Raw genomic sequence first — 55,998 nt, 5'->3', positions numbered from 1 at the left:
CAGCGTGGACCGCTGCCAGGTGGACGTCGAAGACGACGGCCCCGGCGTGCCGGAGGCGCAGTGGCACCGGCTGTTCCAGCCGTTCTTCCGTGCCGACGACAGCCGCGCGCGGGTTACCGGCGGGCATGGGTTGGGCCTGTCCATCGTGCGGCGGATCATCCACTGGCACGGCGGCCGCGCGCAGATCGCCAAAAGCGAAGTGCTGGGGGGCGCGTGCTTCACGTTGATGTGGCCGCGTCGACAGGCGCCCAAGGTCGAAGACAATATTTGACCTTGAAGTCAAAAAATGCAGAATGCAGCGGTGCCATTACAGGCTGATGGCCACTCGCGCAGCACTCCGCATCCTTTCCAGATGATGGTCTCTCTTCAGGGGTATTGCAGAGTCACCGCTATCGTTATGTAATTTTTGCTATAACGAGCGCTTGTAGGCACGCCAGGCGGACCTGTCAGGGACAGGCCCGCGCAGGGTTTCAGGCAGGAACACCGAGGATCACATGGGACGCTTTGATCACTGCAGTCGCCTTCACGCCAGCCGCCAGGCCCAGTTCGCCGACCGCGTCGCGGGTGACCACGGCGACCACTTCGGCGCCGCCGGGCAGGCTGAGCACGACTTCGGCATTCACCGCGCCATCGGTGACCGACTTCACCGTGCCGGCCAGGCAGTTGCGCGCGGACAGGCGGATGCCATCGGCCTCGGTCATCAGCATCACCCACGGCGCCTTGACCAGTGCGATGACCTCCTTGCCCTGGGCAAGATTGAGGCTCTTCACGCTCTCCTCGGTGACGATCGCCACCAGTTCGCTGCCGCCGGGCAGGGCGACCACGACTTCCGCATTCACCGCACCGTTGCGCAGCTGTTTGACGCTGCCCTTGAAGACGTTGCGTGCACTGACCTTCATGAACCGGCTCTCCTGGATTCGTGTGAACGGCCGGCCTTGCGCCGGGAGTATCACGGGACTGAACTGAGGTTATAGACCAGTCCCGGCAGTTCGACCTTGGAAAACAACAACCCACTTGGAGCATCACGATGAAACACCGCTTCGCAAGCCTGTCCCTGCTGGTCGCTTCCTGCTTCACCCTGCACTCGGCCCTGGCCGATGAAGTGCAGGTCGCCGTCGCCGCCAACTTCACCGCGCCGATCCAGGCGATTGCCAAGGACTTCGAGAAGGACACCGGCCACAAGCTGGTCGCCGCCTACGGTGCCACTGGCCAGTTCTACACCCAGATCAAGAACGGCGCGCCCTTCGAAGTGTTCCTCGCCGCCGACGACAGCACGCCGAAGAAGCTGGAAGAGGAAAAGGAAATCGTCCCCGGTTCGCGCTTCACCTACGCCGTGGGTACCCTGGCGCTGTGGTCGGCGAAAGACGGCTACGTCGACGCCAAGGGCGACGTGCTGAAGAAGAACGAGTACAAGCACCTGTCCATCGCCAACCCGAAAGCCGCGCCTTATGGCCTGGCTGCCACCCAGGTGATCGACAAGCTCGGCCTGAAAGACAAGGTCGCCGGCAAGATCGTCGAAGGTCAGAACATCACCCAGGCCTTCCAGTTCGTTTCCACCGGCAACGCGGAGCTGGGCTTCGTGGCGTTGTCGCAGATCTACAAGGATGGCAAGGTGACCAGCGGTTCCGCCTGGATCGTCCCGGCCGACCTGCATGACCCGATCCGTCAGGACGCCGTGATCCTCAACAAGGGCAAGGACAGCGCTGCTGCCAAGGCGCTGGTCGAGTACCTGAAAGGGCCGAAGGCCGCTGCGGTGATCAAGTCCTACGGTTACGAACTCTAAGTCGTTAAGGAACAGCGATGCCCCTCACGCAGGAGGATTTCCTGGCCATCCGGCTCACCCTCGAGCTGGCCGCCCTGAGTACCCTGATCCTCCTGCTGATCGGCACGCCGATCGCCTGGTGGCTGTCGCGCACCCGCTCCTGGCTGAAAGGTCCGCTGGGAGCGGTGGTAGCGCTGCCGCTGGTGCTGCCGCCCACGGTGATCGGCTTCTACCTGCTGATCACCATGGGCCCCAACGGCTTCATCGGTCACGCCACCGAGAGCCTTGGCCTGGGGCGTCTGCCGTTCACCTTCGCCGGGCTCGTGGTGGGCTCGGTGTTCTATTCGCTGCCCTTCGTGGTGCAGCCGCTGCAGAACGCCTTCGAGGCCATCGGCAACAAGCCGCTGGAGGCCGCCGCGACCTTGCGCGCGAGCCCGCTGGATACCTTCTTTTCCGTGGTCCTGCCGCTGGCGCGGCCGGGCTTCATCACCGCCAGCATCCTCGGCTTCGCCCACACGGTGGGGGAGTTCGGCGTGGTGCTGATGATCGGTGGCAACATCCCGGGCAAGACCCGCGTGGTGTCGGTGCAAATCTTCGATCACGTCGAGGCCATGGAGTACGCCCAGGCGCACTGGCTGGCGGGCGGCATGGTGATCTTCTCCTTCTTCGTCCTGCTGGCGCTCTACGCGAGCCGCCGCAGCCGGTCGGCCTGGGCCTGAGGTGGGCATGTCGCAAGAGCTTTCACCGCGCGCCATCGAAGCCCGCTTCCAGATTGCCTACTCGGGCTTCAGCCTGGACGTCGACCTGCAGTTGCCGGGCAAGGGTGTGACCGCACTGTTCGGTCATTCCGGTTCCGGCAAGACCACCTGCCTGCGCTGCGTGGCGGGGCTTGAGCGCGCGCCGCTCGGCCGGCTGGTGGTGAACGGCGAGGTCTGGCAGGACAGCGCCAGCGGCGTGTTCCTGCCGCCGCACCAGCGCGCGCTGGGCTATGTGTTCCAGGACGCCAACCTGTTCGAGCACCTGTCGGTGAAGCGCAACCTCACCTACGGCATGAAGCGCGTGCCGCGCGACCAGCACCGCGTGGAGCTGGAGCAGGCCACCGAGCTGCTGGGCATCGGCCATCTGCTGGAACGCATGCCGGGGCACCTGTCCGGCGGCGAGCGCCAGCGTGTCGGCATGGCCCGCGCGCTGCTGACCAGCCCGCGCCTGCTATTGATGGACGAGCCGCTGGCGGCGCTGGACCTCAAGCGCAAGGCGGAAATCCTGCCGTACCTGGAACGCCTGCACGACGAGCTGGATATCCCGATTCTCTATGTCAGCCACTCGCCCGACGAGGTGGCGCGGCTGGCCGATCACCTGGTGCTGCTGGACCAGGGCCGCTCCATCGCCAGCGGCCTGGTGGTCGAGACCCTGGCGCGCACCGACCTGCCGATTTCCCAGCTGGAAGATGCCGGCGTGGTGATCGACGGCCAGGTTCTGGGGCACAACGCCGACTACGGCCTGCTGACCCTGGCGTTGCCGCACTGCGAACAGCGCATCCGTCTGGCCCACGCGCCGATGGACAAGGGCAGGGCGCTGCGCATCAAGGTGCAGGCGCGGGACGTCAGCCTGAGCCTGGAGCCGGCGGCCCACAGCAGCATCCTCAACGTGCTGCCGGCGACGGTGGTCGAGATAGTGTCGACGGATAACCCGGCACACCTGCTGGTGAAGCTGGACGTGGCCGGCACGCCTCTGCTGGCGCGCATCACCCGCTACTCCCACGACCAGCTCGGCCTGCATGTCGGGCAGGAAGTTTGGGCGCAGATCAAATCGGTGGCGTTGCTGGGCTGACTGGTTCTGGAGTTTCCGTTCAGGAGTAATTGCCCCCTCTGACAGTCCGTGCTTGGGAATTCCCTCTCCCTGAAGGGAGAGGGGACTGGTTCGGTGCCGGTTGAAACCGCAGCGTCAGCCGGCACGGATGGCTCCCTCTCCCTTCAGGGAGAGGGCGGGGGGAGAGGGGCCTGGATCAGTAGCGAACTACACCTTGCAGGGCGGACGGGGCGCCTGGCCCATGCCTGCGACCGTGCGTATTGAGGTATGACGCGGCGATGCAAATCACAGAAACAGGAAGGGCGGCCACTGGCCGCCCTTCTTGTTTCACTCCACGCCTTACAGCAGCGGGATGGTGTAGCTGACGATCAGGCGGTTCTCGTCCTGGTCGCGCTGGCTCGGCACGCCCGCGGTGCTGGTGGCCGGCAGGCCGCTGCGCATGGCGGCGTTCTTCCAGGCCAGGCCCAGGCCCTTGAAGGTGCCTTCCGGGACCACGTAGCCCAAGGCGATGTCGCGTTCCCATTCGCCCTTGTCGCCCTGCTTGGTGTCGATGTTGTCGGCGTTCAGGTAGAGCACGCTGAAGGTCAGGCCCGGCACGCCAAGGTCGGCGAAGTCGTAGGCGTAGCGACCGATCCAGGTGCGCTCGCCGGCGCGGTTGAACTTCAGCAGCTGGGCGTCGGAGATCAGGTAGGTACTGGTGCCCTCACCATCGCCACGGTTGAGGTAGGGGAAGTCGCTGTCGCCGGTCAGCACCTGGTAGCCGGCGCCGACGCTGTGGCCGCCCAGGGCGTAGGTGAACATGCCGCTGTAGACGTTGTTGTCCACTTCGCCTTTCAGGCTGTTGCCGCCGTAGTAGCCGCTGCTGACGTAGCCGTCGGCACGGCCGGAGGCGCTGCCGTTCTTGCCGTCGGAGTCACTGATGAAGACGCGGATATCGGACTTCAGGGTGCCCGGGCCGATACCCCAGTTGTGGACGAGGCCGAGGTAGTTCTGCTTGTAGAAGTTGTCCAGCTCGCCGTAGTAGTACGACAGGGTCAGGTTCTTGGTCGCCTTGTAGTCACCGCCGGCGAAGTAGAACTTGTTGCTGTCACGGGAGGAGGCGGAGCTGCCATTGGCGCCGGCGATGGACATGCTGCGCCAGTCGGTGGAGTTGCGGCCCTTGGTGTGGGTCAGCTGGCCACCGGTCAGGGTCAGGTTGTCGATGTCGGTGGAGGTGACCTGGCCACCTTCGTAGGTCATCGGCAGCAGGCGGGCGTCGTTGTAGACCACCACCGGCAGCTTGGGCTGCAGGGTGCCGTAGCGGAATTCGGTCTTGGAGATCTTCGCCTTGGCGGTGAGCCCTAAGCTGCTGAACTCATCGACGGCGCTGCCATCGCTTTCCAGCGGGAAGATGGTGCCGGGCTGGCGATCGATGCCGGCCTTGCCCGCCTTGCCGCCGCCGTCCAGGCGCACGCCGAGCAGGCCGAGGGCGTCGACGCCGAAGCCGACGGTGCCCTGGGTGAAGCCGGAGGAGTAGTTGAGCATGAAGCCCTGGCCCCATTCTTCCTGCTTGCTGGGCGAGGCGGGGCCGTTGCGGTTGTCGGTGTTGATGTAGAAGTTGCGCAGGGTCAGGCTGGCCTTGCTGTCCTCGATGAAGCCACCGGCGTGTGCCGATTGCGCGATGAGGCCGAGCGAGCTGGCCGCAATGGCGAGCGCCAGGGTGTTTCTGGTCATGTGACGTTTGCTCCGATGGTCATTTCTTTTTGTGGGGACCCCAAGAACCAGACGTTGCCGCCTGGATGTATAGGATTCTATATACCGACAAGCCTGCTGACGATTCCTCTGTAGGCAAAATCCGAGGATCAAAAGAGGTAGGGGTTCGTCTGGACGGCGTGCATGACGCCAAATTCTGACTTTTAAGTCAAGACTTTCAGGTGTGTCTGTCAGTCGCAGCCGTCAGACGCTGCCCCGGATCGACGGGATGGCGACCAGGCTCAGCAGGCGCTCATCGAACAGGCTGAACTGCCCGTTGATCTCCTTGCCGTGATGCCACTCTTCCGACAGGTCGGTAAGCAGGCGCAGTCGCGCCTGGCCGCTGGCGGACCAGTTCAGCAGTTCGGCGTGCTCGAAGTAGAAGCGCTTGCGTACCAGCGGGAAGAGCGCCTTGAACAGGCTTTCCTTGAGGGAAAAGGTGAGGGTGACCTGCAGCGCCGCCTGCTGTGGATCGAGGCGCGCCAGTTCATCGGGCGTGAGGATTTCCCCGGCCAGTCGCTCCGCTCGCACGGTTTCCAGGCGGTTTTCCACGTCCAGGCCGAGCCCTCGCCAGTCGCTGGAGCGGGCGACGATGGCCGCCGCCCAGCCGTCGCCATGGGTGATCGAACCGCAGAAGCCTGCCGGCCAGACCGGCGCGCGCTCCTCGTCGGTGCCCGGTACCCAGGCGTCCGCGCCAGCCGCCTGCAAGGCCGCGCGGGCGCAGATCCGCCCGGCCAGGTACTCGGCCTGGCGCTTGGCGACGGAACGCTGGATGTTGGCCGGCGCTTCGATCCGGCTCAGGGCAAAGTCCCCGGCCTGCAGGCGCTGGCGGTCGAAGCGGGTGCTGCGCAATTCGACGCCGGCCAGCGGAGTGGGCAGGGGCCAGTCGGCGTCGAGCGGGGTGCAGAAGTCGGGGAGGGCAATCATGGGTGCATTCTGCCGCGCCAGAACGTGGCTCACCAGTCACGCGGCACTTACATTCGTTTGCAAACCTTCACCAAAGGCGTACGGATTCGTCCGACAAGCTTTGTCACACTGCACGCCGCGTTCCCAAGGGGACGCAGGTGAGGTTGTTGTTGGAGTGCCGCCAAGGCGGGCTCTGACCTTAGACACTTGATTGAGTGCGGGAGCCCGAATGGGCTCCCGTTTTTTATTGCCTGCGATTTATCAGGCGTCCGGTTTCACGTCGAAGATTTCCTTGAAGAACGCCTGCAGGTCCGCCCAGGACTTCTGGTCGGCGGTCTTGTCGTAGCCCACGTCCAGGCCGTGCCCCTTGTGTTTGTCGGCGTCCGGGCTGGTGAAGCTGTGCTTGGCGCCGGGCTGGATCACCAGCTTGTAGTCGGCCTTGGCGTTGTCCATCTCTGCCTTGAAGGCGGCGACGCTCTCGGCCGGCACCAGGGTATCGGCGGCGCCATGCTCGACCAGTATCTTCGCCTTGACCTGCCCCGGCTGCGCCGGTGTCTGGGTCGCCAGCACGCCGTGGAAGCTGGCCACGCCGGCCAGTGGCAGGCCGGCGCGGGCCATGTCCAGCACCACTTTTCCACCGAAGCAGTAACCGATGGCGGCGATCTTGCTCGGGTCGGTCTGCGGCTGCTTCTTCAACAGCTCCAGGCCGGCCTGGAAGCGCGCCTTGGCGGCGTCGGCATTCTTCAGCGCCTCGGCCATGAAGGCCTTGGCATCGTTGGGGTGGTCGGTGTGCTTGCCATCACCGTACATGTCGATGGCCAGGGCGCTGTAGCCCAGTTCGGCGAGCTGCCGGGCACGGCTTTTGGCATAGTCGTTCAGGCCCCAGAATTCGTGGACGACGATGACGCCGGGACGGATGCCGGACTTGGCGTCGTCGTAGGCGAAGTAGCCGATCATCTTCGTGCCGTCAGTGGATTCGTAGGGGATTTCCTGGGTCTTGATCGCGGCTGAAGCGCTGGCCGCGAAGGCGAACAGCAGCAAGGCAGTGAGCAGGCGCATGAGGTTTCTCCGTGGCGTTGGCCGTGGCGATGGCGAATGGCGGATGACTGATGGCAGAACTCATGACGATAGCCGGTGATGCGGAAAACGCCCGTGCAGACTGCACGCAGCCGCTCAAGGGCGCGGATGTTCGCCAGAAACGGGGGAGGCCGGATGGATGAAAAGTCCGACAGCCTCGTCTACCCTTGCGACCATGTCCTGACCCGCGAAGCGATAGGCCGATGTTGGACCTGAGCACCTGGAATCTGACCATTCCCCAGCGCGGCCCGGCCGCGACCATTTCCACGGCGAAACTCGGCCGCGACTACCAGAGCGCGTATTTCCACCGCAGTGCCGATGGCGTGGAGTTCTGGGTGCCGGTGAACGGCGCCCACACCAGCGGCAGCGAATATCCCCGTACCGAACTGCGCGAGACCAAGCCCGACGGCCGCCTGGTGACCTGGCGCTATCCTCTGGCGGAGAACCTGATGGTCGCCACCCTGCGCGTGGAGTCCGTGCCCTCCAGCCGGCGCATGGTCATCGGGCAGATCCACAGCAACGGCAGCGGCAGCGCCGAGGCCCTGCCGCTGGTCAAGCTGGTCTACCAGCAGCGCCTGGACAAGGCGCGGGTACAGGCGCTGGTTCGCGATCGGCCGGACGACATCACCACGCGCACCTATACCGTCTATGACGGCATTCCGCTGGGCGATACCTTTACCTACCGGCTGGGCGTGTCCAGCAGCGGGGTGCTGAGCGTGCAGGTCGAGGGCGGCCAGGTCAGCCAGCAACTGGATACGAAATGGGCCTACCAGGGCCTGTACTTCAAGGCAGGGCTCTACCTGCAGGACAATCGCGGGCCCGCCAGCGAGGGCGGGCGCGCCACCTTCACCGATCTGAGCATTCGACACCAATGAAGACTTCCTCCATCGCGCATCGCGCTGCCCTGGCCTTGTCCCTGCTGCTGCCGGCGGCACTGGCGCAGGCCGCGCCGGGTGACGATTTCGGCGCCTGCCTGAGCCGCCTGCAGGGCACCGCCCAGGCCAAGGGCGTCAGCGCCGCCAGCTTCGCGCAGTTCACCCGGGGATTGCAGCCGGACATGACTGTGCTGCCGCTGCTGGATGCCCAGCCGGAATTCACCACGCCGATCTGGGATTACCTGGCCGGGCTGGTGGACGACCAGCGCGTCGCGGATGGCAAGGCACGCATGGCCGAACATGCCGACCTGCTGCGCAAGGTTGCCGCGCGCTATCAGGTCGACCCGGCCACGGTGGTCGCCGTGTGGGGCGTGGAGAGCGATTACGGGCGCATCACCGGCAAGCGCCCGCTGCTGGTTTCGCTGTCGACGCTGTCCTGCTACGGGCGGCGCCAGGCGTTCTTCCAGGGCGAGTTCATCGCCACCCTCAAGCTGCTGCAGCAGGGCGACATCCGCGACAGCGGGATCACCGGCTCCTGGGCGGGTGCCTTCGGCCAGACGCAGTTCATGCCTTCGACCTACGCGCGCATCGCCGAGGACTTCGACGGCGACGGCCACCGCGACCTGGTGGGCAGCACCGCCGACGCCCTGGCGTCCACCGCCAACTACCTGCGCAAGGCCGGCTGGCGCGAAGGGCAGCCCTGGGGCTACGAGGTGAAACTGCCGGCGGGCTTCGACGCCTCGCTGGCCGGACGTACCAAGCGCCGTGCGCTGTCCGACTGGACCAGCCGCGGCGTGAAGCGCGTCGACGGCAAGCCGATCCCGAGCATCGATTCCAAGGCCGCCATCCTGCTGCCCGCAGGCGCCAACGGTCCGGCCTTCCTGGTGCTGCGCAACTACGACGCGATCTATTCCTACAACGCGGCGGAAAGCTACGCGCTGGCCATTGCCTTGCTGTCCGACCGACTGCATGGCGAGCCGGGCCTGCGCACGCCCTGGCCGACCGATGATCCGGGCCTGAGCCGCGCACAGCGCAAGGAACTGCAGGAGCTGCTGATCCAGCGTGGCTACGACATCGGTCAGCCCGACGGCATGATCGGCGACGTGACGCGCAAGGCGATCCAGCAGGAGCAGAACAAGCGCGGCATGACGCCGTCGGATGGGCGAGCAGGGCAGAAGATCCTCAAGGCGTTGCAGGGCGGCTGAGGATCCCGTCCGTTTCAGCGATGCCCCGGCCCATGCCGGGGCTTTTCGTTCGTGTCCGGGCTTCTGTTCGCGAGCAAGCTCGCTCCTACGAAAAGCAGCCTGGCGCGATGTGAAGGGACGACGCACGATTGTAGGAGCGAGCTTGCTCGCGAACCAAATGTGAGCGACGAGGCCCGCCGTGGGCTCCGCAATCGCCAAAAAACGTGAAATTTCCTTCGGATAATTCGTTCAGCATTGGTTCAGCAGTCCGACAGGTTCGGTTCAGTGCCCCCCTCGTAACCTTCTCCCCGTCAACACATTACAGACATCCTTGACGGGAGAATCCCCATGAAAGCCATGAAGAAAATCGCCCTCGCCAGCGCCATTCTCGGTGCCAGCCTCGCCGCTACCGCAGCCAGCGCCGCCGACACTTTCGTCGGCATGACCTGGGGTGAAACCAGCAACAACATCCAGAAGTCCGACGCACTGAACCGCAACCTCGGCAACCCGAAATTCGACAGCGTGATCAACAACAGCGGCACCTGGGGCGTACGCGCCGGCCAGCAGATGGAGCAGGGTCGCTACTACGTCACCTATGAAAACGTCTCCGACACCGAGAACGGCCTGAAGCTGCGCCAGCAGAATCTGCTCGGCAGCTACGACGCCTTCCTGCCGCTGGGCGACCAGGGTACCAAGCTGTTCGGCGGTGGCACCGCCGGCCTGGTCAAGCTGGAGCAGGATGCCAAGGGCTACAGCCGCGACAGCGATGTGGGTTACGCCATCGGCGCCCAAGCCGGTATCCTCCAGGAACTCGGCAAGAACGCATCCGTAGAAGGCGGCTACCGTTACCTGCGTACCAACGCAAGTACCGAGATGAGCCCGCACGGCGGTGGCAAGGTGGGATCCCTTGACCTGCACAGCAGCTCCCAGTTCTACCTGGGTGCCAACTACAAGTTCTGACCGGTACCGCAACCGGGCCCCGCGTGGCCCGGTTGCCTGACTCAGGGAGCACGCGCATGAAACTGCTGGTGGTGGAAGACGAGGCGCTGCTGCGCCATCACCTGTATACCCGGCTCGGCGAGCAAGGCCATGTGGTCGACGCCGTCGCCAATGCCGAAGAGGCGCTGTACCGCGCCAGCGAATACCATCACGACCTGGCGATGATCGACCTGGGCCTGCCGGGCATGAGCGGCCTGGACCTGATCCGCGAATTCCGCAGCCAGGGCAAGACCTTCCCCATTCTCATCCTCACCGCTCGCGGCAACTGGCAGGACAAGGTCGAAGGCCTGGCCGCCGGCGCCGACGACTATGTGGTCAAGCCTTTCCAGTTCGAAGAGCTGGAGGCCCGGTTGAACGCGCTGCTGCGCCGTTCCAGCGGCTTTGCCCAGTCGAGCATCGAGGCCGGCCCGCTGGTGCTGGACACCAACCGCAAGCAGGCGCTGGTCAACGGCGAATCGCTGCAGCTGACGGCCTTCGAGTACCGCATCCTCGAATACCTCATGCGCCATCACCAGCAAGTGGTGGCCAAGGAACGCCTGATCGAGCAGCTCTACCCGGACGACGACGAGCGCGATCCGAACGTCATCGAGGTGCTGGTCGGTCGCCTGCGCCGCAAGCTGGAGGGTGCCGCGGGATTCAAGCCGATCGATACCGTGCGCGGCCAGGGCTACATCTTCAACGAGCTGTGTAAATGATCCGCTCGCTGCGGCTGCGGCTGATGATCGGTGCGGCGATTCTCGCCGTGCTGTTCATGGCGGCGCTGCTGCCGGCTCTCCAGCGTGCGTTCAGCATCGCCCTGGAGAACGCCATTCAGCAGCGCCTGGCGGCAGACGTGGCGACTCTGGTGTCCTCGGCGCGCATCGAAGGCAATGTCCTGAGCATGCCCGAGCACCTGCCGGTGGAGGACTTCAACCTCCCCGAGTCCAAATTGCTGGGCTTCATCTACGACCAGTCCGGCCAGCTGGTGTGGCGCTCGACCTCGGCGCAGGACGAGAGCGTCAGTTACTCGCCCAAGTACGACGGCCTGATCGACGAGTTCACCCGCATCCGCGATGCCACCGGCCAGGAGTTCTTCGTCTACGACGTGGAGATCGACCTGCTCGGTGGCAAGCGCGCGGCCTACAGCATCGTCACCATGCAGCCGGAAAGCGAGTTCCGCGAGCTGGTCAGCGGTTTCCGCGATCAGCTCTACCTGTGGCTGGGTGGTGCGCTGCTGCTGTTGCTGGGCCTGTTGTGGCTTGGCCTTGGCTGGGGCTTCCGCTCCATGCGCGGCCTGCGTTCGGAGCTGGATCAGATCGAGGCCGGCGACCGCGAGCGCCTGAGCGACGATCACCCCGCCGAGATGCTGCGCCTGACCGACTCGGTGAACCGCCTGCTGGAAAGCGAGCGTGCCCAGCGCGAGCGCTACCGCAATTCCCTGGGCGACCTTGCCCATAGCCTGAAGACGCCGCTGGCGGTGCTGCAGGGCGTCAGTGAAACCCTCGCCGACCAGCCGAAGAACCGCGAGCAGGTGCAGGTGCTGCAGACCCAGATCGAGCGCATGAGCCAGCAGATCGGCTACCAGTTGCAGCGCGCGACGATGCGCAAGAGCGGCCTGATCCGCCACCGCGCGGAACTCGATCCCTTGCTGGATACCATTGGCGGCGCGCTGGACAAGGTCTACCGCGACAAGCGCGTGAAGCTTGCGCGGGATATTCCGCCGGGCTTTTCCCTGCCGCTGGAGAAGGGCGCCTTGCTGGAGATGCTCGGCAACCTGCTGGAGAACGCCTATCGGCTGTGCCTGACCACGGTGAAGGTCAGCGCGCGCAAGAATGGCCGGATGTTCGAGCTGATCATCGAAGACGACGGTCCCGGCGTGCCGGCCAGCCAGCGCGAACGCATCCTCAAGCGCGGCGAGCGGCTGGACACCCAGCACCCTGGCCAGGGCATCGGCACGGCGGTGGTGAAGGACATCATCGACAGCTACGACGGCGAGCTGGCGCTGGAGGATTCCGCGCTGGGTGGGGCATGTTTCCGCATTCGCCTGCCGGGCTAGCCGGCAGCTTGGACTGGGCGCCGACGCTCAATTGTAGGAGCGCGCCATGCGCGCGATCGCGGGCATGGCCCGCTCCTGCAGGTTGAAGCCGAGTTATTCTCCCTGCTGCGCCCGATACGCCCCCGGCGTCAGTCCCGTCCATTTCTTGAACGCCCGGTGGAACGCCGAAGGCTCGGAGAAACCGAGCTGGTCGGCGATGTCCTGGATCGAGAGTTCGGCGCGCCCCAGGCAGTAGATCGCCAGGTCGCGGCGCAGCTGGTCCTTCAGTTCCTGAAAGTTCGGTCCTTCCTCGCGCAGGTGGCGGCGCAGGGTCTGCGGACTCATGTGCAGTTGCGCGGCGACCTGCTCCAGGTCCGGCCAGCTGCGGCAGTCGCGGCCGAGCAGGCGGCGGATCTGGCTGGTCAGGCTGTCGCCGCCGTCGGGGCGGGCGAGCAGGTCGGCGGGGGAATCCTTGAGGAAGTGCTTGAGCGTGCGCTCGTCCTGCAGCAGCGGCATGTCCAGGTAGCGCGCCTGCAGGAGCAGGCTGGTGCTGCCGGCGGAAAAGCGGCGAGGGCAGGGGAACAGCAGGTCGTACTCGGCCTGGTGCTCGGGGGTCGGGTAGCTGAAGGTGGCTTCCTCCAGGCGGATGCGCTGGCCGATCAGCCAGCTGGCCAGGCGGTGCCAGATCAGCAGCAGGCTCTCGGCGAGGAAGTGGTCCGGGTCGCGCAGGTGGGTTTCGTCCAGGGTCAGGCGGGCGCGGTCGCCGTCGCGCACCAGCTCGATCCGTGGCGCCTCGGGAAACAGTCCGTAGAACAGTGCGCCGCGTCCCAGGGCCTTTTCCAGCGTGCGGCAGTGGATGATCGCGTTGCACATCATGGCGAAGGTGCCGCGCTTGCTGGGCATGGCACCGAAGCCCATGTACTCGTCGTCGAGCACTTCCCACAGGCGTTGCATCAGGCAGGTGAACTGCGACGGGTCGATCCGCGCGCGGGGCTCCTCGAGGATGGCCGGGGCGATGCCGGCGTCACGCAGCAGGACTTGGACATCCAGCCCCTTGCGCCGGGCCCCATGGACGGCGGCCCGGACGAAATGGCTGGCAATGGTGCGTTCACGCATGAGCGGTCCTTGTTGTTCTGGCCGCGCGTCCAGAGGCGGGCGGCAATCCCGATCGAACCTGACCGGGGTTCTACAATCTACGGTACGAAGGCCGTGGCGGATACCCGCCAGAGGGCGGGAAACCCGCCACCCGGAAGGCGGGAATCCGCCATCACTGGGGCCTTCCGTGCCGCGACTTTTTACGGAAGTAATTGAATTTAAAGGGATTTAATATTTTTAAAAGGTCTGGCACAGCACTTGCCATATGCGATCAAGGCCTGCCTTCTGGCACGCCCTGAAAACAAATTCTCCCATTGCAGGGAGATAACGCGTTCGGTCTTGTGTTTCCTCCCAGGGAGCACTCGCCCGTGAGGACAGAGCTGCCATGACCAAGCAACCCTTCTACAAAAGCCTGTACGTGCAGGTACTGATCGCCATCGCCATCGGTATCGCACTCGGCCACTTCTACCCCGACACCGCCAAACTGATGAAGCCGCTGGGCGATGGCTTCGTCAAACTGATCAAGATGGCCATCGCGCCGATTATCTTCTGCACCGTGGTTACCGGCATCGCCGGCATGCAGAGCATGAAGGCCGTGGGCAAGACGGGCGGCATGGCACTGCTGTACTTCGAAATCGTTTCCACCATCGCGCTGATCATCGGCCTGGTCGTGGTCAACGTCGTCCAGCCGGGTGCCGGCATGCACGCCGACGTCGCCACGCTGACCGCCGAAATGAACAAGAACGCGGCGCTCACCGGCTTCATCGCTTCGGGCGAGAAGCAGAGCACCATCGACTTCTTCATGAACGTCATCCCCAGCACCGTGGTCGGCGCCTTCGCCAACGGTGACATCCTCCAGGTGCTGTTCTTCTCCGTGCTGTTCGGCTACGCGCTGCACCGCCTGGGTGACTACGGCAAGCCGGTGTTCGAGTTCATCGATCGCATCACCCACGTGATGTTCAACATCATCAACGTGATCATGAAGGTCGCTCCCATCGGTGCCTTCGGTGCCATGGCCTTCACCATCGGTGCCTACGGCCTCGGTTCGCTGGTGCAACTGGGCCAGCTGATGCTGTGCTTCTACATCACCTGCCTGCTGTTCGTGCTGGTCATCCTCGGTGGCATCGCCCGCGCCCACGGCTTCAGCATCCTGCGCTTCATCTCCTACATCCGCGAAGAGCTGCTGATCGTGCTGGGTACCTCGTCCTCCGAGTCGGCCCTGCCGCGCATGATCGCTAAGATGGAGAAGCTGGGCGCCGACAAGAGCGTCGTCGGCCTGGTGATCCCCACCGGCTACTCGTTCAACCTGGACGGCACCTCGATCTACCTGACCATGGCCGCGGTGTTCATCGCCCAGGCCACCGATACCCCGATGGACATCACCCACCAGCTGACCCTGTTGGTCGTGCTGCTGATCGCCTCGAAGGGCGCTGCCGGCGTTACCGGTTCGGGCTTCATCGTGCTGGCTGCCACCCTGTCCGCTGTCGGCCACCTGCCGGTTGCGGGCCTTGCGCTGATCCTGGGTATCGACCGCTTCATGTCCGAAGCCCGCGCCCTGACCAACCTGGTCGGAAACGGCGTCGCCACCATCGTGGTCGCCAAGTGGTGCAAGCAGCTGGACGAGAAGACCCTGTCCACCGAACTCGCCGCAGGTCCTGGCAACTCCGCGGAGTTGCAGCCTTCCTGACGGGTTCGCTAAAGAGCAATTCGGCCCGGTGAACGTGAAGCGCCGGCGCCTTTCCAGCCCGCTCGATTGAGCGGGCTTTTTTATGGGCGGGTGAAATGGCCGGGGCCATTGTAGGAGCGACGGGGGGCGCCTAGCTCTTGCTCGCGAACGGATTTGCCGGCGGCTGCGGAGTTGGGCGGGTTCGCGAGCAAGCTCGCTCCTACAAGAGTTCCGTGCCTGCGGTTGGCCTGGCGGCGGGAGAGCCAAGTCGGTGGGGGCTGGGTACATGCCGGCGGCTCCCTCTCCCTACCCTCTCCCTGAAGGGAGAGGGGACCGTTCAGCACAGGTTGAAACCAAAGTGTCAGCCGGCACAGGCGGCTCCCTCTCCCTTCGGAGCGGGGCGCGCAGCCAGGGCGGGGGAGAGGGCATGCCCTATTGCAATATTTCGGGTAGGAGCGGACTTCGTCCGCGATAGGCTGGGCGCCAGCGAGGAGGGTGGTACTACCGCGAAAACGAGATGCCAGCGAGAAACGCCGGACGATCAGAGAATGATCTTGTCCTTGAGCTTCTCCGCCGCCTGCTGCAGCGCCTGGATGACCCGTTCCTTGTCGTAGTTCTGCACGTTGTTGGTGTCCAGGTACATGGAGAAGCCCGGTACCTCGTGCTCGACGAAGCTGGGGTTGGAGCCCAGGTCGCGACGGAAGTCGACCACCTGGTAGATCTGCACCGGCTTGCTGAAGCCCTTCACGGCGATCTGGCCCTTGTCGCGGCACATCAGCACGTCCTTGACCAGTGAGTAGGTCTCGTGGCTGATCAGGATCTCGCCGGCTTCGGCAGCGCTTTCCAGGCGGCTGGCGAGGTTCACTTCGCGGCCGATGATGGTGTAGTCCATACGCGTGTCGGCGCCGAAGTTGCCCACGGTGCAGTAGCCGGTGTTCAGCCCCATGCGCACTTCCAGCGGCTTGGTGATGCCCTGGGCACGCCACTGCTGGCGCATGACCTTCATGTGCTTGCGCATGGCGACGGCCATGGACACGGCCGCCACGGCGTCCTTCTTCGCGCCCTGGGTGGCCGGGTCGCCGAAGAACACCATCACGCAGTCGCCGACGAACTTGTCGATGGTGCCGCCGTACTTCAGGGCGATCTTCGACATCTCGTTGAGGTAGTTGTTGAGCATGTCGGTAAGGGCTTCGGCTTCGAGTTCCTCGGACAGCTCGGTGAAGCCCTTGATGTCGGAGAAGAACACCGTGAGCTTCTTGCGCTGGGTCTCCAGGCGCACCGTGCGCTTGCCGCTGAAGATCGACTCCCACACCTGCGGTGACAGGTACTTGGCCAGGTTGCTGGCCAGGCGCGCGGCCTTTTCCTGCTCCAGGGTGATGTCCGAGCGGGCCTGGGCCAGGCGCAGGCCCTGCTGGTGCACGAAGAAGGCGGTGATGCAGATGTACAGGGTGGAGAACAGCACGCTGACCAGGGCGACGATGCTCGGCGTCTGGCCCTTGTAGGCCGGGGCGATCAGCGCGGCGCTGAGGACCGCGGCGCTCAGCGCCACCAGCAGCGCCAGGCCCAGGGAGCGCAGGCCGCCGATGATCAGCGCGGAGAAGGCGAGGATCAGCACCAGCATCAGGCTGGGCACTTCGGCGAAGCCCAGCAGCGTGGTGGCGATGCCGGCATGCAGGGCGTCGATGAACAGCAGCACCAGGCGGGTGCGTTGCGGGTTGTCGCGCTTGAAGCGGCGGCTGACCTGCTGGGCGAGGTGCGGGTAGAGCAGGGCATACGGGATCATCCAGAGGATCTCGTAGCCGAAGTACCTGGCGAAGGTGCCGGCGGTGATGGTGGCGGCGATGGCGATATACGCCAGCACGCGGGAATGGTACTCGCGCAGGGGAGTGGGGGTGAGCGGAGTGCTGGATCGCTCAAGAACGTTAGGCTTCATGCGCAAGAAACTTCCCTGGTGCGCGTAGGCTCGTGGCCAGTTGCGCGTCTGATTTTGGGAGGAATCTTATTCCATGCGCAGCCCCCGAGCCAGCGGCGGTTCGCCACTCTTCGTCGCGGACCGCCGGTCGCCTCGGGACCCTCAGGCCATCGTGCCGTCTGGCTTCTGGTAGATCGAACGGCGCGGCTGGGCGAAGACCCGGCGGAGCATGGGTTCGAAGAACTCCAGGGGCAGCACCTCGCCCTCCGGATCGAAGGCGGCAGCGTCGTAGCGCGCGCAGAATTCGATGGTCTGCTCGAACTGCGGGTGGTCCTTGAACTGCTCGCGCAGGTGCCGGTCCAGGCCCAGGTGATGGAAGAAGTAGTAGCCCTGGAAGATCGCGTGCTTCTCGATCATCCACAGGTTCTCCTCGCTGACGAACGGCTTGAGGATGGCCGCGGCGATGTCGGCGTGGTTGAACGAGCCGAGGGTGTCGCCGATGTCGTGGAGCAGGGCGCAGACCACGTATTCCTCGTCGCGGCCGTCGCGGTGGGCCAGGGTGGCGGTCTGCAGCGAGTGGGTCAGGCGGTCCACCGGGAAGCCGCCGAAGTCGCCGTCGAGCAGGCGCAGGTGGGTCATGATCCGGTCGGGCAGAAGCGCGGCGTACTGGCCGAAGTCCTTGGCGATGATCGCCCAGTCTTCGGCGCTGCCGTCTTCCATGTGGGTGAAGTTGGCGCGTGCGTTCATCAGGCTGTGCTCTCTTGTGATTGTCGTGGCGTGTCTGGATGGCACGGCACCAGTCTAGAAGCCTGGCGGGGACGCGGTAGTGTCCGTGCAGCGCCAGCGGGGTGTCCCGGCGCGCGCGAATGGCGCGGCATCAGCCGCGCCGATGGTCAGCTCAGGGATTCTGCGGGTCGTGGCCCAGCGACTGCAGGAACAGCGAGAACAGCTCCGGCTGCGAGGAGATGTCGAGCTTGTTGTACAGGTGGCGGCGGTGGACCTTGATGGTCTCCGGCGAGATCGCCAGGCGCTCGGCCATGGCCTTGGAGGAGTAACCCCGCAGGATCAGCCGGGCAATCTCCAGCTCGCGCTCGGACAGCACGCCGGCGCCGAAGTGGCTCAGGGCATCGCGCACCTGCACCGCCACGCCGTCGCTGGCACCAGGCAGCAGGCGCTGGCTGCGTTGCTGCCAGTGCTGCTGCATCAGCGCCAGCACCCAGGGGCAGAGCATCGCCAGCAGGCCGGTCTGCTCGCCATCGAACAGCTTGCGCATCCCCAGTGACAACGACAGCGCGCCCTGGCCGGGCAACTGGAGGATGAACTGCACCTCGTCCTCCAGCACGTTGTCGTGGAAATAGCTGAGGAAGTACTCGCTCTGGCGGAACTGGTCGGGAGATATCTCCTCCAGTCGATACAGCCCGCTGGGCACGCCCTCGCGGCAGGCCTGGTAGAACGGGTCGAGCTGGTACAGGCCATCGAGGTAGATGGCCATGGCCGCCGGGCCGGCGGTGGGCTCGGCATCGTATTCCTCGAGCGCCACCGGGGTGCCGCTGGCCGGGTAGAGCATCGCCAGGGCGTTGTCGAACGGCAGCCACTGGTGCAGCAGCAGGACCAGTTGCTTCCAGAAGCGCGGCTGGCCGATCTGCTCGATGGCGCGGCCGAGGTTGGCGTGCATGCCGACCTCGCGGAACAGGGTGTGCATCGGCGGTTTTTCTCCGAACGGGACGGCGTGGGTTCGGCCCACGGTTTCCTCCTTTTACCTGCCGGCCGTCAAGGGGGCGTAACCCCAAATGGTGATTGGCCGCTCCACGTGCCACGCACAGACTCAGCGCCACCTGACGCCCCGGGCAAGAGGGCGCAACAAGGTTTTCGTTCCTGCCTCAGCCACCAATAACAACACGAGGAAACAACGATATGAGCGCTTCCCCTGCGCCAGCGAGCGCGCTCAAGCCCAGCCTGGGCGTGCTCGACGTAGTCGCCATCACCGTCTCGGCGGTCACTCCCGCCAGCTCCGTTTTCGTCATCGCTCCCTTCGCCATCCAGCAGGCCGGCAGCGGCGCCTTCCTGGCCTTCGTCTTTGCCGGCTTCCTGGCGCTGATGTTCGCCTGGTGCTACGCCGAACTCGGCCGTGCCCACAGTTCCGCCGGTGGCGAGTACGTCTATGCCAAGCGCGTGTTCGGCGGCCTCGCCGGGTACGCGACCTTCCTCACTGTGCTGGTCTCGTTGCTGTTCATCCCGCCGGTACTGGCGACCGGCGCGGCGACCTACCTCAACAATGCGCTGGGGACGAACTTCGACACCCAGACCGTTGCCCTGGTGATAGTCGCCGCCAGCTACGTACTGGGCATCCTCAACATCCGCGTGAACGCCTGGATCACCGGGGTGTTCCTGCTCTGTGAAGTGGCGGCGCTGCTGGTGATAGTCGTCCTTGGCTTCGGCCACGTCAGCCAGCCGGTGAGCGTGCTGGTGCAACCGCAGCATATCGACGGCGGGATACTGGCTGCCGCGCCCTGGGCCCTGGTGATCGGCGCCGTGGGCACCGCACTGTTTTCCTACAACGGCTTCGGCGGCGCGGTGCTGCTGGCCGAGGACATGAAGTGCGGCGGGCGCAACGTGCACCGTGCGGTGATCTGGTCGCTGGTGCTGGTGGTGGTGATCGAGATCGTCCCGCTGACCGCCCTGCTGCTGGGCGCGCCGTCGCTGAAGGAGATGATCGCCAGCCCCGATCCGGTCGGCTACCTGCTCACCGCGCACGGCAACGCAACGCTGTCGCGGCTGGTCAGCGCCGGCATCTTCCTCTCGGTGTTCAACGCCATCGTCGCCATCGTCATTCAGGTCGGCCGGGTGATCTTCAGCAGCGGTCGCGACGAGCTGTGGACGCCGCTGATGAACCGCGCCTTCACCCGCATCCACCCGCGCTGGGAGTCGCCGTGGATCGCCACGCTGTTCCTCGGCGTGCCCTCGGCAGCGCTGAGCTTCAGCTCGAACCTGGAGGAGCTGACCTCCTTCACCGTGCTGCTGCTGGTGATGGTCTACCTGGTGGTGGCGCTCTGCGCGCTGTTCAGCCGCGTGCTGCGCCGCGACCGCGAGCACCCCTACCGCATGCCGCTGTGGCCGTTGCCGGCGATGCTGGCGGTGGTCGGCGCCGGTTACCTGCTGCTCAACCTGCTACTGGACGCCTCCTCGCGGGACGTCATGATCATTGTCGGGATACTGGCCGTGTCGGTGATTCTCTACAGCACCTACGGCAAGCTCAGCCCGGCCTTCCAGAAGCTCTGAAACCCTCGAAGGAGACAGCATGCGCGCTCGTCAACTCGGCATCACCCTCGGCCTGGGCACACCCGGCGAGTTCAACGCCATCACCGATGTTCCCGGCATCCGCGTCGGCCACAGCACCCTGATCGGCGAGCGCAACGGCAAGGCCGTGCGTACCGGCGTCACGGTAGTGCAACCCCGTGATGATGCGGCGCGCCGGCAACCCTGTTTCGCCGGCTGCCACGTGCTCAATGGCAACGGCGACGCCACGGGACTGGAATGGATTCGCGAGGCGGGCCTGCTGACCACGCCTATCGCCATCACCAATACCCACAGCGTGGGCACGGTGCGCGATGCGCTGATCGCCGCCGAGCATGCCGAGCTGGCGGACCCGTCCGTCTACTGGTGCATGCCGGTGGTAATGGAAACCTACGACGGGTTGCTCAACGACATCTGGGGCCAGCACGTCGGCGCCGAACAGGTGCGCGAAGCGCTGTCCGCCGCGGAGTCCGGCCCGGTGCGGGAAGGCCCGGTGGGTGGCGGCACGGGGATGATCTGCCACGAGTTCAAGGGCGGCATCGGCACCTCCTCGCGCAGGCTGCCGGTGGAGCAGGGCGGCTGGACCGTGGGTGCGCTGGTGCAGGCCAACCATGGCCAGCGTCGCGAGCTGCGGGTGGATGGCTATCCGGTTGGTCGTCACCTCGGTGATCTGCCGTCGCCCTTTGCCGAACAGGGCACGCCGGGCATGGGCTCCATCGTGGTGATCCTCGCCACCGACGCGCCGTTGCTGCCACACCAGTGCCAGCGCCTGGCGCAGCGCGCCTCGCTGGGGATCGCCCGCACGGGGGGCGGCACCGACGACTCCAGCGGCGACATCTTCCTCGCCTTCGCCACCGGCAACCGCGACCTGCCGTCAGCGGACTACGGGCGCAAGGACCTGCCCTTCGCCACGGCGCTGGAGATGGTCAACAACGACCATATCTCGCCGCTGTTCGCCGCCGCCGCCGAGGCGGTGGAGGAAGCCATCGTCAACGTGCTGCTGGCCGGCAAGGACATGCGTACCGATGACGGCGTGCTGGTGCCTGCCTTGACTGGGGAGCGCCTTCTCGCAGCGTTGCGCGAGGTCGGCTGGATGGGGTGATGTAACGCATTTGCAGGATGTGTAGGAGCGAGCTTGCTCGCGAACGGATTTTCCGGCGGCTCCAGAGCTGGGCGGGTTCGCGAGCCAGCTCGCTCTTACGAAAAACAGTTGGCGGCGGAGTATCCCTGTAGGGGCGGGGATGCCGTGCCATGAAAAAAGCCGGAGCTGCCCTGCAGCTCCGGCTTTCGTCTTTCCCGTCCCGGCGAATCAGTTCGGGGTGTAGATCTGGTCGAACACGCCACCGTCGGCGAAGTGGGTCTTCTGCACGGTGCGCCAGTCGCCGAAGGTCTTCACCACGGAGAAGAAGTCCACCTTGGGGAAGCGGTCGGAGAACTTGGCCAGCACTTCCGGGTTGCGCGGGCGCAGGTAGTTGTTCGCCGCGATGGTCTGGCCTTCCTCGGACCACAGGTACTTCAGGTAGGCCTCGGCTTCGGCGCGGGTACCTTTCTTGTCGACCACCTTGTCGACCACGGTCACTGGCGGCTCGGCTTCGGCGGAGACGGTCGGGTAGACCACTTCGAAGCCGCCACGGCCGAATTCGCGGGCGATCATCTCGGCTTCGTTCTCGAAGGTCACCAGCACGTCGCCAATCTGGTTCTGCATGAAGGTGGTGGTCGCCGCGCGGCCGCCGGTATCCAGCACCGGGACGTTCTTGAACAGCTGGGCGACGAATTCCTTGGCCTTGGCTTCGTCGGCGCCATGCTTCTGCGCGTAGCCCCAGGCGGAGAGGTAGGTGTAGCGGCCGTTGCCCGAGGTCTTCGGGTTCGGCACCACCACCTGCACGCCCGGCTTCACCAGGTCGTCCCAGTCCTTCAGGCCCTTGGGGTTGCCCTTGCGCACGATGAACACGGTGGCCGAGGTGAAGGGCGCGCTGTCGTTGGGCAGACGGGTCGCCCAGTCCTTGGGCACCAGGCCGCCGTTGTCGGCCAGGGCGTCGATGTCGGTCGCCTGGTTCATGGTGATGACGTCGGCCGGCAGGCCGTCGATCACCGCACGGGCCTGTTTGCTGGAACCGCCGTGGGACATCTGGATGGTGATCTTCTCGCCTTTCTCGGCCTGCCAGTGTTTCTGGAAGGCGGCGTTGTAATCCTTGTAGAAGTCGCGCATCACATCGTAGGAGACGTTGAGCAGGGGCTGGGCGGCCTGGGCGGCGGAGGCCAGGGCAAGGCCGGCGGCCAGCAGCGAGGCGCTGAACAGACGTTTCACGAGCAGTTCCTTTTGGCAGTTTTGTTGGGTGTCGATTATGCCGGCAGGTTATATGGCACTTAAATACTTAAAGGCTATTTGCTTATGCGGGGAGCACGGATCGAGGTTCCCCATGTTCCGCACCCAACGAAGGGGAAGGTTGCCCGGCAGCCTGGCAGGCCTGCCGGGCGATGACTGCCCCTTGCTGCGTCACTCCAGCCCGCTGACTTCCAGCTCCTTGGGATACTCGACGCTGAACTTGAAGGTGGTGCTGCGTTTCTCGCCCGGTTTCAGCTGCCAGTCCCACAGCAGCTTGCCGTCGTCCTCGCGGGCGGCCGCCTGGCTGTCGGGCTCCAGCAGGGTGACCTTGATCTGCTCGTTGCGCGAGACCGGCAGCTGGTCCTTGAACTGCAGGCGCTGTTCGGTCTTGTGGTTGTTCTGCGCGTCGATGCGGAACTCGTAGGTGATGCGCTTGCGGCCGCCGGTGAGGCCCGTGTAGTCGGTGTAGCGATTGACCAGCTTGCGCTTGATCGACATCGCTTCGTCGCCGCCCAGGGCCAGCTCGAAGGTCTCGCCCGGCATCACCGCGCGCAGTTGGCCGCTGGCGACGAAGGTGTTGCCCAGGTAGGTGTTGAGCGTGCCGGGCAGCAGCGGATAGTCGCTGGCGTTGCGGGTATCGGCCTGCAAATAGGCGGCTTCGCGCAGCGACGGCGTGGCCAGGTAGCGCAAGGTTGCCGGCAGTTTGAACTGGGCGATGGCGACCTTCTGCGAGCTGCCGTCGCTGTTCAGCGTGGCACGGGTCGGAATGTGGAAGGAGGCGCTGGTGGTGGCGCCGCTGACTTCGGCGACGGCCACCGGCATGTCAGCCAGCGAACCGGCCACGGCCATCTCGTCGGCGACGAAGCGCTGGGCCTTCTTCGCCTCCAGCGCCATCATCGGCGCGGCTGGCGCCGGTGCGGGGCGGGCGGCCATCACCGTGCGCGGGTCGAAGGTGTCGACGAACCACGGCGACAGCGCCGGCACGTTGCTGCCCAGGTTGGGGCGGGCGGTGGACAAGGTCAGGTCGACGTCGGTCCAGTCTTCGCCGCTGCTCTGCCGGACAATGCCCTGGTAGGTCATCTCGATCTGTTCTTCGCCGTCGCGCAGGCGGGCGTCGTAGGCTGGGCGCCAGGAGGCGTCGTAGAGCGTGTAGCTGAGTTGCAGTTGGACCTGCGCGGGCTTCTCCAGCGCCACACGGAGGATCGCACGCTTGTAGTGGGTGCCGTCCCCGGCCAGGTGGCTGCGCTGGTTCTCCAGCTCCTGCTTGCGCTGCTGCAGTTCCTCGCCCTGCTGGTCGAGCTTGCGCTGCTCGTCGAGGATGCGGCCGAGGTTGCCCTCGCTCATCTGCAGCAGGTTCTTCAGTTCGTCGATGCTCGGCAGTGCCTGGTTCTTGCCGGGCTTGGTGCTGCTGGCCTGGATGTCGGCGAGGAACTGCTTCTGGTTCTCCAGCACGCTGCCTCGGTCGCTGATCTCGCGCTCCTGCCGCTCGATGTCGCGTAGCTGCGAGTCGAGCTGTTGCAGGCGGTTGTCCCCGGAGGGCGGCGACACCTGCGGCGCGCTGCTGACATCGAGCAGCGTGGCGGCGGCGCTGGCGCTGAGCGAGGCCTGCAGGCTGTTGTCGTCGATGCGCAGGGGCAACTGCTCCAGGGCGATCTCGTGCTGGCCGGCGGGCAGCTGCAGGGTGGCGGTGCGGGTGACGATGGCGCGGTCGGTGTAGACGGTGACCGCGCTGATGCGGCTGTCCGCCACCTGTGGCGCGGCCAACAGCGAGGTGCTGGCCAGCGCGCCGGCCATGGCGAGGATCAGTGGGTGGAATCGAAAGGGCATGTGCTCACCTCGCGGCCTGGAAGGCGGCCGGCACTGCGGAACGCCACCACGGCGTCCGTCCATGGAGCGTGTGACGAAGGGGAAGTTGGAAACGGGTTGAGTGCGGGTGAGGTCGTGCTGCACTGAGTGACGAATGGTGATTGGAGGTCAGCGTCGGGCGGCGTCATCCGCTCGTGGGAACAGCGGGTTGCCGCAGCGCGAGCAGAACGCTGCCTCGGCCTCGTGGCTGGCCTTGGCGCAGGCCGGGCAGGGCTTGGCCAGTTGCCCGGCTGGGCGCATGGCATTGTGCAGCTCGGCGCTGAAGATGCCGGTGGGCACGGCGATGATCGAGTAGCCGGTGAGCATCACCAGGCTGGCAATGGCCTGGCCCAGGCCGGTTTTCGGGGTGATGTCGCCGAAGCCGACGGTGGTGAGGGTGACGATGGCCCAGTAGATGCCCCGCGGGATGCTGGTGAAGCCGTGCTCGGGCCCTTCCACGACGTACATCAGGGAGCCGAACACCGTCACCAGGCTCATCACCGAGACGAAGAACACGGTGATCTTCTGCCGGCTGCCACGCAATGCGGTGAGCAGGAAGTCGGCCTGGCGCAGGTGCTGGCGCAGCTTGAGGATGCGGAACACCCGGAGCAGACGCACCACGCGGATCACCAGCAGGTACTGGGCTTCGGGGTAGAACAGCGCAATGACGCCGGGCAGCACCGCCGCCAGATCGACCAGTCCGTAGAAGCTCAGGGCATAGCGCAGCGGCTTGGGCGAACAGTACAGGCGCAGCAGGTACTCGATCAGGAACAGGCCGCTCATGATCCATTCGAGCACGCTGAACACTGCGCCGAACTGCTGGTGGATGCGCGCCACGCTGTCGAGGAAGACCACCAGCAGGCTGGCGAGGATGACGATCAGCAGGGCGCTGTCGAAGCGCCGTCCGGCCGGGGTGTCGGACTGGAAGATGATGATGTAGAGGCGCTGGCGCCAGGTGGGGGATGCGGCCATGGGGGAATCCAGGTGACAGATTCACACACCTTAGCCGAGATGCGCCGGGGCGGCCGCAGCCACCCCGGCGCCGGAGGAGCCGTCAGGCGCGTTCTGTCGCCGGTTGCTCGTCGACGTCGCCCTCGGCGATGCACGCCGTGGCGGTGAACAACACGTCGGTGGAGGAGTTCAGTGCGGTCTCGGCCGAATCCTGGAGGATGCTGATGACGAAGCCGACCGCCACTACCTGCATGGCAATCTCGCTGGAGATGCCGAACAGGCCGCACGCCAGCGGGATCAGCAGCAGCGAGCCACCGGCAACCCCCGAGGCACCGCAGGCGCAGAGCGAGGCGACGACGCAGAGCAGCAGGGCGCTGGGCAGGTCCACGGCGATCCCCAGGGTGTTCGCCGCGGCCAGGCTGAGTACGCTGATGGTGATCGCCGCACCGGCCATGTTGATGGTGGCGCCCAGCGGGATCGATACCGAGTAGGTGTCCTCGTGCAGGCCCAGGCGCTGGCACAGCTGCAGGTTGACCGGGATGTTGGCTGCCGAGCTGCGGGTGAAGAAGGCGGTGACGCCGCTTTCGCGCAGGCAGGTGAGCACCAGCGGATACGGGTTGCGACGCAGCTTGATGAACACGATCAGCGGGTTGACCACCAGCGCCACGAACAGCATGCAGCCCAGCAGGACGCTGAGCAGGCGCAGGTAGCCCAGCAGGGCGTCGAAGCCGGACTCGGCCAGGGTGCTGGCCACCAGGCCGAAGATGCCCAGCGGGGCGAAGGCGATCACCACGCGGACGATCAGCGTCACGCCGTTGGCCAGGTCTTCGACCAGGTCACGGGTGGTCTGGCGGGCATAGCGCAGGGCAATGCCCAGGCCCACGGCCCAGCCGAGGATGCCGATGAAGTTGGCCTCCAGCAGGGCTTTCAGCGGGTTGCTGGCAATACTGAAGAGCAGAGTGTTGAGGACTTCGCCGATGCCACCGGGGGGCGCGGATTCCGCCGCGGCGGCAGCCTTGAGCACCAGGGTCGAGGGGAAGGCGAAGCTGGCCGCGACCGCGACCAGGGCGGCGGCGAAGGTGCCCAGCAGGTACAGCACCAGAATCGGCCGGATGTGCGTGCGCTGGCCCTGCTTGTGGTTGGCGATGGACGACATCACCAGCACCAGCACCAGCACCGGTGCGACAGCCTTCAGGGCGGAAATGAACAGGTTGCCGAGCAGGCCGACGGCTCGCGCCGCTTCGGGCCAGACCAGGGCAAGGGCGATGCCGCAGAGCATGCCGATGAAGATCCGCATGACCAGGCTGGTGCGCTTGAGTCGCTGCAGGAAGGTGGGAGCTGGAAGAGTCATGACATCATTCGCTGCTTTGAGTGGGATCGCACCGCCGGGACGGATACGAAAGGGCGCGGATTATGCCGTCTGTGTCCGGCAAATGCGCGGTTACCCGTCGATTGAAGGGGGATGCGTGCGTTTCAGTCGGTGCCAAGCCGCAGTCTGGATGGCCGCGCGCGGGCCGGCATTGATCCATGCCAGTCGCGCGGGGAATAGGCAGGGCTCAGCCGAGGTCGGCGAAGGCTTCCGGGTCCAGGTCGATGCCGGCGACCCGTTGCACGGCGCCGCGCATGGTCACCTGGAAGTCGTCCGCGACGCGGATTTTCAGCTGGCCGCCGGCCAGATGCAGGTCGATGTGCTCGTCGCACAGGCCGAGCTTGCGCGCCACCGAGGCGGCGGCGCAGCTGCTGGTGCCCGAGGACAGCGTGTAGCCGGCACCGCGCTCCCAGATTTCCACGCGCAGGGCATCGCGGGACAGCCACTGGACGAACTGCACGTTGGTCCGGCGGGGGAATAGCGGATGGTTTTCCAGCAGCGGGCCGAGGCGGCGGGCCAGCTCCGGGCTGGTCTCATCGACGAACACCACGCAGTGCGGGTTGCCCATGGAGACGGCGTTGATCTGCAGCGTCACGCCGTCGATCTCCAGCGGGTACTGCAAGGCCTCGGGAGCCTCGATCAGCACCGGAATCTTCGTGCAGGCGAACTCGGCGCGGCCCATGGACACCTCGACGGTGCGGCCCTCGTCTGAAACCTGGCTGGTGACGGTGCCGCCGGCAGTGACGATATCGAACGGCTGCCCGGCGACCAGCCCGCCATCCCACAGATAGCGGGAGAAGATGCGCAGGCCGTTGCCGCTTTTCTCCGCCTCGGAGCCGTCGGGGTTGAGGATGCGCAGGCCGAAGGCGGCATCGCTGTGGTTCGCCAGCAGGATGCCGTCGGAGCCGATGCCGTGGTGGCGGTCGCAGACGCGCCCGATCTGCGCCGCCGTCAGGGCGAACGGCGCGTCGCCGGCATAGACCAGGTAGTCGTTGCCCAGGGCCTGGTATTTCACGAAGTTCATCGCTGCGATCCGTCGCCGGAAGAAGGCCCTCGACTATACACGCGGGCCGCTGTTTTCCCTTCGTGGATCGTGCAGCAGCGCTTCCAGCGCGCGCTGGCCAAGGATCACCAGCCAGCACGCGAGGATGAAGGGCGCGGTGAAGGCGGGCAGGCCGATGAGGGCAAAGCAGGGTTGCAGCAGCACCGCCAGGACGATGCCGCACAGCGGCGCCAGCGGGTTACGGAAGCGCAGCGACAGGGCGATGCCGGCCAGCGCGCCGTTCAGGCCGAGCAGCCCGGCCTCGGCCGAGGCGGTCGGCAGGTCGAACAACGGCGCCAGGGCCAGTGCGCCTGCAGCGCCAGCCAGCGCCCAGAAGGCGGCGCGGCGCTCGACCAGCAGCAGGCCGAGGGCGATGGTCAGGCCGGCGAGCGGCTCGCCGAGGAAGATCACTTCGCCAAAGCCCTGTGCGGTGGAATCCAGCAGCGGATTGGCCACGCCGCAGGACAGGCAGGCGCTACCGCCTGCCGGCGCAAAGCCCAGAGCCGTGCCTAGCGCCACCGAAACCCAACCCAGCAGCACGAACGCCGAGGTATAGGCCGGCAAGCCGAAGCGCCGACGCGACTGACGCAGCAGGACCGCCTGCACGGCGACGCTGGTGAGGATGGCGGCAACGGTCAGCATCACCAGCCCCAGCGACCACTGGAACTGGAAGGGCAGCAACAGGCCGATGAGGATCGGGTTGTAGTCGTGCAGGCCGGCGTCGATGTCCGTCTGCGGCTCGCGCACGAAGCGCGCGGTGAGCGGGCCGAGCAACGCGCCTAGGAGGGCGCCGGGCAGCAGGTGCGGCGCGGACCAGGCGATGGTCAGCAGCAGGATCAGGCCGAAGCGGGCGTCGGCCTGCAGGTAGATCTGGCCGAAGCCGATCAGCCGGTTGGGGATGAGCTGGTTCAGGTGCATGGGTTTTCTGGGCAGTTGAAAGTGACTCCGCAGCGCCTCGTGGGGTGTGGGGCATCGAGGCCCCATCGGCGGGCGCTGCGTGAGACTCTTGTGACGCCGGCATACGGGGCCGCGCCACGGGTCTGGAAAAAGAAAAGAGGTTGTCGGCGGGATCACCGCCAACAACCTCAAAGTTCCATGGCCAGCATTGGGAGTTGCTGCGTGGGGGCCATGGACCGACAAGCATTCGGTACACAGATAAGGTCAATCCCGGACGGACGGGGACGCGGCCCCGTATTCCCGGCCCCGTCCGTCCGGGAGTGACTCGGTGCGGAGGCACGCGCATGGGCGTGGCTCCTGAACTTGGTGTTGCCTCTATCGCTTCCCTCTCCCTAGCCCTCTTCCTGAAGAGAGAGGGGACAGTTCGGTATTGCCGGTAACTCCGGCGTTCGCCTGCTGCCGTTCAAGCTCCCTCTCCCTTCAGGGAGAGGGTTGGGGAGAGGGGCTCTCAGGCTTGCATCAAACTTCCAACGCCGGCGCCACCGTCTCGATGCGCAGCATGTTGGTGCTGCCCGGCTGGCCGAACGGCACGCCGGCGGTGATCACCACGGTGTCGCCACGGCGCGCCATGCGCTGGGCCAGGGCGATGTCCAGGGCGGTGGAGCAGATCTCGTCGACGTGGGCGAGCTGCGCGTTGACCACCGAATGGACGCCCCAGGCCACGGTCAGGCGGCGGGCGGATTTGAGTTGCGGGGTCAGGCTCAGGATCGGTGCCTTGGGCCGCTCGCGGGAGGCGCGCAGGGTCGAGGCGCCGGACTCGGTGTAGTTCACCAGCACCGCCACCGGCAGGATCCGGCTGATCCGGCGGATCGCGCAGCTGATGGCGTCGGAGACGGTGGCATCCGGTTCCGGGCGGTTGATTTCCAGCGTGGCCTGGTAGTCCGGCTCGGCTTCGACCTGACGAATGATCTTCGCCATCATCTCCACCGCTTCACGGGGGTACTGGCCCGAGGCGCTCTCGGCGCTGAGCATCACGCAGTCGGCGCCTTCGCTGACGGCGTTGGCGACGTCGGTCACCTCGGCGCGGGTCGGCGCCGGGGAGAAGCGCATGGATTCGAGCATCTGCGTCGCCACCACCACCGGGCGGCCGAGTTGGCGGCAGACCTGGATGATGCGCTTCTGGATGCCCGGCACGCTCTCGGCCGGCATCTCCACGCCGAGGTCACCACGGGCGACCATGATCGCGTCGGACAGCTTGGCGATGGCTTCAATGGACTGCACCGCCGAAGGCTTCTCGATCTTGGCCATGAGGAAGGCCTTGTCGCCGATCAGCTCGCGGGCTTCCTCGATGTCTTCGGGGCGCTGCACGAAGGACAGGGCTACCCAGTCCACGCCCAGCTCCAGGCCGAAGCTCAGGTCACGGCGGTCCTTGGCGGTCAGCGGGCTGAGCTTGAGCACCGCTTCGGGGACGTTGACGCCCTTGCGGTCGGACAGTTCGCCGCTGTTCATCACGCGGGTCTCGATGGCATCGCTGTGGGCGTTGAGCACCTGCAGGCGAATCTTGCCGTCGTCCAGCAGCAGGCTCATGCCCGGCTCCAGCGCCTGGATGATTTCCGGGTGGGGCAGGGTGACGCGCTTGTCGTCGCCCGGCGCATCGTTCAGGTCGAGGGTGAAGGTCTGGCCCTTCTGCAGTTGCACCGCGCCGTCGGCAAAACGACCCACGCGCAGCTTCGGCCCCTGCAGGTCCATGAGGACGCCGATGGGGTAGTTCAGCTCGGCTTCCACTTCGCGCACCCAGGCGAAACGCTGGGCATGGTCGTCGTATTCGCCGTGGCTGAAGTTCAGGCGGAACAGGTTGGCGCCGGCTTCCACCAGGGCGCGGATGTCGTCGCGGCTTTTGATCGCCGGGCCCAGGGTGGCGAGAATTTTTACTTTCTTGTCAGGGGTCATTTGTCGTTCTCGAGGACCAGAATGGCGCGGAAGTCGTTGACGTTGGTGCGGGTCGGCTTGGTAATCACCAGGTCGCCCAGTTCGGCGAAGAAGCCGTAGCCGTTGTTGTTGTCGAGCTCGTGCAGCGGATTCAGGCCGGCCTTGAGGGCGCGGCTGTAGCTGCACGGGCTCATCAGGGCACCGGCGTTGCTTTCCATGCCGTCGATGCCGTCGGTGTCCCCCGCCAGGGCCCAGATGTTCGGTTCACCTTTGAGGTCGGCGGTGAGGCTGAGGAGAAACTCTGCATTGCGTCCGCCACGGCCGTTGCCGCGCACGGTCACGGTGGTCTCGCCACCGGAGAGGATCAGGCACGGCGCCTTCAGCGGCTGGCCATGCTTGCGGATCTGCCGGGCGATGCCGGCGTGGACCTTGGCCACTTCGCGGGATTCGCCCTCCAGGTCGCCCAGGATCAGCGTCGGGATGCCCGCGGCTTCGGCCTTGGCCGCTACCGCGTCGATGGCATGCTGCGGCGTGGCGATCAGTTTGAAGTGGCTGCGCGACAGGCATTCGTCACCGGGTTTGACGGTCTCCGAACGCGGGTCCTCCAGCCAGGCGCGCACGTTCGCCGGGATGTCGATGGCGTAGCGCTTGAGGATCGCCAGGGCGTCGGCGGAAGTGGTCGGGTCGCCCACGGTCGGGCCGGAGGCGATCACCGTGGCCTCGTCGCCGGGCACGTCGGAAATCGCGTAGGTGTAGACGCTGGCCGGCCAGCAGGCGCGGGCCAGGCGGCCGCCCTTGATGGCCGAGAGATGCTTGCGCACGCAGTTCATTTCGCCGATGGCGGCGCCGGATTTCAGCAGCGCCTTGTTCACGTTGCGCTTGTCGTCGAGGCTGATGCCTTCGGCCGGCAGGGCGAGCAGGGCGGAGCCGCCGCCGGAGAGCAGGAAGATCACCCGGTCGTCCTCGGACAGGCCGCTGATCAGTTCCAGCACGCGACGGGCAACGCGTTCGCCGGCGTCGTCCGGCACCGGGTGCGAGGCTTCCACCACTTCGATGCTGCGGCACTGCGCGCCGTAGCCGTAAGGCGCGACCACCAGACCCTGGACGTCGCCATTCCAGTGCTTCTCGGCGACTTCGGCCATGGCCCCGGCGGCCTTGCCGGCGCCGATGACGATGGTGCGGCCGCCCTTGTCGGTGGGCAGGTGCTGCGCCAGTACCTGGGCCGGATGCGCGGCGGCAATGGCGGTGTCGAACAGCTCGCGCAGGAAGGCGCGTGGGTCGAGGCTCATGACAGGCTCCGATGATTCTTGTTGTGGTGTTCCATGGCTCAGGCTTCTCTCTCGAGAAGACTCAGCGATGGAATCGAACATCCCGGCCGGCGAGGCCGTATTCCCTACGGCCGGGTGTTCGAGTCGCTTTGCAGCGTGGCGGGCGAGGCCACTCCCATAACTTCGCCCGTCACTTTGCTCTTTGGCGGATAACGCCGCTGGCGTTATGCGCCGGGGCACAGGCGCGCTATCTCAATCCTTGCGGATGGAGAAGTTGGCCATGTGCTCCAGGCCCTTGATCAGGCCGGAGTGGTCCCAGTTGCTGCCGCCGATGGCCGCGCAGGTGCTGAACACCTGTTGCGCGTTGGCGGTGTTGGGCAGGTTCAGGCCCAGTTCGCGAGCGCCGGCCAGGGCCAGGTTGAGGTCCTTCTGGTGCAGGCTGATGCGGAAGCCCGGATCGAAGGTGCCCTTGACCATGCGGTCGCCGTGCACTTCGAGGATGCGCGAGGAGGCGAAGCCACCCATCAGGGCTTCACGTACCTTGGCCGGGTCGGCGCCATTCTTCGCAGCGAACAGCAGGGCTTCGGCGACGGCCTGGATGTTCAGGGCGACGATGATCTGGTTGGCCACCTTGGCAGTCTGGCCATCGCCATTGCCGCCGACGCGGGTGATGTTCTTGCCCATGGCCTGGAACAGCGGCAGGGCGCGTTCGAAGGTGTTCGGGCAGCCGCCGACCATGATGCTCAGGGAAGCGGCCTTGGCGCCGACTTCACCGCCGGAGACCGGGGCGTCCAGGTACTGCGCGCCGGTGGCCTTGATCTTCTCGGCGAAGGTCTTGGTGGCGGTGGGGGAGATCGAGCTCATGTCGATCACCACCTTGTTCGGGCCCACGCCTTCGGCGATGCCGTCCTTGCGGAACAGCACGTCTTCGACCTGCGGGGTATCCGGGACCATCACGATGATGAACTCGGCTTCCTGGGCGACTTCCTTGGGGTTGGCCAGGGCGACGGCGCCGCCGCTGGCCAGCTCGGCAGGAGCGGCATCGTGGTGGGTGGAAACGAAGATCTGGTGACCTGCCTTCTGCAGGTTCAACGCCATGGGCAGGCCCATGATGCCGGTGCCGATGAATCCGATTTTGGCCATGAGGAATTCTCCTGGTTGTTCTTGTTGGGCTGGCTGGCGCGGTGCGTACCCACAGCGCCGGCCAGCGAATCAGATGACGTTGTGGCTTTTGAGCCAGCCGAGGCCGGCTTCGGTGGTGGTCTTGGGCTTGTATTCGCAGCCGACCCAGCCGCGGTAGCCGATGCGGTCCAGGTGGTCGAACAGGAAGCGGTAGTTGATCTCGCCGGTGCCCGGTTCGTGGCGGCCGGGGTTGTCGGCCAGCTGCACGTGGTTGATCGAGGCGAGGTTCTTCTCGAGGGTCCGCGCCAGGTCACCTTCCATGATCTGCATGTGGTAGATGTCGTACTGCAGGAACAGGTTGGCGCTGCCGACCTTCTCGCGGATGTCCTGGGCCTGCTGGGTGGTCTGCAGGTAGAAGCCGGGGATGTCGAGGGTGTTGATCATCTCCATGACCAGCTTGATGCCCGCGGCTTCGAGCTTGCCCGCCGCGTACTCCAGGTTGTTCAGGAAGGTGTTCTCGATGGTCGCGCAGTCATGACCCTGCGGACGGATGCCGGCCAGGCAGTTGACCTGGGTGTTGCCCAGCACCTTGGCGTAGGCGATGGCCTTGTCGACACCGGCGCGGAATTCCTCGACGCGATCCGGGTGGCAGGCGATGCCGCGCTCGCCCTTGGCCCAGTCGCCAGCGGGCAGGTTGAACAGCACTTGCTCGAGCTTGTTGGCGTCCAGGCGGGCCTTGATCACCTCGGCCTCGACGTCATACGGAAAGAGGTACTCGACACCGCTGAAACCGGCGCGCGCGGCGGCTTCGAAACGGTCGAGGAAGTCCACTTCGGTGAACAGCATGGACAGGTTGGCGCAGAAACGGGGCATGGGGTCACTCCTGTTGAACGGGTGGTGCGTGGTGCTCGGCTTCTTCATGAAAGAGAGCAGGGGGTGGGGGACTCTCCGCCAGGAAATATCCACCCCCAGCTCCTCCCCGCAGGGAGGAGTCGTACGGTCCGGCTGATCAGTCGAGCAGCGAGATGGCAGTCGGTGCGTCGATGCCCTTGAGCGCCAGCTCTTCGAACTCGTTGACCGCGTTGATCTCGGTACCCATGGAGATGTTGGTGACGCGCTCCAGGATGACTTCGACCACCACCGGCACACGGTGCTGCTGCATCAGCTCGCGAGCCTGGGCGAAGGCGGCGCCGATCTGGTTCGGGTCGAACACGCGGATCGCCTTGCAACCCAGACCTTCCACCACCGCGACGTGGTCCACGCCATAGCCGTTGAGCTCCGGTGCGTTGACGTTGTCGAAGGCCAGCTGCACGCAGTAGTCGATCTCGAAGCCGCGCTGCGCCTGACGGATCAGGCCCAGGTAGGAGTTGTTCACCAGCACGTGGATGTACGGCAGGTTGAACTGCGCACCGGCGGCCAGCTCTTCGATCATGAACTGGAAGTCATAGTCGCCCGACAGTGCGACGACCTGACGGCTCGGGTCGGCCTTGACCACGCCCAGGGCTGCCGGAATGGTCCAGCCCAGCGGGCCGGCCTGGCCGCAGTTGATCCAGTGGCGCGGCTTGTACACGTGCAGGAACTGCGCGCCGGCGATCTGCGACAGACCGATGGTGCTGACGTAGCAGGTGTCCTTGCCGAAGAACTCGTTCATCTCTTCGTAGACGCGCTGCGGCTTGACCGGCACGTTGTCGAAGTGGGTCTTGCGCTGCAGGGTGCGCTTGCGCTCGCGGCAGGCTTCGACCCAGGCGCTGCGGTCCTTCAGCTTGCCGGCGGCTTTCCACTCGCGGGCAACTTCGAGGAACACCTCGAGGGCGGAGCCGGCGTCGGACACGATGCCCAGGTCCGGGGTGAACACACGGCCGATCTGGGTCGGTTCGATGTCCACGTGGACGAACTTGCGGCCAGCGGTGTAGACGTCGACCGAACCGGTGTGGCGGTTGGCCCAGCGGTTGCCGATGCCCAGCACCATGTCCGATTCGAGGACGGTGGCGTTGCCGTAGCGGTGCGAGGTCTGCAGACCGCACATGCCGGCCATCAGCGGGTGGTCGTCAGGGATGGTGCCCCAGCCCATCAGGGTCGGGACCACCGGTACGCCGGTCAGCTCGGCGAATTCCACCAGCTTGTCGGAAGCGTCGGCGTTGATGATGCCGCCGCCAGCGCAGATCAGCGGGCGCTCGGCGTCATTGAACAGGGCCAGGGCTTTCTCGGCCTGGGCGCGGGTGGCCTTGGGCTTGTTCACCGGCAGCGGCTCGTAGGCGTCGATGTCGAACTCGATCTCGGCCATCTGCACGTCGAATGGCAGGTCGATCAGTACCGGGCCGGGGCGGCCGCTGCGCATTTCGAAGAAGGCCTTCTGGAAGGCGTAGGGCACCTGGCCCGGCTCCAGCACGGTGGTCGCCCACTTGGTCACCGGCTTGACGATGCTGGTGATGTCGACGGCCTGGAAGTCTTCCTTGTGCATGCGCGCACGGGGAGCCTGGCCGGTGATGCAGAGGATCGGGATGGAGTCGGCGGAAGCCGAGTACAGGCCGGTGACCATGTCGGTACCGGCTGGGCCGGAGGTGCCGATGCACACGCCGATGTTGCCGGCGTTGGTGCGGGTGTAGCCCTCGGCCATGTGCGAGGCGCCTTCCACGTGGCGGGCCAGGACGTGATCGATGCCACCGAGTTTCTTCATGGCCGCATACATGGGGTTGATGGCGGCGCCCGGTACGCCGAAGGCGGTATCGACGCCTTCGCGACGCATGACGAGTACGGCAGCCTCGATTGCTCTCATTCTGGCCATATTTTGTTCCTCGGTTCTTATACTGATTGTGTACAAAAGTTGAGGCGATTCTAGGCAGGCAATTCGACGAAGGTCAAGACGGGTTGTATACGAGGGACTGAGTGGTCATTTTCCCTTGTAGGCCTTCTATTTCGGGTGTTTAGCGGAAAACCTGAACGCAGGGTCAAACTGTCGTTTGAAAAAATGTATACAAAAATAGATGTGAATTGTCCTTTTCAGTTGCTTTGGGTGAGACCTTCGGCTACTAGATTGCGTACAGATTTCTGATACGCGTGTGCGCAGCATTGACCTGTGCACGGCGTGGCCCCGGCTTGTCGACCTTGAACTGCCTTATCAACTTGAAGAGGAAAACCTCATGACCACTCTGAGCCTGGAAACCGCACTGGACATCACCCGTCACGCCCTGGTCGCCAGCCGCGAGCTGTCCACCGCGCCGCTGACCATCGCCGTGCTGGATGCCGGCGGGCATCTGCTGAGCCTGCAGCGTGAAGACGGCGCGAGCATGCTTCGCCCGCAGATCGCCATCGGCAAGGCATGGGGCGCCGTGGCGCTGGGCAAGTCGTCGCGCGTGCTGGCGGCGGACGCTCAGCAGCGCCCGTCGTTCATCGCCGCGGTGAACACCCTGGCACAAGGCAACGTGGTGCCTGCACCGGGCGGCGTGCTGATCCGCAATTCGGCCAATGAAGTGATAGGCGCCATCGGCATCAGCGGCGATGCCTCGGACATCGACGAGCAATGCGCGATCCGTGGCGTGCAGGCGCTGGGCCTGGTCGCTGACGCGGGCTGATCGGAGAAGGGAAGGGCGCGCAGTTCATCGCGCGCTAGGCTTTACCTGTAGGAGCGCGTCATACGCGCGATCGCGGGCATGGCCCGCTCCTACAATTGAGCTTTCAGCTCAGATCGACAACGGCCGCAAACGCCCCTGCGTCTTGGGTTCGCTGCCGCCATCCGGCGCGGTGCCGCGCAGCACCAGGCGGGTGATGGTCTCGGTGGCCGCTTCGAAGTCCGCGTCACTCAGGCTGGTCTTGCCGGTGACCATGGAGATCTGCCAGTCGAAGTCGGCGTAGGTCTGGGTCGCCGCCCAGATGGTGAACAGCAGGTGATGCGGGTCCACCGGCGCCAGCAGGCCGCGGTCGATCCAGCTCTGCAGGCAGGCGATGTTGCGCTGCGCCTGGGCGTTCAGCTCGTCCAGGTATTCCCTGGGCAGGTGCGGCGCGCCATGCATCAGCTCGCTGGCGAATACCTTGGAAGCGTGCGGCAGCTCCTGGGAAATCTTCACCTTGGAGCGGATGTACGCGCGCAGCGCCTCGCTCGGCTCGTCGTCCTCGCGGAACGGCGCGGAGGCCTGCAGCAGCGGTTCCACCACGCTTTCCAGCACGCAACGGTAGAGATTTTCCTTGGACTGGAAGTAGTAGTAGACGTTGGGCTTGGGCAGCCCGGCGCGAGCGGCGATGTCGCTGGTCTTGGTCGCCGCGAAACCCTTCTCGGCGAATTCTTCGCTGGCGGCGCGAAGGATGAGGCGACGGTTACGCTCGCGGATGCTGGTCATTGGCTGGTCTTCTTTCTTGTATTGCGTGGTCACCCAACTAAGCCGGGCATGGTAGCACCGGGCTCCGGAGGCCCTCAACTGAGGCGCTTGTACGCATTTTCCTGACTCGCGGGTCGGTTTTCTGTGTACAGCAGCGCGGTTCTGAGGTATTTCTAGCGCACTTTCGTTCGGCACCTGCCATCCGGAACCTCCATGTCCGATTCCCAGCTGGTCGACCCCTTCGGTCGACGCATCACCTACCTGCGCCTGTCGGTCACCGACCGCTGCGACTTCCGTTGCACCTACTGCATGAGTGAAGACATGCAGTTCCTGCCGCGCGACCAGGTATTGAGCCTGGAGGAGCTGGAAGCCGTCGCCGACGCCTTCATCGGCCTGGGCGTGAAACGCATCCGCATCACCGGTGGTGAGCCGCTGGTGCGCAAGGGCCTGACAAGCCTGCTGGCAAGACTGGGCGCGCGCCCGGAGCTGGACGACCTCTCCATCACCACCAACGGCTCGCAACTGCGCGAGCGCGCGGCCGAGCTGCGCGCTGCCGGCGTGCGCCGCCTGAACATCAGCCTGGATTCCCTGCGCCGCGAGCGCTTCGCCGCCTTCACCCGCTCCGACAAGCTGGAGCAGGTGCTCGACGGCATCGATGCCGCCCGCGAGGCCGGCTTCGAGCGCATCAAGCTCAATGCCGTGGTGCAGAAGGGCCGCAACGACGACGAAGTCTGCGACCTGGTGGCCTTCGCCCTGGAGAAGGGCATCGACATCAGTTTCATCGAGGAGATGCCGCTGGGCAGCGTCAGCAGCCACGAGCGCAAGCAGACCCTGTGCAGCAGCGACGAGGTGCGCGCGCAGCTCGCCGAGCGCTGGCAACTGCTGCCGACGCCCGAGCGCAGCGGCGGGCCGTCGCGCTACTACCGCATCGACGGCTACGCCAGCCGGATCGGCTTCATCTCCCCGCACAGCCACAACTTCTGCGGCGACTGCAACCGGGTGCGGGTGACCGCCGAAGGCAAGCTGGTGCTCTGCCTTGGCCACGAAGGTGCGCTGGACCTGCGCCAACTGCTGCGTGAGCACCCCGGCGACAGCGTGCGCCTGCGCGAAGCGCTGATGCAGGCCTTGCAGCTCAAGCCCGAACGCCATCATTTCGAAGCCGACCAGCAGGTGCAGGTGCTGCGCTTCATGAGCATGACCGGCGGCTGAGTCCGCCACGGCGGGCGCCGGCCCGCATAGAACAAAAACAACAGGCAACAAGGAGAGTCGTTTGAAGCTCAAGGCATTCTGCTGCGCGCTCGCCAGCATCCTTTCCACCGGTGTTTCCACTGTCACCATGGCGCAGACCTACGTCGTCGGCGTCGAGAACCTGGCCTTCTCCCCGCACTACAGCACCGATGCGCAAGGCAACTACCAGGGCTTTGCCCGCGAGGTGCTGGACCTGTTCGCCAGCACCGGCGGCAACACCCTGGAATACCGTCCACTGCCGGTGGATGCACTGCTGCCGGCGCTGCTTTCCGGTCAGGTCGATTTCAAGTATCCGGACAACCCCAACTGGGCACCCGAGCAGAAGGCCGGAAAAACCCTGCGCTACAGCCAGCCGGTGACCCAGTACGTCGACGGCGTACTGGTGGCGCCGGAGCGGCTGGGGCAGGGCGTCGGTGCGCTGAAGACGCTGGCGCTGGTGGATGGCTGGACGCCGCGCGGTTATGAGCAGCCGGTGCAGGCCGGGCATATCGCCCTCGCTCCCAGCGCCGACCTCAAGCAGATGATCCACACTGCACTGAAGAAGCAGGCCGACGGCGTCTATTTCAACGTGGTGGTCGCCACCTTCTACCTGGACAACATCCGCGCGAAGCCGGGCGCGCTGGTGTTCGATCCTTCGTTGCCGCATACGCGCAGCGCTTTCCACCTGTCCACGCTCAAGCATGGCGAGCTGATCGAGCGCTTCGACCGCTTCCTGCTCGATCACGCCAAGGAAGTGGCCGCGCTCAAGCTGAAGTATGGCGTCGAGGCAAGCCTGGACTCCGAGCACCTGGGCGTCGAACAGTGGAAGGTCGACTTCCTCGAACGGCAGAAAGCCAAACAGAAGTCGCCCTGAGCCGCCTTCTTCCCTAGAATCGCCGCTGCCGTTCGCGCGCCAGCCGTAGGGAGGATGAAGTGCGCCGCGCTTTGTTCATCTGCAGCCGCAATCGTTTGCGCAGCCCCACCGCTGAAACTGTCTTCGCCAGCTGGCCGGAGGTCGAGACCGACTCCGCCGGGCTGGCGCCGGACGCGGAAGTTCCGCTGAGCGCCGAGCAGCTGGAATGGGCCGACCTGGTCTTCGTCATGGAGCGCCGGCACCGCCAGGCGCTGCTGCGTCGCTTCGCCGAAGCGATGCGCGGCAAGCGCCTGGTGTGCCTGGATATCCCAGACGACTTCGCCTATCTCCAGCCCGAGCTGGTCGTCCTGCTCGAGCGCAAGGCCGGGCCTTTCCTTCGTCTGGAGCGGGCATGAGCGAGGTCCGCATTGCGCTGCGGGACGGCGTTCTGGTCTGCGCCGGATTCCGTATCCAGGCTCAGCCCGAACCTTCCCTGGCCATCGACGGTGATCTGCTCTGGGCGCTGGAACAGCCGCAGTGGTTTGAGCTGGCGGTGTCGTTGGCGGAGTGCGATGGCGCGCAATGGGTCACGCCGCTACCGCTGGCGCAGCAGGCCGGCTTCGACCCGCAGCGAGTGATCGGCTGGCGCGACGAATCGGTGCGCATCGAGCAGCCCGAGGGCATCGAGGATGCCGAGGCCGCCATCCACTGGTGGCGCGGCGGCACGGTCGAGGATGTGCGCGGACGCATCAGCCATCATCCCTGGGGACGCCTGCTGCGCCTTGAAGGTCCGGGCATCGCCGCGGAGCACATTCTCTTTCCCCATGGGCACGCCTGCGTCTACTTCGGCCATCTCGATACCGACTGGCGCCAGCTGCGCTTCGCCCCGGCGGCCTGACCTCGAAACTTTCCGGAACCGAAGCGGGAAGGGCGCAGCCTAAGTCTGCACTGCCACAGCGAGGTGCCCCGCATGGCCACGGAAAAACCTCCCGCACGCTCCGGCGCGCGCACCCGATCGACGGCGTCGAGCTCGAAGAAGCCTGCTGCCCGTAGCCCGACGCGCAGCTCGAAAACCGCTGGCGATACGGCGGACGAGCTGTCCGCCGAAGAACGGCGCAAGGTCGAGAAAAGCCAGCCGCCTCGCGCGCTGGTGCTGCACGAAGTCATCCGCCTGCAGGGCAATCACGAACTGGAGCGTACCCTGGCGGCGCTCTGGTGGTCTGCGCTGGCCGCAGGACTGACCATCGGCCTGTCGCTGATGGCCATGGGGCTGTTCCGCGCGCGGCTGCCGGAGCACGACATGGCGGTGATCACCACCAGCCTCGGCTACCCGGTGGGCTTCCTGGCGATCATCCTTGCGCGCCAGCAGCTGTTCACCGAGAACACCCTGACGGCGGTGCTGCCGGTCATGAGCGAACCGACGCTGGAAAAGTTCGGGCAGCTGTTGCGGCTGTGGTCGGTGGTACTGGCGGGCAATATCGTCGGCGCGCTGCTGTTCGCCTACGCCATGCTCCATCTGCCGATCTTCGACACCAGGGCCGATCAGGCTTTCCTCGATATCGGCCGCGAGGTGATGGAGAACGACCATTGGCAGATGTTCTCCAAGGGCATCGTCTCCGGCTGGATGATCGCCACCATGGTCTGGCTGGTGCCGGCCGCGGAGAACGCCAAGGTATGGATCATCTTCCTGGTCACCTACCTGATGGCCCTGGGCAGCTTCAGCCACATCGTGGTCGGCACCTGCGAAGTGGGCTACCTGATGTTCGCCGGGGAAGTCGGGCTGGCCGCGTTCATCTTCGACTTCGCCTTGCCGACGCTGGCCGGCAACATCGTCGGCGGCAGTCTGATCTTCGCGCTGATGAGCCACGCCCAGGTGCGCAGCGATACGTCGCCACCGGAGAGGTCCCCGAAAAGAAAAACGGCGCCCTGAGGCGCCGTTTTTTCGAGCGGTGTGCAGCGAGGCGTCAGATGCCCAGCTTGTCACGCATGGTGTAGTACCAGGCACCGATCGCGGAGAACGGGACCTGGAACATGCGGCCGCCCGGGAAGGGGTAGTGCGGCAAGTTGGCGAAGGCGTCGAAACGCTCGGCCTGGCCACGCAGCACTTCGGCCAGCAGCTTGCCGGCCAGGTGGGTGTAGGTGACACCGTGGCCCGAGCAACCCTGGGAGTAGTAGATGTTGTCGCCGATACGGCCAACCTGCGGCAGACGCGAGAGGGTCAGCAGGAAGTTGCCGGTCCAGGCGAAGTCGATCTTCACGTCCTTCAGCTGCGGGAACACCTTGAGCATCTTCGGACGAATGATCGCCTCGATGTTCGACGGGTCGCGCGCACCGTAGACCACGCCACCGCCGAAGATCAGGCGGTTGTCGCCGGTCAGGCGGTAGTAGTCGAGCAGGTAGTTGCAGTCTTCGACGCAGTAGTCGGTCGGCAGCAGGGACTTGGCCAGGTCGGCGCTCAGCGGCTCGGTGGTGATCACCTGGGTGCCGCACGGCATGGACTTGGAAGCCAGTTCCGGCACCAGGCCGCCGAGGTAGGCGTTACCGGCTACGACGATGAACTTGGCCTTAACGCGGCCTTGCGGGGTGTGCACGACCGGGTTGGCGCCACGGTCGATCTTCACGGCAGGGGACTGCTCGTGGATCACGCCGCCCAGGGACTCCACGGCTGCAGCTTCGCCCAGGGCGAGGTTCAGCGGGTGGATGTGGCCGCCGCTCATGTCGAGCATGCCGCCGACATAGCTGTCGGTGCCCACGACTTCACGGATGCGCTTGGCGTCCATCAGTTCCAGCTGGGTGTGGCCGAAGCGCTCCCACAGCTTTTTCTGCGATTCCAGGTGGCCCATCTGCTTGGCGCTGAGGGCTGCGAACACGCCGCCGTCCTTCAGGTCGCACTGGATGTTGTACTTGGCGATGCGCTCGCGAATGATGCGGCCGCCTTCGAAGGCCATGTCGCCCAGCAGTTTGGCCTGCTTGGCACCAACGCTGCGTTCGATGACGTCGATGTCGCGGCTGTAGCTGTTGACGATCTGGCCGCCGTTACGGCCCGACGCGCCGAAGCCAACCTTGGCGGCTTCCAGCACGGTGACCTTGAAGCCGTTTTCCAGCAGGAACAGGGCAGTCGACAGGCCGGTGTAGCCTGCGCCGATCACGCAGACATCGGTTTCCACCTCGCCCTGCAGTTCAGGACGGGCCGGGACCGGGTTGGCCGAGGCTGCGTAATAGGAAGAGGGGTAGGAAGTGTGCGGCATAATGCACCTGTGTTTGTTATTTTTTACGAGATGTGCGGATGCTACCTGAGTAGAATCTGGCCGGCTAGTGCCCGTGCAAAATAATTTACGGACGGTCGAACATAAAAAAATTCACTTTTTCAGTGGCTTAGCTGAAAAAAGTGCTTGACGCTCTAAAACGATCGCGTAGAATGCGCCCCACACGACAGGCACATAGCTCAGTTGGTTAGAGCACCACCTTGACATGGTGGGGGTCGTTGGTTCGAGTCCAATTGTGCCTACCAAACATAATCGCTTCGGCGATTTCAGAAAGGGCGATCCGAAAGGGTCGCCCTTTTTGTTTTGGGCGTTTTCAGGTCTCAGGAAAGGCGCTTTCCCGTTCTGTAGTGTCGGAGCGTTGCTGCATGAGCGCCTTCTACCCATGTTCCTGCTTCTGCCGGACTGTCATCTTCAGGTGGTCGCGGCCTGGTGACGCTTGCGCCCGCCCGATCAGGAAGCCCTCCTTTATATAGCGCTGGAATCTTCTGCTGGCAGTTCGGGCGCCGAGAGGTGTTCGCTCCTTGGCTGCTCGGTCGCGGGCTGATGGGCGGGGTGAGGGAAGGGGCGGAAAGTCGGCGTGACCTCTAGTTCATTGCGTTTCTGCGTTCGCTGTAGTCTTCGTACTGCCGGCATTTCTGTTCGGCGTTGGCGTAGGCCTGATCGGGCGTCTGGTCGCCGTGGTAGCCGAAGCGCACGAAGTACCTGACGATTACCTGCGTATCCGCGTCGAGCTTGGCACTGCCCTCATGAACGGCCGCTATGGCCTGTTGTTCGGTTTTCCCTTCGTTTCGGTACAGCGCTCCCGCGCGTGCAAACAGGCCGATGCCGGTGCAGAAGTCGGATGCTTGAGCGCCGCTGGCGACAGTCATGAGCAGGAACAACGCTGTGAGCTTCTTCATTTTCCCTCACTGAGCCTGCGATTTCGTTCTACCTGTCAGTATGGCGCCTGCTGCGGTCTTCTGCTCGTCCGGTGTCTGGTTCTCTGGCTGATCGTTGATCTGGGAGCCTGGGTGGTGATGGTAAACAAAAACGCCCGATGCAGTGCATCGGGCGTTGTCTTATCGGCGGTTTTCGAAACCGGGGCCGCCGCCGTGGCCACCACCTCCGTGACTGTTGCCGCCACCCGGGCCGCCACCGCCTGGGCCGCCGAATGGCGGGAAGAACGGCCAGCAGCCGGAGAGCAGTACGAGGGAGGTGAGCAGAGCGGCTTTGGTCAGCTTGGACAACATCGAGACACCATGAGGCATGAAAAAATCGGCGCAAAGTAGACCCGCCGGCGGCGCGGGTGTCTCGAATAATTTGGTATCGGCAAGGTAAGTATTGTGTCGGCGCCGATGCATTGCCGGCGATCGAGGGAGGGACTACAGGCACTAACGAGAAGCTCCGTACCTGGAGAGAGCGGGGCTTCAGGGTGGAAGCTTATTGGGGGCTGCAAGTTGGTCGGTTCGCCGGCTGCACCGTGAATGTAGCTCCGGCTCTGCGTCCTTCCGGTGGCTGGGCTATCAGGCCTCGTCAGTGGCGCTTGGCGCTGGATGGGCGGTCCGGTAGGGTCGCTTTCTTGCTGGCTCTCGAACGAGTGGCTGGCCCGCGAAATTGCAGGGGTGCCTGCTACGGTATCCCTTTGGGGGCTCGGAGGTGGTGATGAGTGGTCTGCGATCCTGGTTGTTGCTCGGCGTGTTGTGGCTGCCGCTGTCAGCATTGGCGGATATGCAGGTGATCTGGCCGCAGGGCTGGGAGGTTTCGCGCTCGCCAGCGGATGCGGCGGCTGATGCGCCTGTGGTTCGTCAGCGTGGCGTGCGCATGGCGGAGGATGGCTCCCAGGACCTGGTCATGGAGGTCACTCGCAGTCGGCTCGGCTCTGCTGCCAAGGTCAGTGTCGAGAATGTCATCGTCGAGATGCGCAAGGCGCTGCAGAAGGACTTCATGCGTCAGGGATTCCAGGCGGCGTGCAGCAAGCCGCTGGATGCCAGGCTGGGTGGGCTGGCGGGGCTGGAGGTCCATTGTGGCATCAGCCAGAACGGCACCGAGGTGCTCAAGCAGACCGTGCAGGTCGCGTTGGGTGATGGGGCGGCGTACTCGCTGACCTATGCGGCACCCTCGGAGCGTTATGCGGCGCTGATGGCGGAGATCGAATCGGTGAAGGCGGGCATCAGTCTCAACTGAGTGCTGCCTATATAGAGAAGGCAGAAAAGCAAAAGCCCCGCTCATGCGGGGCTTTTTTCGTTTTCAGGCTCAGGCAGCGATGGTGGCTTGCACTCGCTGGATCACCGCGTTCAGCGGCACCTCGCCCAGGTACTGCTGGGGGTAGAGGCGCTCGGTGTGCTTGGCGATGCCATGCTCGTTGACCAGGGTGAAGCTGAAACCATGCTTGCGCTTGGCCTGGATGACGCAGTTCAGAGGGGCGAAGGCCGCCGAGAGGGTGCGAATCGCCTCCTGGATTTGCAGGGAGGTTTTCATTGTCTTGTCTTTCCAAATAGGTAACGGTCCTATGACCGTCGAAATCGTCAAAAGCTCCGGGTGCAATCTGAGAATGCAGAAAGCGTGTGACCGGAATATGGCAGCGATTGGAAACTTGAGGGTCTGTTCGCGTCAGGCTGCGATGTTGGGTGAAAGCAGAGGATCTGACGTGGGGCGCTGATCGCTCGGGCAAATGTTCCTGGCACGGTTGGCGTGCTCTGGAATCGATGCGGAGGATGCGCTGGCCGTGGCCCTGTAGAGCCCAGCTTCTGCCCTGGATCAGGTAGGGAGTGCTGGGAGGGGCGACCTTGGGTTTGGTGTTCGCTGTCGGCCAGTATAAGGAATTCTTCTAACGATGGCTAGTTTTTATACAGCCGCCTGTCAGAAGTCGCCGAGCGAAGGAGAAATTCCGCGGAGCGGGAGCGCTCCGCGGAAGATCGGTCTTACTGCAGCCAGGATTCCACGGTGTCGCCACCGTACTGCTGTTTCCAGGCTTTCAGGGTCTTGTGGTTGCCACCCTTGGTTTCGATGGTCTCGCCATTGTGCGGGTTCTTGTAGACCTTGAGTTGGCGAGTGCGGCGCGGTTGTTGCGCGGCGGCGGGCTCGGTGGAAGTCTGCGGGTCGAGAATGTCGACGACATTACGCAGGTTCATGCCGTACTGGTCCATCAAGGCTTGCAGTTGATCCTTGAACTCCAGTTCTTTTTTCAGGCCGCCATCGCTCTTGAGTTTCTCGAGCAGGGCGAGTTGTTCCTGGAGTTTGCGCTCGGCTTCGCGGAATTCCGCAAGTTTGGACATCTGGGTGCTCCCGTGTCTTGGGTGATTAGTACGGCGCAATTCTGTGTTCTGATGAATGTACGCGTCAACTGAATATATGAATTGTTGCGATTGGGAAAACACACTTTAAATGTTAACGAAGCATGAAACCTTGGCCGACTAATTGATCGATCGGGGATAATGCGCGAGCTAAAGGGTGCCGCTGGGTTTTCCGTCGGCCGGTAGTCCTTGCAAAACCTGTGTGCTTTATTGTGGTGCGTTGCGTGCGAGTTCTGGATGAATAACGAGATAGTGCAATACCGGGTCAATGATTATGCACTGGCGTGCCAGGTGGCCGGGCAGGGCGTTCCGCTGCTGCTGGTGCATGGGTCGCTCTGCGACTACCGCTACTGGCAGGCGCAGGTCGAGGCGTTGTCGGCCCGTTACCAGGTGGTGGTGCCCAGTCTGCGTCACTATTTTCCGGAGCAGTGGGATGGGCAGGGGCCGGGTTTTACCACGCAGCAGCATGTTGATGATCTATTGGCATTGCTTGATCAGTTGCCGGGCCCGGTTCATCTGCTGGGGCATTCGCGTGGCGGCAATATATGTCTGCGAGTGGCGCTGGCAGCTCCGCAGAAACTGCGCTCGTTGACGCTCGCCGACCCTGGCGGAGACTTTGCCGATGATGTTTTCACTCAGGTGAATATCGAAGCGCCCGTATCGCCCTTAGCGCGCAATCAGTTTCGCCAGCAGGCGCTGGAGATGATTCGCGCGCGACAGGTAGAAGAGGGGCTGCAACTTTTTGTCGATACAGTCAGTGGCGCAGGGGTCTGGTCGCGGTCTTCCCGTCAGTTTCGTGAAATGGCGACAGCCAATGCCATGACATTGGTTGGGCAGGTCGCCGATCATCCTGCGCCTATTGATCATGTGCAGATCTCGAAATTGCAGTTGCCGGTGTTGCTGATCGGCGGGGCGAAAAGTCCGGAACCGTTCCCGCGAATTATTCAGGCACTGCAATCGACACTGCCGGATGTGCGGTCGGCGATGATTCCTGGTGCGTCCCACGGCATGAATGTGATCCGTCCGGCGTCCTTTAATCGCACCGTGCTGGAATTTGTCTCGCAGTACTGAGCGAGATCAGGCTTGCCGCTCGTCAGTTTCCCCGACTTGCAGTAACATCCCCCGTCCTGCCCGCTATCGTTTGCGGGCAGATTGTCGAATTCTTCCAGTGATCTACGTCCGCGCGCGAAAGCGCAGGGTGCCGACAAGGCGCCTGCCACTGTGAGGCAGGCCTGCCCGGCGGGCGACGCTTACTGGCACATCCCAACCCATGTGGCCTTTCGTAGGGGTCACCACTAGGAGAGGAGGCGCCATGCCCATCATTACTCTTCCCGACGGTAGTCAGCGTTCCTTCGATCATCCGGTCAGCGTGACCGAGGTGGCGCAATCCATTGGCGCGGGCCTGGCGAAAGCCACCCTGGCCGGCAAGGTCAACGGCCGCCTGGTCGATGCCTGCGACATCATCGACAGCGACGCGACCCTGCAGATCATCACCCCGAAGGACGAGGACGGGCTGGAAATCATCCGCCACTCCTGCGCTCACCTGGTGGGCCATGCGGTCAAGCAGTTGTACCCGACTGCGAAGATGGTCATCGGTCCGGTGATCGACGAAGGCTTCTATTACGACATCGCCTTCGAGCGCCCCTTCACGCCGGAAGACATGGCTGCCATCGAAAAGCGCATGGCCGAGCTGATCGAGAAGGACTACGACGTCATCAAGAAGATGACGCCGCGCGCCGAAGTCATCGAGACCTTCAAGGCCCGTGGTGAGGAGTACAAGCTGCGCCTCATCGACGACATGCCGGACGAGAAGGCCATGGGCCTGTACTTCCATGAGGAGTACGTGGACATGTGTCGTGGCCCGCACGTGCCGAACACTCGTTTCCTGAAGGCCTTCAAGCTGACCAAGATTTCCGGCGCCTACTGGCGTGGCGATTCGAAGAACGAGCAGCTGCAGCGCGTCTATGGCACTGCCTGGGCGGACAAGAAGCAGCTGGCTGCCTACATCCAGCGCATCGAGGAAGCCGAGAAGCGCGATCACCGCCGCATCGGCAAGCAACTCGACCTCTTCCACCTCCAGGAAGAAGCACCGGGCATGGTCTTCTGGCACCCGAACGGCTGGACCGTCTATCAGGTGCTCGAGCAGTACATGCGCAAGGTGCAGCGCGACCACGGCTACGTGGAAGTCCGCACCCCGCAGGTTGTCGACCGCATCCTCTGGGAGCGCTCCGGTCACTGGACCAACTACGCCGAAAACATGTTCACCACGTCGTCGGAAAGCCGCGACTTCGCGGTCAAGCCGATGAACTGCCCGTGCCACGTACAGATCTTCAACCAGGGCCTGAAGTCCTACCGCGACCTGCCGCTGCGCCTCGCTGAATTCGGCGCGTGCCACCGCAACGAGCCGTCTGGCGCGCTGCATGGCATCATGCGCGTGCGTGGCTTCACCCAGGACGACGCCCACATCTTCTGCACCGAAGAGCAGGTGAAGAAGGAAGCCGCCGACTTCATCAAACTGACCCTGCAGGTCTACTCGGACTTCGGTTTCAGCGACGTCTCCATGAAGCTGTCCACTCGTCCGGCCAAGCGCGTCGGTTCCGAAGATCTGTGGGATCGCGCCGAAAGTGCTCTGGCCGACGCTCTGAACGAATCCGGCCTGGAGTGGGAATACCAGCCGGGTGAGGGCGCCTTCTACGGTCCGAAGATCGAGTTCACCCTGAAGGACTGCCTCGGCCGTAACTGGCAGTGCGGCACCCTGCAGTACGATCCGAATCTTCCGGAGCGTCTGGATGCCAGCTATATCGCCGAAGATAACAGCCGTATCCGTCCGGTCATGCTGCACCGTGCGATTCTCGGCTCCTTCGAACGCTTCATCGGCATGCTCATCGAGCACTACGCCGGCCAGTTCCCGGCCTGGCTCGCACCGACCCAGGCTGTGGTGATGAATATCACTGACAAGCAGGGCGAATGGGCCGAAGAAGTGGTGCGTCAGCTCGAGCAAAGCGGATTCCGTGCCAAGTCTGACTTGAGAAACGAGAAAATTGGCTTTAAAATCCGCGAGCATACTTTGCTCAAGGTTCCCTATCTGCTGGTCATCGGTGATAGGGAAGTTGAATCGCAGGCCGTCGCCGTACGTACGCGCGAAGGGGCAGACCTCGGCTCGATGCCGGTCGCCCAGTTCGCTGAGCTGCTTGCTCAGGCGGTTTCCCGGCGTGGTCGCCAAGACTCGGAGTAATCATTATTAAGCGTGAAATGAGACAGGATAAGCGGGCTCTCCCGAAACCGCCGATCAACGAGAACATCACCGCCCGTGAGGTTCGTCTGATTGGTGCTGACGGTCAGCAGATCGGCGTGGTCTCCATCGATGAGGCTCTCCGTCTGGCTGACGAGGCCAAGCTGGACCTGGTGGAAATTTCTGCTGATGCGGTGCCCCCTGTCTGCCGCATCATGGACTACGGCAAGCACCTCTTCGAGAAGAAGAAGCAAGCCGCTGCTGCGAAGAAAAACCAGCACCAGCAACAGATCAAAGAAATCAAGTTTCGTCCAGGGACGGAAGAAGGGGATTACCAGGTAAAACTACGCAACCTGGTACGTTTCCTTAATGAAGGGGACAAGGCCAAGGTATCGCTTCGATTCCGTGGTCGTGAGATGGCCCACCAGGAGCTGGGCATGGAGCTGTTGAAGCGGGTCGAAACCGACCTCGCCGAAATCGGCACCGTGGAACAGCATCCTAAGCTGGAAGGACGCCAGCTGATGATGGTCATCGCTCCCAAGAAGCGTAAATAACCTCCCGGGCACTGGCAGGCCTGATGGTTATCAGTTGTTAACGAATGCGGAGTACCAAACATGCCAAAGATGAAAACCAAGAGTGGCGCCAAAAAGCGCTTCAAAGTGACTGCTGGTGGCATCAAGCACAAGCACGCTTTCAAGAGCCACATCCTGACCAAAATGACCACCAAGCGTAAGCGTCAGCTGCGCGGCACTTCGATGCTCGCTGCTTCCGACGTTCGCCGTGTAGCGCGCTCCCTGCGTCTGCGTTGATTTCTGGTAGAGGATAAATAAATGGCTCGTGTTAAGCGTGGCGTAATTGCCCGTCGTCGTCACAAAAAGATTCTGAAGCTCGCAAAAGGCTACTACGGCGCGCGTTCGCGTGTGTTCCGTGTTGCCAAGCAGGCGGTAATCAAGGCAGGCCAATACGCCTACCGCGACCGTCGTCAGCGCAAGCGTCAGTTCCGCGCTCTGTGGATCGCTCGTATCAACGCTGGTGCTCGTCTGAACGGTCTGTCCTACAGCCGTCTGATCGCTGGCCTGAAAAAAGCGGCCATCGAGATCGACCGTAAGGTCCTGGCCGATCTGGCTGTGAACGAAAAAGCGGCGTTTACCGCAATTGTCGAGAAAGCGAAAGCCAGCCTGGCTTAAGCCCCGCGACAGTTACCGGATCTTCGTCCGGACGTAACGTCACCGATAGGGGAAGAGCCTTACCGCTCTTCCCCTATTTTGTATCTGGAGTTGGTACATGGAAAACCTGGACGCGCTGGTCTCGCAGGCCCTGGACGCCGTGCGGAACACCGAAGACGTCAACGCCCTGGAGCAGATCCGGGTTCACTACCTCGGCAAGAAAGGCGAGCTGACCCAGGTCATGAAGACCCTGGGCGACCTGCCGGCCGAAGAGCGCCCCAAGGTCGGTGCGCTGATCAACGTCGCCAAGGAAAAGGTTCAGGATGTGCTGAACGCCCGCAAGGCTGAGCTGGAGGGCGCCGCCCTCGCCGCCAAGCTGGCAGCCGAGCGCATCGACGTGACCCTGCCGGGCCGCGGCCAGTCCTCTGGCGGCCTGCACCCGGTCACCCGCACCAAGGAGCGCATCGAGCAGTGCTTCACCCGCATCGGCTATGAAGTCGCCGAGGGTCCGGAAGTCGAAGACGACTACCACAACTTCGAAGCGCTCAACATTCCGGGTCACCACCCGGCTCGTGCCATGCACGACACCTTCTACTTCAATGCGAACATGCTGCTGCGCACCCATACCTCGCCGGTACAGGTCCGCACCATGGAAAACCAGAAGCCGCCGATTCGCATTGTCTGCCCGGGCCGCGTCTACCGCTGCGACTCCGACCTGACCCACTCGCCCATGTTCCACCAGGTCGAAGGTCTGCTGGTCGATGAAGACGTCAGCTTCGCCGACCTCAAGGGCACCATCGAAGAATTCCTCCGCGCCTTCTTCGAGAAGGAATTCTCCGTCCGCTTCCGCCCGTCCTTCTTCCCCTTCACCGAGCCTTCGGCGGAAGTCGACATCCAGTGCGTACTCTGCAGCGGCAAGGGTTGCCGCGTCTGCAAGCAGACCGGCTGGCTGGAAGTCATGGGCTGCGGCATGGTCCACCCCGACGTGCTGCGCATGTCCGGCATCGACCCCGAGAAATACCAGGGCTTCGCCTTCGGCATGGGTATCGAGCGCCTGGCCATGCTGCGCTATGGCGTGAACGACTTGCGCCTGTTCTTCGACAACGATCTGCGGTTCCTCGGCCAGTTCCGCTAGCCCGCACGACCGTCAACGCATTTAGGAGAGCAGGATGAAATTCAGTGAACAGTGGCTGCGGAGCTGGGTAAATCCGCAGGTATCCCGTGACGAGCTGGTGGCTCGTCTGTCCATGGCCGGCCTCGAGGTCGACGCCGTGATCCCGGTTGCCGGCCAGTTCAGCGGTGTGGTCGTCGGCGAAGTGCTGTCGACCGAGCAGCACCCGGACGCCGACAAGCTGCGCGTTTGCCAGGTCAGCAACGGTTCGGAGACCTTCCAGGTCGTCTGCGGCGCGCCCAACGTGCGCCCGGGCCTGAAGATTCCCTTCGCCATGATCGGCGCCGAACTGCCGGGCGACTTCAAGATCAAGAAAGCCAAGCTGCGCGGCGTTGAATCCAACGGCATGCTCTGCTCGGCCAAAGAGCTGGAAATCAGCGAAGAGAACGCCGGCCTGATGGAGCTCGCCGCGGATGCGCCGGTGGGCGCCAATGTGCGCGACTACCTCGAGCTGAACGACGCCTCCATCGAGATCGGCCTGACCCCGAACCGCGGCGACTGCCTGTCCCTCACCGGCCTCGCCCGCGAAGTCGGCGCGCTGTACAGCGCCGAGGTCAAGCCGGTGGTGGTCAACGCTGTTGCTCCGCATATCGATGATGTACGCAGCATCGAGCTGCTGGCACCCAAGGCTTGCCCGCGCTACCTCGGCCGCGTCATCCGCAACGTCGACCTGAGCAAGCCATCCCCCCTGTGGATGGTCGAGCGCCTGCGTCGTTCCGATATCCGCAGCATCGACGCCGCCGTCGACATCACCAACTACGTGATGATCGAACTGGGCCAGCCGATGCACGCCTTCGACCTTGATGAGATCAAGGGCGGCATTCGCGTGCGCATGGCGGAGGAGGGCGAGAAGCTCGTCCTGCTCGACGGCCAGGAAGTCACCCTGCGTGCCGACACCCTGGTGATCGCCGACCACGAACGCGCCCTGGCCATCGCTGGCGTGATGGGTGGCGAGCACAGCGGCGTCAGCGCCAAGACCCGCGACCTGTTCCTTGAAAGCGCCTTCTTCGACAACATCGCCGTGGCCGGCAAGGCCCGCTCCTATGGCCTGCACACCGATGCCTCGCACCGCTTCGAGCGTGGCGTGGACTCGCAGCTGGCTCGCCGCGCCATGGAGCGCGCCACCGAACTGCTGCTGCAGATCGTTGGTGGCGAAGCCGGCCCGATCGTTGAGCAAGCCAGCGAGGCCGACCTGCCGAAGGTCGCACCGGTCACCTTGCGTGCCGAGCGCGTCACCCAGATGCTGGGCATGACCCTGGAAAACGCCGAGATCGAGCGTCTGCTCACCGCTCTGGAATTCGACGTCCAGAAAGCTGGTACCGATGCCTGGACCGTGGGTGTGCCGAGCCATCGCTTTGACGTCTCCATCGAAGTCGACCTGATCGAAGAGCTGGGCCGCCTGTACGGTTACAACCGTCTGCCGGTCCGCTACCCGCAGGCCCGCCTGGCGCCGAACACCAAGTCCGAGTCCCAGGCCGAACTGCCGGCGCTGCGCCGCCTGCTGGTCGCCCGCGACTACCAGGAAGCCATCACCTACAGCTTCATCGATCCCAAGCTGTTCCAGCTGTTCCACCCAGGCGTTGAGCCGCTGATGCTGGCCAACCCGATCTCCGCCGACATGGCCGCCATGCGCGCCTCGCTCTGGCCGGGTCTGGTGAAGTCCCTGCAGCACAACCTCAACCGCCAGCAGACCCGCGTGCGCCTGTTCGAAAGCGGCCTGCGTTTCGTCGGTCAGCTGGAGGGCCTGGTGCAGGAAAACATGCTCGCCGGCGTCGTCTGCGGTGCCCGTCAGCCGGAAGGTTGGGCCAACGGCCGCGAGAGCGTCGACTTCTTCGACGTGAAAGCCGACGTCGAAGCGCTGCTGGGTAATGCCGGCGCCCTCGAAGCCTTCACCTTCTCCCCGGCGGAACACCCGGCACTGCACCCGGGCCAGACCGCCAAGATCGAGCGCGACGGCGTGCTGGTCGGCTATCTGGGCGCCCTGCACCCGGAGCTGGCCAAGGCGCTGGACCTGGATCGCCCGGTCTACGTCTTCGAGCTGGTACTGGCCGAAGTCGCCAAGGGCCGCCTGCCGAAATTCAGCGAACTGTCGCGCTTCCCCGAAGTGCGCCGTGACCTCGCGCTGATCGTCGATCTGGATACCCCGGCCGAGTTCGTCCTGGCAAATATCCGTGAAACGGCGGGCGAATGGCTGACGGACCTCAGGCTCTTTGACGTCTACCACGGTAAAGGCATTGATCCGCTTAGAAAAAGCTTGGCCGTTGGCTTGACCTGGCAGCATCCATCACGCACTCTTAATGATGACGAGGTGAACGCGACTACGCAGAATATCGTCGCCTCGCTGGAACAAAGGTTCAACGCCACGTTAAGGAAGTAGCGTATGGGGGCTCTGACGAAAGCTGAAATTGCTGAACGTCTGTACGAAGAGCTGGGCCTGAATAAGCGGGAAGCCAAGGAACTGGTGGAGCTCTTCTTCGAAGAGATCCGCCAGGCGCTGGAGCATAACGAACAGGTTAAGTTGTCGGGTTTCGGCAACTTCGACCTGCGCGACAAGCGCCAGCGTCCCGGACGCAACCCGAAGACGGGAGAGGAAATCCCGATCACAGCCCGGCGCGTCGTCACCTTTCGTCCAGGGCAGAAACTGAAGGCCAGGGTTGAAGCTTATGCTGGAACCAAGTCATAACGACGAGTTGCCCCCCATCCCGGGCAAGCGCTATTTCACCATCGGTGAAGTGAGCGACCTTTGCGCGGTGAAGCCGCATGTGCTGCGGTACTGGGAACAGGAATTTCCGCAACTCAACCCGGTCAAGCGAAGGGGCAACCGGCGCTATTACCAGCGCCAGGACGTGCTCATGATTCGCCAGATCCGTGCGCTGCTCTATGACCAGGGCTTCACCATCGGTGGAGCCCGTCAGCGCCTCACCGGCGACGAAGCCCGCGAGGACGCCACCCAGTACAAGCAACTGATCCGGCAGATGATCGCCGAATTGGAAGATGTGCTGCATGTGCTTCGCAAGTAACTGAAAAAAATGAAAAAAGCACTTCTCCAAAGCAAATGCTTGGGGTATAGTGCGATCCGCTTCTGAGGGAACTTGGAAGCAACGTCGGGGCGTAGCGCAGCCTGGTAGCGCACTTGCATGGGGTGCAAGGGGTCGAGTGTTCGAATCACTCCGTCCCGACCAAATTTGAAAAGGCCGGTTCAGCAATGAATCGGCCTTTTTGCTTTCCTCTGTTTCGCAATGCTACCTAGATCGATCGCCAACTCGGCGCGTCCCTCAGCGCCCAATCATCCTGGGCGGCCAGGAAGGTCGGCAGGTCCCGTCGAGCTATCCAGATTTCGCCTTGCCACTTGATGACGCCGATGCGCTGGTTGGCCCAGGTCATGAAGGTGCGCTGGGGATGGGTGTCGGGGATGTGCTGGGTGTCGTGGAGGGTGGGGAGGACTTCGTCGCTGAGCCATTTGGCGATGTGGCGGTGTTCGGGGTGCCAGAAGCGGTAGAGGGCTTTGTAGGCGCCGGATTCGCTGATGACTTCCACTTCCTCGCGGAAGCCGCTGAGGTATTCCAGGATGACGGCGCGTTTCTGTTCCGGGTCCATGCGCTGGGGGAGGCGGTAGGGGCGGTGGGCGTTGATCAGGCGGGCGAAGTCGTGGGCGACGAACCAGGGCTGGCGGTCGATCAGGACGGCGCGTAGTTGGTGGGCGTGACGTTGGAAAACGAATGGCCGATAGGTGTCTTGCATGATGGAGCTCCATCTACGAGGTTGAGGAGCCGCCACGCGTCGTCGCTATTCGAAGGGTGGCGGACCGCGCAGGGTTAGCGAACCGGGAGATGGAACCGGCAGACCCGAGGGTCTCCCCGCGCGATCCGCCATAGAGCCAGTAGTGAATACTACAGGCGTGAAAGGGCCTACAGGAAACCTTCGCTGTTTCCCGCATGCGCTTTCAGCGCAGTCGCGCCATCTCTCAAGTCGCTAAACCTGGTCACGGGATTGACCGTGACGGGCGGAGGATGGGGGAGGGTTTGCCGAGGCGGCAACCTGCAAAGCGCGTAGGAATCCGGGAAGCGCGCTGGGGATGTGAGGTTCAGCGGTGCCTTCTTTATATAGGCAGCAGGGCGCAGCTGGCTGGAAGCCGTTGCTGCGCCGGTGCGGAGAGGGGCAGGCACGTGCTGCTTCTATATAGAAGGGAGGAGGGGAGAAGCCCCTTTGTCATCTTTTTGCAAAAAGTCGTTGACGGCCGATTTAAACTTCCTATAATGCGCACCACTCCCAGCGACGAAGCGCTGAAAGAACTTGAAAATCAAGTACTTACAGAGATTCTAAGGTGAGAGTGGTGATCAGGCAGGTGATTCACTTGCCGCTCTTCATTGGCTGCTCCGGCAGCGAGCTGAAAAGAAGGTCGCCGAGGTGCTTGACAGTGAGTTT

Annotated in this window: 53 protein-coding genes and 2 tRNA genes (1 of these 55 only partly in view); 30 read left to right on the top strand and 25 right to left on the bottom strand. The window is 64.3% G+C overall.

What is annotated here, in order from left to right; genetic code table 11:
- Nucleotides 1-271, top strand: the end of a protein-coding gene (locus J2T47_RS04590) for an ATP-binding protein (protein WP_253442883.1). The gene continues 1,355 nt to the left of window position 1, outside the view; 271 of the gene's 1,626 nt are visible here — the last part of the coding sequence; its start codon lies beyond the left edge, outside the window; it ends in the stop codon at nt 269-271.
- Nucleotides 272-470: 199 nt separating this feature from the next.
- Here J2T47_RS04590 and J2T47_RS04585 read toward each other — a convergent pair whose 3' ends face one another.
- A complete protein-coding gene (locus J2T47_RS04585) occupies nt 471-899 on the bottom strand; it encodes a TOBE domain-containing protein (RefSeq protein WP_253442880.1) in 429 nt (142 codons plus the stop codon).
- Between the two features lie 128 nt (nt 900-1,027).
- On the opposite strand from J2T47_RS04585, the gene modA reads away from it, so the two are divergent.
- From modA to modC, 3 genes are read left to right on the top strand one after another with little or no spacing between them, the layout of a single operon-like run.
- Nucleotides 1,028-1,783: a molybdate ABC transporter substrate-binding protein gene (gene modA / locus J2T47_RS04580; RefSeq protein ID WP_253442877.1), complete on the top strand. Its 756-nt coding sequence runs from the start codon at nt 1,028-1,030 to the stop codon at nt 1,781-1,783.
- 17 nt (nt 1,784-1,800) lie between these two features.
- Entirely contained in the window at nt 1,801-2,481 is a 681-nt protein-coding gene (gene modB, locus J2T47_RS04575; RefSeq protein WP_253442874.1) for a molybdate ABC transporter permease subunit, read from the top strand.
- A gap of 7 nt (nt 2,482-2,488) precedes the next feature.
- Nucleotides 2,489-3,592, top strand: coding sequence for a molybdenum ABC transporter ATP-binding protein (modC, locus tag J2T47_RS04570; protein WP_253442869.1), 1,104 nt, complete (start codon nt 2,489-2,491; stop codon nt 3,590-3,592).
- Nucleotides 3,593-3,910: 318 nt separating this feature from the next.
- Here the strand turns inward: modC and J2T47_RS04565 are convergent, their stop codons facing one another.
- The 3 genes from J2T47_RS04565 to J2T47_RS04555 form a co-directional block, all read right to left on the bottom strand.
- Complete coding sequence (locus tag J2T47_RS04565) at nt 3,911-5,284, bottom strand: OprD family porin (protein ID WP_253442866.1); 1,374 nt, start codon at nt 5,282-5,284, stop codon at nt 3,911-3,913.
- Nucleotides 5,285-5,506: 222 nt separating this feature from the next.
- Nucleotides 5,507-6,229, bottom strand: a complete 723-nt coding sequence (locus J2T47_RS04560; RefSeq protein WP_253442863.1) for a 4'-phosphopantetheinyl transferase family protein — start codon at nt 6,227-6,229, stop codon at nt 5,507-5,509.
- Nucleotides 6,230-6,469: 240 nt separating this feature from the next.
- Complete coding sequence (locus J2T47_RS04555; protein ID WP_253442861.1) at nt 6,470-7,267, bottom strand: dienelactone hydrolase family protein; 798 nt, start codon at nt 7,265-7,267, stop codon at nt 6,470-6,472.
- Between the two features lie 221 nt (nt 7,268-7,488).
- Here J2T47_RS04555 and J2T47_RS04550 point away from each other — a divergent pair, with 221 nt between their 5' ends.
- From J2T47_RS04550 to J2T47_RS04530, 5 genes are all read left to right on the top strand, one after another.
- Nucleotides 7,489-8,160 (top strand): polysaccharide lyase family 7 protein, encoded by a 672-nt coding sequence (locus J2T47_RS04550; protein WP_253442858.1) that lies wholly within the window; start codon nt 7,489-7,491, stop codon nt 8,158-8,160.
- A complete protein-coding gene (locus J2T47_RS04545; RefSeq protein ID WP_253442855.1) occupies nt 8,157-9,365 on the top strand; it encodes a lytic murein transglycosylase in 1,209 nt (402 codons plus the stop codon). Before J2T47_RS04550 ends, J2T47_RS04545 begins: the two co-directional genes overlap by 4 nt.
- A gap of 327 nt (nt 9,366-9,692) precedes the next feature.
- Nucleotides 9,693-10,304, top strand: a complete 612-nt coding sequence (locus tag J2T47_RS04540) for a hypothetical protein (RefSeq protein WP_253442851.1) — start codon at nt 9,693-9,695, stop codon at nt 10,302-10,304.
- A 56-nt stretch (nt 10,305-10,360) separates the two neighbouring features.
- Entirely contained in the window at nt 10,361-11,038 is a 678-nt protein-coding gene (locus tag J2T47_RS04535) for a response regulator (protein ID WP_253442848.1), read from the top strand.
- Complete coding sequence (locus J2T47_RS04530; RefSeq protein ID WP_253442845.1) at nt 11,035-12,378, top strand: ATP-binding protein; 1,344 nt, start codon at nt 11,035-11,037, stop codon at nt 12,376-12,378. The genes J2T47_RS04535 and J2T47_RS04530 overlap by 4 nt, the downstream gene beginning before the upstream one ends.
- 93 nt (nt 12,379-12,471) lie before the next feature.
- On the opposite strand, the gene J2T47_RS04525 is transcribed toward J2T47_RS04530, so the two are convergent.
- Nucleotides 12,472-13,473 carry an AraC family transcriptional regulator gene (locus J2T47_RS04525; RefSeq protein ID WP_253442841.1) on the bottom strand — a complete coding sequence of 334 codons (1,002 nt, stop codon included), beginning with the start codon at nt 13,471-13,473 and terminating at the stop codon, nt 12,472-12,474.
- A 364-nt stretch (nt 13,474-13,837) separates the two neighbouring features.
- Here J2T47_RS04525 and J2T47_RS04520 point away from each other — a divergent pair, with 364 nt between their 5' ends.
- The gene (locus J2T47_RS04520; protein ID WP_253442838.1) at nt 13,838-15,139 is read left to right on the top strand and encodes a dicarboxylate/amino acid:cation symporter; all 1,302 of its coding nucleotides are present in this window, start codon (nt 13,838-13,840) and stop codon (nt 15,137-15,139) included.
- 520 nt (nt 15,140-15,659) lie between these two features.
- Here the strand turns inward: J2T47_RS04520 and J2T47_RS04515 are convergent.
- From J2T47_RS04515 to J2T47_RS04505, 3 genes are all read right to left on the bottom strand, one after another.
- Entirely contained in the window at nt 15,660-17,051 is a 1,392-nt protein-coding gene (locus tag J2T47_RS04515) for an adenylate/guanylate cyclase domain-containing protein (RefSeq protein WP_253442835.1), read from the bottom strand.
- A gap of 141 nt (nt 17,052-17,192) precedes the next feature.
- Nucleotides 17,193-17,777: an HD domain-containing protein gene (locus J2T47_RS04510; RefSeq protein WP_253442832.1), complete on the bottom strand. Its 585-nt coding sequence runs from the start codon at nt 17,775-17,777 to the stop codon at nt 17,193-17,195.
- A gap of 151 nt (nt 17,778-17,928) precedes the next feature.
- The gene (locus J2T47_RS04505; RefSeq protein WP_253443772.1) at nt 17,929-18,732 is read right to left on the bottom strand and encodes a helix-turn-helix transcriptional regulator; all 804 of its coding nucleotides are present in this window, start codon (nt 18,730-18,732) and stop codon (nt 17,929-17,931) included.
- Between the two features lie 212 nt (nt 18,733-18,944).
- Here J2T47_RS04505 and J2T47_RS04500 point away from each other — a divergent pair, with 212 nt between their 5' ends.
- Both J2T47_RS04500 and J2T47_RS04495 read left to right on the top strand, forming a co-directional pair.
- Nucleotides 18,945-20,309, top strand: coding sequence for an APC family permease (locus tag J2T47_RS04500; protein WP_253442829.1), 1,365 nt, complete (start codon nt 18,945-18,947; stop codon nt 20,307-20,309).
- 19 nt (nt 20,310-20,328) lie between these two features.
- Nucleotides 20,329-21,426 (top strand): DmpA family aminopeptidase, encoded by a 1,098-nt coding sequence (locus tag J2T47_RS04495; RefSeq protein WP_253442826.1) that lies wholly within the window; start codon nt 20,329-20,331, stop codon nt 21,424-21,426.
- Nucleotides 21,427-21,633: 207 nt separating this feature from the next.
- Here J2T47_RS04495 and J2T47_RS04490 read toward each other — a convergent pair whose 3' ends face one another.
- The 11 genes from J2T47_RS04490 to gcl form a co-directional block, all read right to left on the bottom strand.
- Entirely contained in the window at nt 21,634-22,632 is a 999-nt protein-coding gene (locus J2T47_RS04490) for a sulfate ABC transporter substrate-binding protein (RefSeq protein WP_253442823.1), read from the bottom strand.
- A 189-nt stretch (nt 22,633-22,821) separates the two neighbouring features.
- Nucleotides 22,822-24,477, bottom strand: coding sequence for a mucoidy inhibitor MuiA family protein (locus J2T47_RS04485; protein WP_253442820.1), 1,656 nt, complete (start codon nt 24,475-24,477; stop codon nt 22,822-22,824).
- Nucleotides 24,478-24,624: 147 nt separating this feature from the next.
- Nucleotides 24,625-25,467, bottom strand: coding sequence for an ion transporter (locus J2T47_RS04480; RefSeq protein WP_253442816.1), 843 nt, complete (start codon nt 25,465-25,467; stop codon nt 24,625-24,627).
- Between the two features lie 82 nt (nt 25,468-25,549).
- Nucleotides 25,550-26,797, bottom strand: coding sequence for a serine/threonine transporter SstT (gene sstT, locus J2T47_RS04475; protein ID WP_253442813.1), 1,248 nt, complete (start codon nt 26,795-26,797; stop codon nt 25,550-25,552).
- Nucleotides 26,798-27,002: 205 nt separating this feature from the next.
- Nucleotides 27,003-27,839 carry a diaminopimelate epimerase gene (gene dapF, locus J2T47_RS04470; protein WP_253442812.1) on the bottom strand — a complete coding sequence of 279 codons (837 nt, stop codon included), beginning with the start codon at nt 27,837-27,839 and terminating at the stop codon, nt 27,003-27,005.
- A gap of 33 nt (nt 27,840-27,872) precedes the next feature.
- A complete protein-coding gene (locus tag J2T47_RS04465; protein ID WP_253442805.1) occupies nt 27,873-28,775 on the bottom strand; it encodes an urea transporter in 903 nt (300 codons plus the stop codon).
- A gap of 498 nt (nt 28,776-29,273) precedes the next feature.
- Entirely contained in the window at nt 29,274-30,704 is a 1,431-nt protein-coding gene (gene pyk / locus J2T47_RS04460; protein WP_253442803.1) for a pyruvate kinase, read from the bottom strand.
- A complete protein-coding gene (locus J2T47_RS04455) occupies nt 30,701-31,972 on the bottom strand; it encodes a glycerate kinase type-2 family protein (protein ID WP_253442801.1) in 1,272 nt (423 codons plus the stop codon). The genes pyk and J2T47_RS04455 overlap by 4 nt, the downstream gene beginning before the upstream one ends.
- 231 nt (nt 31,973-32,203) lie before the next feature.
- Nucleotides 32,204-33,094 (bottom strand): 2-hydroxy-3-oxopropionate reductase, encoded by an 891-nt coding sequence (locus J2T47_RS04450; RefSeq protein WP_045217803.1) that lies wholly within the window; start codon nt 33,092-33,094, stop codon nt 32,204-32,206.
- Nucleotides 33,095-33,163: 69 nt separating this feature from the next.
- Nucleotides 33,164-33,946: a hydroxypyruvate isomerase gene (gene hyi / locus J2T47_RS04445; protein ID WP_253442799.1), complete on the bottom strand. Its 783-nt coding sequence runs from the start codon at nt 33,944-33,946 to the stop codon at nt 33,164-33,166.
- Between the two features lie 136 nt (nt 33,947-34,082).
- The gene (gene gcl, locus J2T47_RS04440) at nt 34,083-35,858 is read right to left on the bottom strand and encodes a glyoxylate carboligase (protein WP_253442796.1); all 1,776 of its coding nucleotides are present in this window, start codon (nt 35,856-35,858) and stop codon (nt 34,083-34,085) included.
- 355 nt (nt 35,859-36,213) lie between these two features.
- Here gcl and J2T47_RS04435 point away from each other — a divergent pair, with 355 nt between their 5' ends.
- Nucleotides 36,214-36,645 carry a GlcG/HbpS family heme-binding protein gene (locus J2T47_RS04435; protein WP_205339894.1) on the top strand — a complete coding sequence of 144 codons (432 nt, stop codon included), beginning with the start codon at nt 36,214-36,216 and terminating at the stop codon, nt 36,643-36,645.
- 108 nt (nt 36,646-36,753) lie between these two features.
- Here J2T47_RS04435 and J2T47_RS04430 read toward each other — a convergent pair whose 3' ends face one another.
- Entirely contained in the window at nt 36,754-37,407 is a 654-nt protein-coding gene (locus J2T47_RS04430) for a TetR/AcrR family transcriptional regulator (protein ID WP_253442791.1), read from the bottom strand.
- 192 nt (nt 37,408-37,599) lie between these two features.
- Between J2T47_RS04430 and moaA the strand changes: the two genes are divergently transcribed.
- The 5 genes from moaA to J2T47_RS04405 all read left to right on the top strand — a co-directional run bounded on the left by moaA (nt 37,600) and on the right by J2T47_RS04405 (nt 41,396).
- Nucleotides 37,600-38,595 carry a GTP 3',8-cyclase MoaA gene (gene moaA, locus J2T47_RS04425; protein WP_253442788.1) on the top strand — a complete coding sequence of 332 codons (996 nt, stop codon included), beginning with the start codon at nt 37,600-37,602 and terminating at the stop codon, nt 38,593-38,595.
- A gap of 61 nt (nt 38,596-38,656) precedes the next feature.
- Nucleotides 38,657-39,487 carry a substrate-binding periplasmic protein gene (locus J2T47_RS04420; RefSeq protein ID WP_253442786.1) on the top strand — a complete coding sequence of 277 codons (831 nt, stop codon included), beginning with the start codon at nt 38,657-38,659 and terminating at the stop codon, nt 39,485-39,487.
- Between the two features lie 59 nt (nt 39,488-39,546).
- A complete protein-coding gene (locus J2T47_RS04415) occupies nt 39,547-39,882 on the top strand; it encodes a low molecular weight protein tyrosine phosphatase family protein (protein ID WP_253442783.1) in 336 nt (111 codons plus the stop codon).
- A complete protein-coding gene (locus J2T47_RS04410) occupies nt 39,879-40,364 on the top strand; it encodes a hypothetical protein (RefSeq protein WP_253442781.1) in 486 nt (161 codons plus the stop codon). The genes J2T47_RS04415 and J2T47_RS04410 overlap by 4 nt, the downstream gene beginning before the upstream one ends.
- A gap of 72 nt (nt 40,365-40,436) precedes the next feature.
- Entirely contained in the window at nt 40,437-41,396 is a 960-nt protein-coding gene (locus J2T47_RS04405) for a formate/nitrite transporter family protein (protein WP_253442778.1), read from the top strand.
- Between the two features lie 34 nt (nt 41,397-41,430).
- Here J2T47_RS04405 and J2T47_RS04400 read toward each other — a convergent pair whose 3' ends face one another.
- Nucleotides 41,431-42,714 (bottom strand): NAD(P)/FAD-dependent oxidoreductase, encoded by a 1,284-nt coding sequence (locus tag J2T47_RS04400; protein ID WP_253442766.1) that lies wholly within the window; start codon nt 42,712-42,714, stop codon nt 41,431-41,433.
- A 186-nt stretch (nt 42,715-42,900) separates the two neighbouring features.
- On the opposite strand from J2T47_RS04400, the gene J2T47_RS04395 reads away from it, so the two are divergent.
- A tRNA-Val gene (locus tag J2T47_RS04395) sits at nt 42,901-42,977 on the top strand.
- A 339-nt stretch (nt 42,978-43,316) separates the two neighbouring features.
- On the opposite strand, the gene J2T47_RS04390 is transcribed toward J2T47_RS04395, so the two are convergent.
- Complete coding sequence (locus tag J2T47_RS04390) at nt 43,317-43,631, bottom strand: hypothetical protein (protein ID WP_253442763.1); 315 nt, start codon at nt 43,629-43,631, stop codon at nt 43,317-43,319.
- A gap of 742 nt (nt 43,632-44,373) precedes the next feature.
- Here J2T47_RS04390 and J2T47_RS04385 point away from each other — a divergent pair.
- Nucleotides 44,374-44,895 (top strand): DUF4946 domain-containing protein, encoded by a 522-nt coding sequence (locus tag J2T47_RS04385; RefSeq protein ID WP_253442761.1) that lies wholly within the window; start codon nt 44,374-44,376, stop codon nt 44,893-44,895.
- A 69-nt stretch (nt 44,896-44,964) separates the two neighbouring features.
- Here J2T47_RS04385 and J2T47_RS04380 read toward each other — a convergent pair whose 3' ends face one another.
- Both J2T47_RS04380 and J2T47_RS04375 read right to left on the bottom strand, forming a co-directional pair.
- Nucleotides 44,965-45,189, bottom strand: coding sequence for a hypothetical protein (locus J2T47_RS04380; RefSeq protein WP_253442758.1), 225 nt, complete (start codon nt 45,187-45,189; stop codon nt 44,965-44,967).
- 443 nt (nt 45,190-45,632) lie between these two features.
- The gene (locus tag J2T47_RS04375) at nt 45,633-45,986 is read right to left on the bottom strand and encodes a histone-like nucleoid-structuring protein, MvaT/MvaU family (RefSeq protein WP_253442756.1); all 354 of its coding nucleotides are present in this window, start codon (nt 45,984-45,986) and stop codon (nt 45,633-45,635) included.
- Between the two features lie 255 nt (nt 45,987-46,241).
- On the opposite strand from J2T47_RS04375, the gene J2T47_RS04370 reads away from it, so the two are divergent.
- From J2T47_RS04370 to J2T47_RS04325, 10 genes are all read left to right on the top strand, one after another.
- Nucleotides 46,242-47,075 (top strand): alpha/beta fold hydrolase, encoded by an 834-nt coding sequence (locus J2T47_RS04370; protein WP_253442754.1) that lies wholly within the window; start codon nt 46,242-46,244, stop codon nt 47,073-47,075.
- Between the two features lie 241 nt (nt 47,076-47,316).
- Nucleotides 47,317-49,239: a threonine--tRNA ligase gene (gene thrS / locus J2T47_RS04365; RefSeq protein ID WP_253442752.1), complete on the top strand. Its 1,923-nt coding sequence runs from the start codon at nt 47,317-47,319 to the stop codon at nt 49,237-49,239.
- Nucleotides 49,239-49,790: a translation initiation factor IF-3 gene (gene infC, locus J2T47_RS04360; RefSeq protein ID WP_184598692.1), complete on the top strand. Its 552-nt coding sequence runs from the start codon at nt 49,239-49,241 to the stop codon at nt 49,788-49,790. Before thrS ends, infC begins: the two co-directional genes overlap by 1 nt.
- A gap of 60 nt (nt 49,791-49,850) precedes the next feature.
- The gene (gene rpmI, locus J2T47_RS04355; protein WP_017516491.1) at nt 49,851-50,045 is read left to right on the top strand and encodes a 50S ribosomal protein L35; all 195 of its coding nucleotides are present in this window, start codon (nt 49,851-49,853) and stop codon (nt 50,043-50,045) included.
- A 21-nt stretch (nt 50,046-50,066) separates the two neighbouring features.
- Complete coding sequence (gene rplT / locus J2T47_RS04350) at nt 50,067-50,423, top strand: 50S ribosomal protein L20 (protein ID WP_045217787.1); 357 nt, start codon at nt 50,067-50,069, stop codon at nt 50,421-50,423.
- 97 nt (nt 50,424-50,520) lie between these two features.
- Nucleotides 50,521-51,537 (top strand): phenylalanine--tRNA ligase subunit alpha, encoded by a 1,017-nt coding sequence (gene pheS, locus J2T47_RS04345; protein ID WP_024763164.1) that lies wholly within the window; start codon nt 50,521-50,523, stop codon nt 51,535-51,537.
- A 34-nt stretch (nt 51,538-51,571) separates the two neighbouring features.
- Entirely contained in the window at nt 51,572-53,950 is a 2,379-nt protein-coding gene (pheT, locus tag J2T47_RS04340) for a phenylalanine--tRNA ligase subunit beta (RefSeq protein WP_253442749.1), read from the top strand.
- A gap of 3 nt (nt 53,951-53,953) precedes the next feature.
- Nucleotides 53,954-54,256: an integration host factor subunit alpha gene (gene ihfA, locus J2T47_RS04335; RefSeq protein WP_003090661.1), complete on the top strand. Its 303-nt coding sequence runs from the start codon at nt 53,954-53,956 to the stop codon at nt 54,254-54,256.
- A complete protein-coding gene (locus tag J2T47_RS04330; RefSeq protein WP_015476661.1) occupies nt 54,237-54,593 on the top strand; it encodes a MerR family transcriptional regulator in 357 nt (118 codons plus the stop codon). The genes ihfA and J2T47_RS04330 overlap by 20 nt, the downstream gene beginning before the upstream one ends.
- Before the next feature lie 85 nt (nt 54,594-54,678).
- Nucleotides 54,679-54,755: transfer RNA gene (locus J2T47_RS04325), tRNA-Pro, on the top strand.
- A 64-nt stretch (nt 54,756-54,819) separates the two neighbouring features.
- Here J2T47_RS04325 and J2T47_RS04320 read toward each other — a convergent pair.
- Entirely contained in the window at nt 54,820-55,314 is a 495-nt protein-coding gene (locus J2T47_RS04320) for a BRO-N domain-containing protein (protein ID WP_253442747.1), read from the bottom strand.
- Nucleotides 55,315-55,998 lie beyond the last annotated feature (684 nt).

The organism is Pseudomonas nitroreducens, from assembly GCF_024170165.1.
Classification (GTDB): domain Bacteria; phylum Pseudomonadota; class Gammaproteobacteria; order Pseudomonadales; family Pseudomonadaceae; genus Pseudomonas; species Pseudomonas nitroreducens_C.
Note: the sequence above shows the minus strand (reverse complement) of the source record. Positions and strands in the feature narration are given on the sequence as shown.

Coding starts and splice junctions, on each gene's coding strand:
- J2T47_RS04405 (WP_253442778.1), top strand. CDS start 40,437: ATGGCCACGGAAAAACCTCCCGCACGCTCCGGCGCGCGCACCCGATCG.
- J2T47_RS04535 (WP_253442848.1), top strand. CDS start 10,361: ATGAAACTGCTGGTGGTGGAAGACGAGGCGCTGCTGCGCCATCACCTG.
- pheS (WP_024763164.1), top strand. CDS start 50,521: ATGGAAAACCTGGACGCGCTGGTCTCGCAGGCCCTGGACGCCGTGCGG.
- J2T47_RS04400 (WP_253442766.1), bottom strand. CDS start 42,714: ATGCCGCACACTTCCTACCCCTCTTCCTATTACGCAGCCTCGGCCAAC.
- J2T47_RS04525 (WP_253442841.1), bottom strand. CDS start 13,473: ATGCGTGAACGCACCATTGCCAGCCATTTCGTCCGGGCCGCCGTCCAT.
- J2T47_RS04485 (WP_253442820.1), bottom strand. CDS start 24,477: ATGCCCTTTCGATTCCACCCACTGATCCTCGCCATGGCCGGCGCGCTG.
- sstT (WP_253442813.1), bottom strand. CDS start 26,797: ATGACTCTTCCAGCTCCCACCTTCCTGCAGCGACTCAAGCGCACCAGC.
- moaA (WP_253442788.1), top strand. CDS start 37,600: ATGTCCGATTCCCAGCTGGTCGACCCCTTCGGTCGACGCATCACCTAC.
- J2T47_RS04550 (WP_253442858.1), top strand. CDS start 7,489: ATGTTGGACCTGAGCACCTGGAATCTGACCATTCCCCAGCGCGGCCCG.
- J2T47_RS04435 (WP_205339894.1), top strand. CDS start 36,214: ATGACCACTCTGAGCCTGGAAACCGCACTGGACATCACCCGTCACGCC.
- J2T47_RS04510 (WP_253442832.1), bottom strand. CDS start 17,777: ATGAACGCACGCGCCAACTTCACCCACATGGAAGACGGCAGCGCCGAA.
- J2T47_RS04465 (WP_253442805.1), bottom strand. CDS start 28,775: ATGCACCTGAACCAGCTCATCCCCAACCGGCTGATCGGCTTCGGCCAG.
- dapF (WP_253442812.1), bottom strand. CDS start 27,839: ATGAACTTCGTGAAATACCAGGCCCTGGGCAACGACTACCTGGTCTAT.
- pheT (WP_253442749.1), top strand. CDS start 51,572: ATGAAATTCAGTGAACAGTGGCTGCGGAGCTGGGTAAATCCGCAGGTA.
- J2T47_RS04505 (WP_253443772.1), bottom strand. CDS start 18,732: ATGCACACCCTGTTCCGCGAGGTCGGCATGCACGCCAACCTCGGCCGC.
- ihfA (WP_003090661.1), top strand. CDS start 53,954: ATGGGGGCTCTGACGAAAGCTGAAATTGCTGAACGTCTGTACGAAGAG.
- J2T47_RS04515 (WP_253442835.1), bottom strand. CDS start 17,051: ATGAAGCCTAACGTTCTTGAGCGATCCAGCACTCCGCTCACCCCCACT.
- J2T47_RS04385 (WP_253442761.1), top strand. CDS start 44,374: ATGAGTGGTCTGCGATCCTGGTTGTTGCTCGGCGTGTTGTGGCTGCCG.
- J2T47_RS04500 (WP_253442829.1), top strand. CDS start 18,945: ATGAGCGCTTCCCCTGCGCCAGCGAGCGCGCTCAAGCCCAGCCTGGGC.
- J2T47_RS04450 (WP_045217803.1), bottom strand. CDS start 33,094: ATGGCCAAAATCGGATTCATCGGCACCGGCATCATGGGCCTGCCCATG.
- J2T47_RS04565 (WP_253442866.1), bottom strand. CDS start 5,284: ATGACCAGAAACACCCTGGCGCTCGCCATTGCGGCCAGCTCGCTCGGC.
- J2T47_RS04530 (WP_253442845.1), top strand. CDS start 11,035: ATGATCCGCTCGCTGCGGCTGCGGCTGATGATCGGTGCGGCGATTCTC.
- hyi (WP_253442799.1), bottom strand. CDS start 33,946: ATGCCCCGTTTCTGCGCCAACCTGTCCATGCTGTTCACCGAAGTGGAC.
- J2T47_RS04480 (WP_253442816.1), bottom strand. CDS start 25,467: ATGGCCGCATCCCCCACCTGGCGCCAGCGCCTCTACATCATCATCTTC.
- J2T47_RS04370 (WP_253442754.1), top strand. CDS start 46,242: ATGAATAACGAGATAGTGCAATACCGGGTCAATGATTATGCACTGGCG.
- J2T47_RS04380 (WP_253442758.1), bottom strand. CDS start 45,189: ATGAAAACCTCCCTGCAAATCCAGGAGGCGATTCGCACCCTCTCGGCG.
- rplT (WP_045217787.1), top strand. CDS start 50,067: ATGGCTCGTGTTAAGCGTGGCGTAATTGCCCGTCGTCGTCACAAAAAG.
- modB (WP_253442874.1), top strand. CDS start 1,801: ATGCCCCTCACGCAGGAGGATTTCCTGGCCATCCGGCTCACCCTCGAG.
- J2T47_RS04520 (WP_253442838.1), top strand. CDS start 13,838: ATGACCAAGCAACCCTTCTACAAAAGCCTGTACGTGCAGGTACTGATC.
- J2T47_RS04320 (WP_253442747.1), bottom strand. CDS start 55,314: ATGCAAGACACCTATCGGCCATTCGTTTTCCAACGTCACGCCCACCAA.
- J2T47_RS04455 (WP_253442801.1), bottom strand. CDS start 31,972: ATGAGCCTCGACCCACGCGCCTTCCTGCGCGAGCTGTTCGACACCGCC.
- J2T47_RS04375 (WP_253442756.1), bottom strand. CDS start 45,986: ATGTCCAAACTTGCGGAATTCCGCGAAGCCGAGCGCAAACTCCAGGAA.
- pyk (WP_253442803.1), bottom strand. CDS start 30,704: ATGACCCCTGACAAGAAAGTAAAAATTCTCGCCACCCTGGGCCCGGCG.
- gcl (WP_253442796.1), bottom strand. CDS start 35,858: ATGGCCAGAATGAGAGCAATCGAGGCTGCCGTACTCGTCATGCGTCGC.
- J2T47_RS04410 (WP_253442781.1), top strand. CDS start 39,879: ATGAGCGAGGTCCGCATTGCGCTGCGGGACGGCGTTCTGGTCTGCGCC.
- J2T47_RS04495 (WP_253442826.1), top strand. CDS start 20,329: ATGCGCGCTCGTCAACTCGGCATCACCCTCGGCCTGGGCACACCCGGC.
- J2T47_RS04585 (WP_253442880.1), bottom strand. CDS start 899: ATGAAGGTCAGTGCACGCAACGTCTTCAAGGGCAGCGTCAAACAGCTG.
- J2T47_RS04555 (WP_253442861.1), bottom strand. CDS start 7,267: ATGCGCCTGCTCACTGCCTTGCTGCTGTTCGCCTTCGCGGCCAGCGCT.
- J2T47_RS04390 (WP_253442763.1), bottom strand. CDS start 43,631: ATGAAGAAGCTCACAGCGTTGTTCCTGCTCATGACTGTCGCCAGCGGC.
- modC (WP_253442869.1), top strand. CDS start 2,489: ATGTCGCAAGAGCTTTCACCGCGCGCCATCGAAGCCCGCTTCCAGATT.
- J2T47_RS04430 (WP_253442791.1), bottom strand. CDS start 37,407: ATGACCAGCATCCGCGAGCGTAACCGTCGCCTCATCCTTCGCGCCGCC.
- J2T47_RS04330 (WP_015476661.1), top strand. CDS start 54,237: ATGCTGGAACCAAGTCATAACGACGAGTTGCCCCCCATCCCGGGCAAG.
- thrS (WP_253442752.1), top strand. CDS start 47,317: ATGCCCATCATTACTCTTCCCGACGGTAGTCAGCGTTCCTTCGATCAT.
- rpmI (WP_017516491.1), top strand. CDS start 49,851: ATGCCAAAGATGAAAACCAAGAGTGGCGCCAAAAAGCGCTTCAAAGTG.
- J2T47_RS04545 (WP_253442855.1), top strand. CDS start 8,157: ATGAAGACTTCCTCCATCGCGCATCGCGCTGCCCTGGCCTTGTCCCTG.
- J2T47_RS04540 (WP_253442851.1), top strand. CDS start 9,693: ATGAAAGCCATGAAGAAAATCGCCCTCGCCAGCGCCATTCTCGGTGCC.
- J2T47_RS04560 (WP_253442863.1), bottom strand. CDS start 6,229: ATGATTGCCCTCCCCGACTTCTGCACCCCGCTCGACGCCGACTGGCCC.
- modA (WP_253442877.1), top strand. CDS start 1,028: ATGAAACACCGCTTCGCAAGCCTGTCCCTGCTGGTCGCTTCCTGCTTC.